49 protein-coding genes and 1 pseudogene (2 of these 50 only partly in view) are annotated in these 57,671 nt (G+C 37.8%); 22 read left to right on the forward strand and 28 right to left on the reverse strand.

The genetic code is table 11. The annotated features are described in order from the left end of the window. Positions 1 to 183 carry the 5' portion of a ferrous iron transporter B gene (gene feoB, locus PCI70_RS03025; RefSeq protein WP_269913873.1) on the reverse strand. Its footprint begins 1,674 nt before the window's first position, so 183 of the gene's 1,857 nt are visible here — the first part of the coding sequence; it begins with the start codon at positions 181 to 183; its stop codon lies off the left edge, out of view. Beyond that, positions 180 to 437, reverse strand: a complete 258-nt coding sequence (locus PCI70_RS03030; RefSeq protein ID WP_269913874.1) for a FeoA family protein — start codon at positions 435 to 437, stop codon at positions 180 to 182. Before PCI70_RS03030 ends, feoB begins: the two co-directional genes overlap by 4 nt. Positions 438 to 587: 150 nt before the next feature. Between PCI70_RS03030 and xerD the strand changes: the two genes are divergently transcribed. From xerD to thrC, 4 genes are all read left to right on the forward strand, one after another. Beyond that, positions 588 to 1,505, forward strand: coding sequence for a site-specific tyrosine recombinase XerD (xerD, locus tag PCI70_RS03035; protein ID WP_269913875.1), 918 nt, complete (start codon positions 588 to 590; stop codon positions 1,503 to 1,505). Between the two features lie 107 nt (positions 1,506 to 1,612). Continuing rightward, a complete protein-coding gene (locus PCI70_RS03040; protein WP_269913876.1) occupies positions 1,613 to 2,431 on the forward strand; it encodes a DsbC family protein in 819 nt (272 codons plus the stop codon). A 124-nt stretch (positions 2,432 to 2,555) separates the two neighbouring features. Next, positions 2,556 to 3,857: a homoserine dehydrogenase gene (locus PCI70_RS03045; RefSeq protein ID WP_269913877.1), complete on the forward strand. Its 1,302-nt coding sequence runs from the start codon at positions 2,556 to 2,558 to the stop codon at positions 3,855 to 3,857. 57 nt (positions 3,858 to 3,914) lie between these two features. Further along, positions 3,915 to 5,057, forward strand: coding sequence for a threonine synthase (gene thrC, locus PCI70_RS03050; RefSeq protein ID WP_269913878.1), 1,143 nt, complete (start codon positions 3,915 to 3,917; stop codon positions 5,055 to 5,057). A gap of 55 nt (positions 5,058 to 5,112) precedes the next feature. Here thrC and PCI70_RS03055 read toward each other — a convergent pair whose 3' ends face one another. Continuing rightward, entirely contained in the window at positions 5,113 to 6,120 is a 1,008-nt protein-coding gene (locus PCI70_RS03055) for a serine hydrolase (RefSeq protein ID WP_269913879.1), read from the reverse strand. A gap of 211 nt (positions 6,121 to 6,331) precedes the next feature. Here PCI70_RS03055 and gacA point away from each other — a divergent pair, with 211 nt between their 5' ends. The 3 genes from gacA to PCI70_RS03070 are packed head-to-tail and all read left to right on the forward strand — an operon-like array spanning position 6,332 to position 9,923. After that, positions 6,332 to 6,967, forward strand: a complete 636-nt coding sequence (gene gacA, locus PCI70_RS03060) for a response regulator transcription factor GacA (RefSeq protein WP_269913880.1) — start codon at positions 6,332 to 6,334, stop codon at positions 6,965 to 6,967. 6 nt (positions 6,968 to 6,973) lie between these two features. After that, positions 6,974 to 8,536, forward strand: coding sequence for a sensor histidine kinase (locus tag PCI70_RS03065; RefSeq protein WP_269913881.1), 1,563 nt, complete (start codon positions 6,974 to 6,976; stop codon positions 8,534 to 8,536). A 10-nt stretch (positions 8,537 to 8,546) separates the two neighbouring features. Further along, a complete protein-coding gene (locus PCI70_RS03070) occupies positions 8,547 to 9,923 on the forward strand; it encodes a sigma-54-dependent transcriptional regulator (RefSeq protein ID WP_269913882.1) in 1,377 nt (458 codons plus the stop codon). Between the two features lie 431 nt (positions 9,924 to 10,354). Here the strand turns inward: PCI70_RS03070 and PCI70_RS03075 are convergent, their stop codons facing one another. The 3 genes from PCI70_RS03075 to PCI70_RS03085 all read right to left on the reverse strand — a co-directional run bounded on the left by PCI70_RS03075 (position 10,355) and on the right by PCI70_RS03085 (position 14,133). Continuing rightward, positions 10,355 to 11,506, reverse strand: a complete 1,152-nt coding sequence (locus PCI70_RS03075; RefSeq protein ID WP_442865144.1) for a S41 family peptidase — start codon at positions 11,504 to 11,506, stop codon at positions 10,355 to 10,357. 11 nt (positions 11,507 to 11,517) lie between these two features. After that, the gene (gpmI, locus tag PCI70_RS03080; protein WP_269913883.1) at positions 11,518 to 13,065 is read right to left on the reverse strand and encodes a 2,3-bisphosphoglycerate-independent phosphoglycerate mutase; all 1,548 of its coding nucleotides are present in this window, start codon (positions 13,063 to 13,065) and stop codon (positions 11,518 to 11,520) included. 93 nt (positions 13,066 to 13,158) lie between these two features. Beyond that, complete coding sequence (locus PCI70_RS03085; protein ID WP_269913884.1) at positions 13,159 to 14,133, reverse strand: bile acid:sodium symporter family protein; 975 nt, start codon at positions 14,131 to 14,133, stop codon at positions 13,159 to 13,161. 408 nt (positions 14,134 to 14,541) lie between these two features. On the opposite strand from PCI70_RS03085, the gene PCI70_RS03090 reads away from it, so the two are divergent. From PCI70_RS03090 to PCI70_RS03110, 5 genes are all read left to right on the forward strand, one after another. Next, positions 14,542 to 15,519, forward strand: a complete 978-nt coding sequence (locus PCI70_RS03090; RefSeq protein ID WP_269913885.1) for a DUF1852 domain-containing protein — start codon at positions 14,542 to 14,544, stop codon at positions 15,517 to 15,519. Positions 15,520 to 15,538: 19 nt separating this feature from the next. Beyond that, positions 15,539 to 16,564, forward strand: a complete 1,026-nt coding sequence (locus tag PCI70_RS03095) for a methionine synthase (protein ID WP_269913886.1) — start codon at positions 15,539 to 15,541, stop codon at positions 16,562 to 16,564. Between the two features lie 59 nt (positions 16,565 to 16,623). Next, positions 16,624 to 17,115 (forward strand): flavin reductase, encoded by a 492-nt coding sequence (locus PCI70_RS03100; RefSeq protein WP_269913887.1) that lies wholly within the window; start codon positions 16,624 to 16,626, stop codon positions 17,113 to 17,115. 536 nt (positions 17,116 to 17,651) lie between these two features. Beyond that, complete coding sequence (locus PCI70_RS03105; RefSeq protein WP_269913888.1) at positions 17,652 to 18,935, forward strand: MFS transporter; 1,284 nt, start codon at positions 17,652 to 17,654, stop codon at positions 18,933 to 18,935. Positions 18,936 to 19,097: 162 nt separating this feature from the next. Next, positions 19,098 to 21,008: an acyltransferase family protein gene (locus PCI70_RS03110; protein ID WP_269913889.1), complete on the forward strand. Its 1,911-nt coding sequence runs from the start codon at positions 19,098 to 19,100 to the stop codon at positions 21,006 to 21,008. 22 nt (positions 21,009 to 21,030) lie between these two features. Here the strand turns inward: PCI70_RS03110 and lptG are convergent, their stop codons facing one another. After that, complete coding sequence (lptG, locus tag PCI70_RS03115; protein WP_269913890.1) at positions 21,031 to 22,101, reverse strand: LPS export ABC transporter permease LptG; 1,071 nt, start codon at positions 22,099 to 22,101, stop codon at positions 21,031 to 21,033. A gap of 10 nt (positions 22,102 to 22,111) precedes the next feature. Beyond that, complete coding sequence (gene lptF / locus PCI70_RS03120) at positions 22,112 to 23,182, reverse strand: LPS export ABC transporter permease LptF (protein WP_269913891.1); 1,071 nt, start codon at positions 23,180 to 23,182, stop codon at positions 22,112 to 22,114. Positions 23,183 to 23,319: 137 nt separating this feature from the next. On the opposite strand from lptF, the gene PCI70_RS03125 reads away from it, so the two are divergent. Genes PCI70_RS03125 through PCI70_RS03135 form a run of 3 tightly spaced genes read left to right on the forward strand, consistent with a single transcriptional unit; the run spans position 23,320 to position 25,755 of the window. Next, positions 23,320 to 24,726 (forward strand): leucyl aminopeptidase, encoded by a 1,407-nt coding sequence (locus PCI70_RS03125; protein WP_269913892.1) that lies wholly within the window; start codon positions 23,320 to 23,322, stop codon positions 24,724 to 24,726. Continuing rightward, positions 24,719 to 25,126 carry a DNA polymerase III subunit chi gene (locus PCI70_RS03130; protein WP_269913893.1) on the forward strand — a complete coding sequence of 136 codons (408 nt, stop codon included), beginning with the start codon at positions 24,719 to 24,721 and terminating at the stop codon, positions 25,124 to 25,126. Before PCI70_RS03125 ends, PCI70_RS03130 begins: the two co-directional genes overlap by 8 nt. Before the next feature lie 20 nt (positions 25,127 to 25,146). Beyond that, positions 25,147 to 25,755: a hypothetical protein gene (locus PCI70_RS03135; protein WP_269913894.1), complete on the forward strand. Its 609-nt coding sequence runs from the start codon at positions 25,147 to 25,149 to the stop codon at positions 25,753 to 25,755. An 8-nt stretch (positions 25,756 to 25,763) separates the two neighbouring features. Here the strand turns inward: PCI70_RS03135 and putA are convergent, their stop codons facing one another. Both putA and PCI70_RS03145 read right to left on the reverse strand, forming a co-directional pair. Next, the gene (gene putA / locus PCI70_RS03140) at positions 25,764 to 29,480 is read right to left on the reverse strand and encodes a trifunctional transcriptional regulator/proline dehydrogenase/L-glutamate gamma-semialdehyde dehydrogenase (RefSeq protein WP_269913895.1); all 3,717 of its coding nucleotides are present in this window, start codon (positions 29,478 to 29,480) and stop codon (positions 25,764 to 25,766) included. Positions 29,481 to 29,870: 390 nt separating this feature from the next. Then, on the reverse strand, positions 29,871 to 30,770 hold the full coding sequence (locus PCI70_RS03145; RefSeq protein WP_269913896.1) for an SDR family NAD(P)-dependent oxidoreductase: 900 nt from the start codon (positions 30,768 to 30,770) through the stop codon (positions 29,871 to 29,873). A gap of 107 nt (positions 30,771 to 30,877) precedes the next feature. Between PCI70_RS03145 and PCI70_RS03150 the strand changes: the two genes are divergently transcribed. Further along, positions 30,878 to 31,777 (forward strand): LysR family transcriptional regulator, encoded by a 900-nt coding sequence (locus PCI70_RS03150; protein WP_269913897.1) that lies wholly within the window; start codon positions 30,878 to 30,880, stop codon positions 31,775 to 31,777. A gap of 7 nt (positions 31,778 to 31,784) precedes the next feature. Here the strand turns inward: PCI70_RS03150 and PCI70_RS03155 are convergent, their stop codons facing one another. The 6 genes from PCI70_RS03155 to glnK form a co-directional block, all read right to left on the reverse strand. Next, positions 31,785 to 32,447, reverse strand: a complete 663-nt coding sequence (locus PCI70_RS03155) for a riboflavin synthase (RefSeq protein WP_269913898.1) — start codon at positions 32,445 to 32,447, stop codon at positions 31,785 to 31,787. A 14-nt stretch (positions 32,448 to 32,461) separates the two neighbouring features. Then, positions 32,462 to 33,763, reverse strand: coding sequence for a DNA adenine methylase (locus tag PCI70_RS03160; protein WP_269913899.1), 1,302 nt, complete (start codon positions 33,761 to 33,763; stop codon positions 32,462 to 32,464). A 2-nt stretch (positions 33,764 to 33,765) separates the two neighbouring features. Then, on the reverse strand, positions 33,766 to 34,809 hold the full coding sequence (ribD, locus tag PCI70_RS03165; RefSeq protein WP_269913900.1) for a bifunctional diaminohydroxyphosphoribosylaminopyrimidine deaminase/5-amino-6-(5-phosphoribosylamino)uracil reductase RibD: 1,044 nt from the start codon (positions 34,807 to 34,809) through the stop codon (positions 33,766 to 33,768). A 1-nt stretch (position 34,810) separates the two neighbouring features. Continuing rightward, positions 34,811 to 35,269 (reverse strand): transcriptional regulator NrdR, encoded by a 459-nt coding sequence (gene nrdR, locus PCI70_RS03170; protein ID WP_269913901.1) that lies wholly within the window; start codon positions 35,267 to 35,269, stop codon positions 34,811 to 34,813. A 104-nt stretch (positions 35,270 to 35,373) separates the two neighbouring features. Further along, positions 35,374 to 36,747: an ammonium transporter gene (locus PCI70_RS03175; protein WP_269913997.1), complete on the reverse strand. Its 1,374-nt coding sequence runs from the start codon at positions 36,745 to 36,747 to the stop codon at positions 35,374 to 35,376. A 43-nt stretch (positions 36,748 to 36,790) separates the two neighbouring features. Beyond that, complete coding sequence (gene glnK, locus PCI70_RS03180) at positions 36,791 to 37,129, reverse strand: P-II family nitrogen regulator (RefSeq protein ID WP_269913902.1); 339 nt, start codon at positions 37,127 to 37,129, stop codon at positions 36,791 to 36,793. A 185-nt stretch (positions 37,130 to 37,314) separates the two neighbouring features. Between glnK and PCI70_RS03185 the strand changes: the two genes are divergently transcribed. Both PCI70_RS03185 and PCI70_RS03190 read left to right on the forward strand, forming a co-directional pair. After that, positions 37,315 to 37,551 carry an accessory factor UbiK family protein gene (locus PCI70_RS03185; RefSeq protein WP_269913903.1) on the forward strand — a complete coding sequence of 79 codons (237 nt, stop codon included), beginning with the start codon at positions 37,315 to 37,317 and terminating at the stop codon, positions 37,549 to 37,551. 41 nt (positions 37,552 to 37,592) lie between these two features. After that, positions 37,593 to 39,077 (forward strand): YifB family Mg chelatase-like AAA ATPase, encoded by a 1,485-nt coding sequence (locus PCI70_RS03190; RefSeq protein ID WP_269913904.1) that lies wholly within the window; start codon positions 37,593 to 37,595, stop codon positions 39,075 to 39,077. 141 nt (positions 39,078 to 39,218) lie between these two features. Here the strand turns inward: PCI70_RS03190 and PCI70_RS03195 are convergent, their stop codons facing one another. After that, positions 39,219 to 39,764, reverse strand: a complete 546-nt coding sequence (locus tag PCI70_RS03195) for a DUF4377 domain-containing protein (RefSeq protein ID WP_269913905.1) — start codon at positions 39,762 to 39,764, stop codon at positions 39,219 to 39,221. A gap of 215 nt (positions 39,765 to 39,979) precedes the next feature. Continuing rightward, positions 39,980 to 41,641, reverse strand: coding sequence for an energy-dependent translational throttle protein EttA (gene ettA, locus PCI70_RS03200; RefSeq protein WP_269913906.1), 1,662 nt, complete (start codon positions 41,639 to 41,641; stop codon positions 39,980 to 39,982). Between the two features lie 241 nt (positions 41,642 to 41,882). Between ettA and PCI70_RS03205 the strand changes: the two genes are divergently transcribed. After that, a complete protein-coding gene (locus PCI70_RS03205) occupies positions 41,883 to 42,770 on the forward strand; it encodes an SDR family NAD(P)-dependent oxidoreductase (protein ID WP_269913907.1) in 888 nt (295 codons plus the stop codon). Here the strand turns inward: PCI70_RS03205 and PCI70_RS03210 are convergent, their stop codons facing one another. The 3 genes from PCI70_RS03210 to PCI70_RS03220 all read right to left on the reverse strand — a co-directional run bounded on the left by PCI70_RS03210 (position 42,771) and on the right by PCI70_RS03220 (position 46,823). Continuing rightward, entirely contained in the window at positions 42,771 to 43,409 is a 639-nt protein-coding gene (locus tag PCI70_RS03210) for a hypothetical protein (RefSeq protein ID WP_269913908.1), read from the reverse strand. Between the two features lie 223 nt (positions 43,410 to 43,632). Continuing rightward, positions 43,633 to 45,939 carry a Tex family protein gene (locus tag PCI70_RS03215; protein ID WP_269913909.1) on the reverse strand — a complete coding sequence of 769 codons (2,307 nt, stop codon included), beginning with the start codon at positions 45,937 to 45,939 and terminating at the stop codon, positions 43,633 to 43,635. A 119-nt stretch (positions 45,940 to 46,058) separates the two neighbouring features. Further along, the gene (locus PCI70_RS03220) at positions 46,059 to 46,823 is read right to left on the reverse strand and encodes a TorF family putative porin (RefSeq protein ID WP_269913910.1); all 765 of its coding nucleotides are present in this window, start codon (positions 46,821 to 46,823) and stop codon (positions 46,059 to 46,061) included. Between the two features lie 322 nt (positions 46,824 to 47,145). On the opposite strand from PCI70_RS03220, the gene PCI70_RS03225 reads away from it, so the two are divergent. Further along, complete coding sequence (locus PCI70_RS03225; protein ID WP_269913911.1) at positions 47,146 to 48,417, forward strand: OprD family outer membrane porin; 1,272 nt, start codon at positions 47,146 to 47,148, stop codon at positions 48,415 to 48,417. A gap of 51 nt (positions 48,418 to 48,468) precedes the next feature. On the opposite strand, the gene ppa is transcribed toward PCI70_RS03225, so the two are convergent. Both ppa and PCI70_RS03235 read right to left on the reverse strand, forming a co-directional pair. Continuing rightward, the gene (gene ppa, locus PCI70_RS03230; RefSeq protein WP_269913912.1) at positions 48,469 to 48,996 is read right to left on the reverse strand and encodes an inorganic diphosphatase; all 528 of its coding nucleotides are present in this window, start codon (positions 48,994 to 48,996) and stop codon (positions 48,469 to 48,471) included. Between the two features lie 72 nt (positions 48,997 to 49,068). Then, the gene (locus PCI70_RS03235; protein ID WP_269913998.1) at positions 49,069 to 49,467 is read right to left on the reverse strand and encodes an MAPEG family protein; all 399 of its coding nucleotides are present in this window, start codon (positions 49,465 to 49,467) and stop codon (positions 49,069 to 49,071) included. A gap of 91 nt (positions 49,468 to 49,558) precedes the next feature. Here PCI70_RS03235 and PCI70_RS03240 point away from each other — a divergent pair, with 91 nt between their 5' ends. Further along, positions 49,559 to 49,942 (forward strand): hypothetical protein, encoded by a 384-nt coding sequence (locus PCI70_RS03240; RefSeq protein WP_269913913.1) that lies wholly within the window; start codon positions 49,559 to 49,561, stop codon positions 49,940 to 49,942. Between the two features lie 222 nt (positions 49,943 to 50,164). Then, positions 50,165 to 50,654, forward strand: a pseudogene (locus tag PCI70_RS03245) (DinB family protein). Positions 50,655 to 50,835: 181 nt separating this feature from the next. Here PCI70_RS03245 and PCI70_RS03250 read toward each other — a convergent pair. The 5 genes from PCI70_RS03250 to PCI70_RS03270 form a co-directional block, all read right to left on the reverse strand. Continuing rightward, positions 50,836 to 52,143, reverse strand: a complete 1,308-nt coding sequence (locus PCI70_RS03250; RefSeq protein ID WP_269913914.1) for a PepSY-associated TM helix domain-containing protein — start codon at positions 52,141 to 52,143, stop codon at positions 50,836 to 50,838. Between the two features lie 130 nt (positions 52,144 to 52,273). Then, complete coding sequence (locus tag PCI70_RS03255; protein WP_269913915.1) at positions 52,274 to 53,956, reverse strand: AMP-binding protein; 1,683 nt, start codon at positions 53,954 to 53,956, stop codon at positions 52,274 to 52,276. Positions 53,957 to 53,982: 26 nt separating this feature from the next. Then, entirely contained in the window at positions 53,983 to 56,190 is a 2,208-nt protein-coding gene (gene parC, locus PCI70_RS03260) for a DNA topoisomerase IV subunit A (RefSeq protein WP_269913916.1), read from the reverse strand. Positions 56,191 to 56,284: 94 nt separating this feature from the next. Continuing rightward, positions 56,285 to 57,478 carry an MFS transporter gene (locus PCI70_RS03265; protein WP_269913917.1) on the reverse strand — a complete coding sequence of 398 codons (1,194 nt, stop codon included), beginning with the start codon at positions 57,476 to 57,478 and terminating at the stop codon, positions 56,285 to 56,287. Between the two features lie 80 nt (positions 57,479 to 57,558). Beyond that, on the reverse strand, positions 57,559 to 57,671 hold the 3' portion of the coding sequence (locus PCI70_RS03270) for an MFS transporter (RefSeq protein WP_269913918.1). Its footprint extends 1,192 nt past the window's final position; only the last 113 of its 1,305 coding nucleotides appear in the window; the start codon falls outside the window, past its right edge; it ends in the stop codon at positions 57,559 to 57,561.

The following is a 57,671-nucleotide window of genomic DNA, read 5'->3' on the forward strand; positions in this document are numbered from 1 at the left end:
ACCGGGTAAATCTAAAACACGGACTTGTTTACGCGAAGGTAAATTAAAAAATCCTACCTTACGCTCAACTGTAACACCTGCATAGTTTCCTACTTTTTGGCGCGTCCCAGTGAGTTGATTAAACACAGACGTTTTACCACAGTTAGGATTACCGACTAAGGCAACACGCAAAGATTCACTCATGCAACACCGTCCTGATTAATTTCAATTTTGGCAGCTTCGGCTTTTCGTAAAGCAAAACGCGTAAATCCAATTTGAATTAACAATGGATCACCACCAAAAAAACCACGAGCCACTACCTTTAAAGAAGCGCCGGGAATAAAGCCCAATGTTTCTAAACGGCTAGCAATTAAGTCAACTTGCTCGTTTTCGCCACATTGATGATTGATTTTTGTGACAAGTGCACTTTGTTTGACTTTCAAATCTGATAGCAACACAGCATCATATCCAAACATTTTTTATTATTATAAACATAAATGAGAATAGTTTACATACGCAATATACAATCAATTACTTCGTCTTCATTCGACTTTTCCATGTTTTTGCACTAAATTAAAGCATGATTTACCCTATCCGATCACCACATTATGCAAGCAAAAAAACCACGTATCCCTACACCTGTTCGTATTCCCGAAACAGCAAGTTTTTTATTGGCATATCGTGATTATCTAGTGGCAAATGCTGTGAGCCCACACACACGTAATGCCTATTTATCAGACCTGATTCAATGTAGCCAATACATCACGTTTCCCATGCCACAATGGACAAAATCAGAGATTGAACAGGTACTTGCACAGCTTAGTCAGGCAGGCAAAAGTCCACGCTCTGTTGCACGTTGTGTTTCTGCTTTACGTTCTTTCTTTAAATTCTTGCGTGAACAAAAACTCAGAACAGATAACCCACTAAGCCAACATAAAACACCTCAAATTGGGCGCACCCTTCCGCATGACTTATCAGAAAAAGAAGTTGAAGCACTACTTGATGCACCTAATATTTATACAGCTTTAGGACTACGTGACCGTGCGATGCTAGAAGTATTGTATGCCTGTGGCTTGCGTGTAAGTGAGCTAATTAATTTAAAACTCGAACTGATTAATTTAAACCAAGGCTATTTACGAATTTTAGGTAAAGGCAACAAAGAACGCCTTGTTCCATTAGGACAACATGCCAAAGAGTGGATCGAAAAATATTTACTAGAAGCACGTCCACAGCTAATCAAATCTCATATTGATTACTTATTTTTAACTCAACACGGCGGCATTATGAGCCGTCAGAATTTTTGGTATGCCTTAAAACGTTATGCGCTTATTGCCAATATTCAAACTGAAATTTCACCACATACCTTACGCCATGCATTCGCTACGCATTTACTCAATCATGGTGCAGACCTACGCGTCGTACAAATGCTGCTAGGACATACCGATTTATCGACCACTCAAATCTATACCCATGTTGCACAAATTCGCTTACAACAATTGCATGCAAAGCATCATCCACGTGCATAATTCACAATTTTATACATTATTTGATGCGTAAAAGCCCTCAGCGTCAGGCGGTTTTTTGTTATGCTAGTGCTTTATTTTGATCATTCGACATGCGTCAAAGGTTTTTTATGTCTCTTAATTTTTCTAAGACTTTACTTTCTTGTGCCTTATTTTGTGGTGTTTTAACAACAACAGCATGCTCTAAAGAATCAACCGCTTCACAAAAGTCTGAGTCACTTACTGCAACTGCACCTGCAACGGGTGAAGCTTCACCAATTTTAGAACAAAACGAAAAGCAACGCTTTATTACAACATTACAAGAGCAACTTAAAAAAGCCAACATCAACGTGAAGATCAGTGATGTTAAGCGAACAGAAGTGCCTAATATTTATTGGGTAAATCTAGAAAATATGCCATCTGTTTATGCCACTGCCGATGGTAAATATATTATTCAAGGCGATGTGATCCGTTTAGGTGATACTAAATTACACAACGTAAGCGAAGGTTTACAAGCACAAGAAAATAAAAAATTATTTGCTGCGCTAAATGTTAAAGATTTAATTGTATACCCTGCTAAAGGCACAACAAAACACGTTGTTTATGTCTTTACCGATGCAAGCTGTCCTTATTGCCATAAATTACACGAATCTATTCCAGATATTAATGCCAAAGGAATTGAGGTTCGTTATATTGCTTGGCCGCGTGGCGAACAATTTATGCCAACCATGGAAAGCATTTGGTGTAGCAAAGATCGTCAAGCAGCATTTGAAACTGTGGCTAAAGGTGGCGCACTTACGCCTGCACAATGTACCAACCCAATCCGTAGCCAATACGAACTTGGTATGCGCATTGGTGTAAACGGTACACCTGCCATTTATAGCGCAGAGGGTGAGTACTTAGGCGGTTACTTATCTGCTGATGAATTAAGTGCTCGTCTTACAAAATAATTCATCTAAAACTGAATATAATTCAATATTTAGGTGAAGATTATCTGATCTTCACCTACCCGCCTTATCTTTTTTTAGCTATGATCTAAAACAATCTCAATTTATCTTTAGTTTGGAGTGTGACGTGAAACCAGTACGTCTGGCTATATTAGGTCTTGGTACCGTCGGTGGTGGTGCCCTTAAGCTATTACAAGAAAATGCTGCTGAAATTAAGCGTCGCACCGGTCGAGACATTCAAATTACTCACGTTGGAACACGCCGTCCACGTCCTGAATTAGAATTAAATGGCATTAAACAAAGTGCAGATTTGTTAGATATTGTTCGCCAACCCGATGTAGATATTGTGGTTGAAGTGATTGGGGGCATTCACCCTGCGCTTGAAATTCTTCAAGAAGCAATGAAGCATGGCAAACAAATTGTAACAGCGAACAAAGCATTACTTGCAGAACATGGCAATGAGCTATTTAAAGCAGCCGAAGACAACAATGTGCAAATTGCCTATGAAGCTGCGGTTGCAGGTGGTATTCCCATTATCAAAGTAATGCGTGAAGGCTTAGCAGCCAACCGTATAGATTGGTTAGCAGGCATCATCAACGGTACAGGTAACTTTATCCTGACAGAAATGCGTGATAAAGGACGTACATTTGAAGATGTACTCAAAGAAGCGCAAGAGCTTGGTTATGCAGAAGCAGATCCAACTTTTGATGTTGAAGGCATTGATGCCGCGCATAAACTGACTATGCTCGCCTCTATTGCATTTGGTATTCCACTTCAGTTTGATAAGGTGTATACCGAAGGCATCAGCAAAGTCACTGCACAAGATGTGAAATATGCCGAAGAACTTGGCTACCGTATTAAACATTTAGGCATTGCACGCCGTGCAGAACAAGGGATTGAGTTACGTGTTCACCCAACACTCATTCCTGAAGATGCACTCATTGCGAATGTAAACGGTGTTAAAAATGCCGTACTTGTACAATCTAATGCACTAGGTCCAACACTTTATTATGGTGCAGGTGCAGGTGCCGGACCAACAGCATCGGCTGTGGTCGCAGATATCATTGATATTGTGCGTGACATTAGCTACACCGAAGATGGTGCAGGTACAGTGCCACAACTTGCCTTTGAAGCGCTGACAGATTTACCAATTTTAGCGCATAATGAAATGACCACCTCTTACTACATTCGTTTAAATGTGGTAGAACAAACAGGGGTACTTGCAGAAATTACATCAATTTTAAGCCATGCAGGCATTAGCATTGATGCGATTATGCAACAACCGCGTAAAAAAGATTTAATCCCTGTGGTGATCTTAACGCACCCTGTTGTAGAAGCAAAAATGGAAGAAGCGCTACAACAAATTCAAGCACTCACGGCAATTCGTGGCGAAATTGTCCGAATCCGTTTAGAAGCGCTTGATAAGTAATCAAAATTAGGGGAATATTTCCCCTACTGTATTTATATATTCATTGGAACATCCTCTATGTCGAATGCCAAACGTTATACTGGTCTTGTAGATCGTTACCGTGATCGTTTACCTGTATCTGACACTACACGTGCTATCTCTTTAGGTGAAGGCAACACGCCTTTAATTAAACTTGAGAATATTCCACGTATTATTGGCAAAGATGTTGAAATTTATGTGAAATATGAAGGTTTGAATCCAACGGGTTCATTTAAAGACCGTGGTATGACCATGGCGGTGACCAAAGCAGTTGAAGAAGGCTCAAAAGCAATTATTTGTGCATCAACAGGTAATACTTCTGCAGCGGCGGCAGCTTATGCAGCGCGTGCAGGCATTAAAGCATTTGTGCTCATCCCAGAAGGCAAAATTGCAATGGGTAAATTGGCACAAGCCATGATGTACGGTGCTATCACTATGCAAATCCGTGGTAACTTTGATGACGGTATGCGCCTTGTAAAAGAAATTGCAAACCATGCGCCTGTCAGCATTGTAAACTCTATTAATCCATACCGTTTGCAAGGTCAAAAAACGATTGCTTACGAAATTGTGGAAGAGCTTGGTCGCGCACCTGATTATCACTGCCTACCTGTTGGAAATGCAGGCAACATTACTGCACATTGGATGGGTTATACAGAAGCGGTTGCGAACCAACCTGCTGATGAGTTTGAGCAAGTGGTGTATGACGCTGAGACTGATCAATTTACAGGTCCTAAGCCTGAAGGCACACCTATTATGGTGGGCTACCAAGCAGCGGGAGCAGCACCATTTTTACGTGGCGCACCTGTAGAAAACCCAGAAACTGTGGCAACTGCTATTCGTATTGGTAACCCACAAAGTTTTAACCATGCTAAAGCGGTTGTTCGTGACTCTCAAGGTTGGTTTGATGAACTGACTGATGACGAGATTTTACAAGCACAACGCATGTTATCTATGTATGAAGGTGTATTTGTAGAGCCTGCTTCTGCAGCATCACTCGGTGGTGCAATCCGCGATATTAAAGCGGGCAAAATTGCAGAAGGTTCTGTCATTGTATGTACGGTAACAGGTAATGGTTTAAAAGACCCAGACACTGCGATTAAACAATGCTCAGATGCCGTAATGCTCACCATTGATGCGACAATGGATGACGTTAAAACAGCAATTTTAGCGAACATGAAATAAGTCATTAAAAAGCCCTGTCAAACAGGGCTTTTTTATTGTAAAAAGTTTAATCTTTTTAGATACGTTTAGGTAAATATGTGAGCCAATTCAAAAGATTAGTCGCATCATTATTACGTGCCTGACCTGTTGGTTCACCCATCAATACCACCACCGCAGGACGCGAATTTACTGTGGTATGCATCACAACACAACGCCCAGCTTCATTAATAAAGCCTGTTTTAGATAAATTGATATTCCAACCGCCATTACGTACAAGTGCATTGGTGTTGCTTGATTTTAGAACACGGTAACCTAAATTAAAATCATAATGTGGTGTAGACGCAAATTGACGAATTACTCCATATTTGTAGGCTTCTGTCGCAAGAATTGCCAAATCACGCGCAGAAGATACATTACGTGGGTCTAAACCTGTTGATTCAAAATAACGCGTTGATGACATACCTAACTGATGTGCTTTTGAATTCATGGCAGAGATAAATGCAGTACGACCACCTGGATAAGTACGTGCCAATGCAGCCGCAGCAGGATTTTCAGACTTCATTAATGCCACTAATAAAATTTCGGCGCGATTCATCTTATCGCCAACACGTAGTGTCGAACTTGCTTTTTTAGGACCTTCAAAATCAATCGGTTGCAGTGTAATTTCTTCCGACATATTTAGACGTGCATCTGCTGTAATTACAGCGGTCATCAATTTTGTAATAGATGCCATTGGACGTGCACTGTTACTATTTTTACTGTAAAGCACTTCACCTGTATGTGCATCCATCACCAATGCAGAGCCTGCGTGTACCGTAGGACCATTACTTGAAAAACTGGTATCTACTACTTGTGGTGCTTGATGGCTTGGTAAAGCAGAGGTGCGACGGATGGTGGTTGAAAGCTGTGTACTACCCTGAATGTTTGGCTCATCCTCAGCAAGTAGCTCCTTTGCGTCATCTGCCGACCAGCTAATATGCCCTTGTGTATTATTATTTGTTAAATCTGCAAAGGTATTTGCACTTAACACTGCTAGAATAGACATACCTAAGGCACGTCTGAAAGATTTTTTTAAACTTTTCACAATAAATTCACTCAACTCAAAGACATCAGATACGCCCACGCATCCAGTGTGCTATGCCTTAAATTTACACAATTTCATCACTTCGATGAAGTTTAGTAATTGTGCATGACTTTTAGGTTAAATTTTAAGATAACATTGCTAATTTTGTCGTTTCATTGCAAGCTTAATTTGCTTTATGTAACAAAAAACTCAATTATTGAGGTAAATATTTGTGATTTCGGTTTTAGTCGTAGATGACCATGAGTTGGTTCGTACAGGAATTTGCCGTATGTTGGCAGATCATGTAGAAATTGAGGTAATTGGACAAGCTGAATCAGGCGAAGAAGCACTCTCTTTAGCGCGTCAACATCATCCTGATATTGTATTACTTGATGTGAACATGCCTGGCATTGGAGGTGTGGAAGCAACACGTCGCTTATTACAAGTGTCTTCTACAATTAAAGTAATTGCAGTTAGTGGTTTGGCAGAAGAACCTTACCCTTCTTTATTACTTAAGGCGGGTGCAAAAGGCTACATTACCAAAGGTGCACCCATTGAAGAAATGGTGCGTGCCATTAAAAAAGTGATGCAAGGTGGTAAATATTTTAGTGCTGATATTGCAGAACAGCTTGCGAGTGCTTATTTATCTGATAGTGCTCAATCGCCTTTTGATCAATTGTCTGAGCGCGAGATGCAAGTTGCGATGATGGTCGTGAGTTGTCATAGCGCGCAAGAAATTGCTGATAAACTTTTTGTGAGCGTTAAAACCATCAATACTTATCGTTATCGTATTTTTGAAAAGTTAGATATTGATAGTGACGTCAAACTCACACATTTAGCGATTCGTTATAACCTCATTCAGCCTTAAAAGAATATGAAGCATTCTGTGGCACAAAATTTTTACCGTTTAGGCTTATGGTACGGTAGCTATCGACTCATTATTGCCTCTAGTTTGCTTCTTATTTTTGTTTTAACGTTTATACCTGCTCAAAGTAGCTATATTCATACTCAACTGTATTTTTCGACGCTCGCAGGTTATTGTGGTGTCAGTTTATTTCAGTTACTCACGCTTAAATTTTTTTCACAATTTTTAAAACAACAAACGTTATTATTTTGTCTTGTTGATATTTTATGTTTTAGTAGTTTAACCTTTGCTTTAGGTGGTCCTAACCTTCATGTTGGGATTTTATTTGTCATTACCATTTTTATTGCAAACTTACTGCTTGAGCATAAATCAGCACTTACCCTCACTTTAATGTCTGTCATTATTGTGGTGTATATTCAGTTTTTTGGTTCTTGGTTTGATTTTGCAAACTTAAATAACATCAGTAATAGTCTTTTATTGGCGTTTTTGTTTTTTGCTGTATACGGCACAGCACAGTTTGCAGTACAACGCTTTAAAGTCCTCGAAAAACTTACGGCACATCAATATTTAGAGTTAATGCAACTTCAAGACTTAAACCGTGCCATTTTAGAACAAATTAGCATGGGGTATTTAGTAGTTGATGAAGATCTAAATATTATCTTAAGCAATCCTGCCTCTCACCAACTGTTAGGTATGCCTGCCTCTTCTTTGTTTAGAACAGTATCGCTTCAGGAGCTTCAAAAAGATTTTTACCATTATTTAGATACACATCAACCCAGTCATGGCGAGCGTTTTATTTTTGATACTGTACAGTCTAAATTTAGCATACACGTTCAAATTCAAAAACTTGATGTACCCCAACAAACACTTACCCTTTTAATTATGCAAGATGCACAAAAATTAAACCAACATGTGCAACAACTTAAGCTTGCCGCACTTGGACAACTTTCTGCCAGTATTGCCCATGAAATTCGCAATCCACTTGCCAGTATTGTGCAAGCTAACGAGTTGTATTTAGATGCACCTCAAGAAGAACAACAAATGCTTAATCAAATGATTAGCAAACAAAGTCATCGCATTGACAATATCATTCAATCTACACTAAATATGGCACATAGCAAAGCCACTGCACCGACTGATATTGCACTGTATCATTTTTTACCTCAACTGATTGAGGAAAATTTTAAGTCACAACAGTCTCATATTCATATCAAAATTCATCAACCACTGCGTATTGCTTTTGACGAGTCTCAACTTAGACAAGTGTTGATTAATCTAATTCAAAATGCCTTACAACATAATCATCCTACCGCAAAATTTATTGAACTTTATGCTTATGCCCAAGAAGATGACGCTTATATTGATGTGATTGATTTTGGTAATGGTGTACAAAAAGAGAATATCAAAGATTTATTTTCACCATTTTTTACCACCGAAATTAATGGCACAGGCTTAGGGTTATATCTTTCTCATAGCTTTTGTGAAGCAAATCAAGCAAAATTAAACTATATCAAACTAAAAAGCGGAACTTGCTTTCGCATTGAATGCATGCGCATTCAGGACAATAAATAATTAGGATACTATGACCACTCAACAACCACATATTTTATTGGTGGACGACGAAGTAGACCTTTGTATGTTGTTACAAATGAGTCTAAAACGTATGGGGATGCGTTGTGATACTGCTCATACCGTCGCACAAGCAAAGCAACTACTGCAAACACATACGTATCAGGTATGTTTAACCGACTTAAACCTTCCCGATCAAGATGGCATTCAGCTTGTTCAATATATTAGTGAGCACTACCCCACATTGCCTGTGGCGGTTTTGACAGCTTATGGCAACATGGAACTTGCAATTTCAGCTTTAAAGTCGGGGGCATTTGATTTTGTAAGTAAACCAATTGATGCAGCCTCACTTAAACAACTGCTTGATAAAGCATTGGTTAATACAACACAGCCTCATGTTGAAAAAGGAATTGAACATCGCCTTTTAATTGGTGAATCTGACAGTATTCAAGCTTTACGTTGTACGATTCAGAAAGTGGCACGTACACAAGCGCCTGTATTTATTACAGGTGAATCGGGCACAGGTAAAGAGGTGGTAGCAAAACTTATCCACCAACTCAGTCATCGTAAAGATGCTGCATTTATTGCCATTAACTGTGGTGCTATTCCTGCCGAACTCATTGAAAGCGAACTGTTTGGACATAAAAAAGGAAGTTTTACAGGTGCAAATCAAGATAAATTAGGGCTTATCCAATCGGCAGATGGTGGCAGTTTATTTTTAGATGAAGTTGCTGAACTTCCCCTTAGCATGCAGGTAAAGCTCTTACGGGCGGTACAAGAAAAGAAAATTAGACCTGTGGGTACAGACCATGAAATTCCTGTCGATTTTAGAATTATCAGTGCTACACACCAAAATTTAGAAAAATTGGTACAAAACGGCGAATTTAGACAAGATTTATTTTTTCGTTTACATGTGATGAATATTCGACTACCGCCACTACGTGATCGAGGGCAAGATATTTTATTGCTTGCAGACCACTTTATGCAAAAAATTTGTACGGCGTGGAATATTCCACCTAAACAGTTTTCTTTACAAGCTAAACAGTGGTTATTACAACAACCGTATTTAGGCAATGTACGCGAATTACACAATATGATTGAGCGTGCTATTACCCTATGTGATAGCAATATCATTGAGCAAGATAATTTAAGTACGATGCTCATGCCTCAGACCACATCACAAACAGTAGAACCTGAAGCTCAATCTTCCTCAAAATTTCCAGAAGAAGGTTTAGAAATCTATTTAGAAAGTGTAGAAAAGAAGATCATCATTGAGGCATTAGAACAAACGCATTGGAATAGAACAATGGCAGCCAAAAAACTTAAGATGTCATTTCGCTCGCTGCGCTATCGTCTTAAGAAATTTGGACTTGATACCGATAAAGATTAAACAGTAATTAACATCATTTGGGGGCTATATTCATGTAGAAAATAGCTCCAAAATGATTTACTAAGACTAAACTCACTCTCTTCTATAATGCTAAAAAGCGTAAATTAAAAGATTTGACAATAACCTATACCAAAAGTTATTAACTAAAGTGAAAATACATCCTAGATTAGGAGTTTTTAAATATTATAATTAATTCTAATCCTCTTCAAAAAATTTCAATACGTTTAATTTTTATATATTTTAACTAAAATCAATATCTTGCATACTACAAACAATCCTTTTTAGCTTAAAAATTTAAAATTAGATGCCTGAAAGCAAAAGGTCATTTTAAATTAAAGGTTTAGATAAAATTCAGGTTTAATTATGTAATGAAATAGCATAAAAATATTCCTAAAATAAATTTTTTTTATGCCATGTTTGTCTTTTTAAAATTAGTTTAGTAATAATTGACTCACATCATCAACATACTGTTCATCAGGTTGATTAACTGCTATCGGAAATATCTTATTTGGCACAATGCCCTGTCCATCAATCATATGCCCAAGCGGTGTGTAGTAATGGGCAACCGTCATTTGTAACGCTGCACCCGTATTAAGTGGAAAGAGTTTTTGTACTACACCTTTACCATAACTTTTCTCACCAACTACCAAAGCACGGCTATGCTCTTGTAATGCAGCAGTAAATACCTCTGCTGCCGATGCAGAACGGTGATTAATTAATAAACCAATTTTAATTTGTTGGTAGTCTGCACTTGGTAATGCTTGAAAAGTTTGATTTCCTTCGGACCGACTTTGCGTACTGACAATCACGCCATTACTTAAAAATAAATCGGCTGTTTCTACGGCAGCAGACAATAGTCCACCTGGATTGCCACGCAAATCAAACAAAACTGCTTTTACTTTATTGGCATCATAACGATCTAAAATATTTTTAATTTCAGTTGCAGTTTCTTGTTGAAATACAGGTACTTTAATCAATAGCACATTGTTTTTGAGTAGTTTTGAACGAACAGCAACTTCTACTTTTTTATTACGCACAATGGTCATAGGCTGTCCTACAGGGGCAACTTGTATACTCAGCACCGTACCTACAGAACCATATAAAATATTTTTAACTTGGTCGGCATTTAAATCTTTTAAATCTTGATTATCTAACTTAAACACAGGCATGCCATTTTTAAGCCCAAGTTTTGCCGAATCAGCACTATCTTTTAAGTTTTTAATCAGCCATTGGCGTGTATCAGTATCGTACACCACTTCAAAATCGGTGGTTGCCACATCACCATCAGTGTACTGCACTAACTGTTGATATTCTTCAGGACTTAAATAACGTGAGTAACGGTCTAACCCGCCTACAAGCCCTTTAATGGCTTGCTCAAATAAAACATCATCAGTTTTAGGGGTTACATAGTTGTCTTTAACTAAGCCATAAATTTTAACAAAACGTTGAATAGCATCGACAGGAATTTCCTGATTCTTAACAGTCGGTTCACCGTCATCATCTAAAACTTCTGCATGGGCAACATGACTCAGACAGCTCAGTAAGCAAATCATTCCAATTGTGCGTTTGATCTGCTGAATCATGTTTTCACCTATTAATCTTGGATAGTAATTAAGTTATGCCCTTTCATTTCAGCAGGAATTGGCAAATTCATCAAGTGTAAAAGCGTTGGCGCAACATCAGCAAGGACACCACCGTCTGCAATAGTGGCATGTTTAGGACCCACATAAATAAATGGAACTTTTTCTGTGGTATGTTGTGTATGCACCTGCCCGCTTTCGTAATCTTGCATTTGCTCTACATTACCATGGTCGGCTGTAATTAACATATGTCCGTTACCACGCTTAACCGCATCGTACACGCGCCCTAAACAGGTATCCACCGCCTCCACTGCTTTTACTGCTGCATCAAATTTACCTGTATGCCCCACCATATCGCCGTTGGCGTAATTCACCACAAGTAAGTCAAACTCACCACTATCAATAGCATCAACCAATTTATCTGTTACTTCGTACGCACTCATTTCTGGCTGTAAGTCATACGTTGCTACCTTAGGCGATGGAATTAAAATACGCTTTTCGCCTTCGTATTCATCTTCACGCCCACCACTAAAGAAAAAGGTCACATGCGCATATTTTTCTGTTTCAGCAATACGTAGCTGTGTTTTACCTAAGCCCGATAAATACTCACCTAACGAGTTATGCAACGCTTCTGGCATATATGCCACAGGTGCATCAATACTTGCTTGATAACGCGTTAACATCACAAATTTAGATAGTTTTGGTTGGACTTTACGCTCAAAACCTGTGAAGTCTTTTTCTACAAAAGCACGGGTAATTTCACGCGCACGGTCAGCACGGAAATTCATAAACACCACACTATCACCATCTTGGATAGGGGTTTTATCACCAATACGGGTGGCTTTTACAAACTCATCTGACTCATCGGCTGCATAAGCTTGTTGTAATCCTTCAGTTGCCGATTGTGCCACATGTACGGCTTCGCCTTCAGTGAGTAAGCAATAGGCTTGTTCCACTCGATCCCAACGGTTATCACGATCCATTGCAAAATAACGCCCAATCATAGTGGCAATACGCCCTTGATTTGGATACTGAGCAAATAGCGCATCTAGTTTTTGTAAAGAAGGCTCGGCGCTTTTAGGTGGCGTATCGCGTCCATCTAAAAAGGCATGTAAGTACACGGTTGCACCACGTTTTAGAGCAAGTTCACACATGGCAATAATATGGTCTTGATGGGCATGTACCCCACCTTCAGACAATAACCCCATAATATGAACTGCACCATTTGCTGCTTGTGCTTTTTCAACTGCATCCACTAAAACAGGCTGTTCAAAAAAAGCGCCTGTACGAATGTCTTTGGTGATACGTGTAAAATCTTGATACAACACACGCCCTGCCCCAAGGTTCATGTGTCCAACTTCAGAGTTCCCCATTTGTCCATCAGGCAAGCCCACATCTTCCCCCGAACCCGAAATTAGACTATGTGGATACTCAGCCTCCATTTTAGTCAGGTTAGGCGTTTTAGCCGCTAAAAAAGCATTATCTTGTTTGGCTTCGCGATGTCCTACACCATCCATAATCACGAGTACGTAAGGGGTTTTCTTGTCCTTGATATCTGCCATGTTCTGTTCTCTTTGTTGTATGGTTACAGGTTCATCTTACCTAAGTTTATTCTAAATTTTAAGTTAGACTATTGTAAGGGGGGCTAATCATGCCTATTCATTATTTTTCTTCGCAAAATGACTGGCAATGATGCCACACGTGATGAGCTGTACTTGATGAAACAACATCAATGGCAATAAAATTAAGCCAAATGGTTGCCCTGCAAAAATAATTTTTGCCATTGGTACACCGCTGGCAAGCGTTTTTTTAGAACCACAAAATAAGATGGTAATTTGATCGGCTTGATTAAAGCCTAACTTTTTAGATGCGTATTTAATTAACACCATAATAATGGCAAGCAAGGCACAACACACAAAGATTAAATTGAATAAGGTTTGAATCGAAACTTGATGCCAAATTCCTTCAATAACAGCTTCACTAAACGCAGAATACACCACCATCAAAATAGAACCTTGATCGACTAATTTCACCACAGAAGCATTTTTTTTAATGAATGGAAAAAGTTTGTTACGACAAATCTGTCCCAAAATAAAAGGGACGAGTAACAAGCCAACAATATTTAAAATGGCACTGCTGTGATCGGCATGTTGTGTGGCAACGTTTTGCTGAATAAAAAGACCCACTAAAAACGGCGTTAAAAACATACCAAAAATATTAGATGCAGACGCACTACATAAGGCAGCCGATACATTACCTTTTGCAATAGAAGTAAACGCAATAGAAGACTGCACAGTAGAAGGCAACAAGCACAAATATAAAATACCCAAATATAATTGATGCCCAAGCAAAGGTTCTATAAGCGGTTTAAAGAGCAAACCAATAATGGGGAAAAGTGCAAAAGTACATAAAAAAATACAGAGGTGTAAACGCCAGTGGGTTAATCCCTCTATGACTGCCTCACGCGAAAGCTTGACCCCATGCAAAAAGAATAAAAGTGCGATTGCAACATTGGTCAGTTGGCTAAATAAAACAGCGAAACTTCCATGAATAGGTAAAAAACTTGCAAAAACAACAACTAAAACAATCATTAGGCTAAAGTTATCGGGTAAATATTTGGGTCTATTCATTTTATAAAAAGTCTCAGCAATCAGATTAGAAATTACCCTACATTTGGTAGATGGCAATCACTCATTGCGAGCATGTTATACTTGTCTAATAAATAACTTCAAATAATAAAAACGACATACAGATCTAAAAAGTAAAAAATTTAAATTGGAATTTATAAACTAGTCTATCGTCTATTTTAGCTATTATTTTATTAATAACAAATACTTAAAATATTTTTTGATCTATAATCTCGAGCCTTTCATCTATCATTTTATTCACAATCATTAACTTTAAATGAATTCCATTCATCAATTTATGAAATTAAATCATTTTTATTCATGCAGTCGCTAGGGTATAAATTACCTCATACTCTTCGAGATTATAGTTGAACGACTTAATCCAACTGACATGTAGGACGCTAGATCAAAATGAAAAACGAATTTGATTTCACGATTAAAAGTATTGGTTTAGATGAGAACTATCACCCATCAAACAATACACGTATTACCACAAATTTTGCGAACTTAGCGCGTGGCGAAAGTCGTCAAGAAAACTTGCGTAATACATTAACCATGATCAACAATCGTTTTAATGATTTAGCTTCTTGGGATAACGCTAAAAAAGACCGTTATTCTGTAGAACTTGAAATTGTGTCTGTGGATATCGATATTGAAGGTAACGGCAACACCTTTCCTACCATTGAAGTATTAAAAACCAATATTATTGACCACAAAAATAATGCACGTATTGAAGGTATTGTCGGAAATAATTTCTCATCTTATGTGCGTGATTATGACTTTAGCGTGTTATTGCTTGATCATAATAAAGATCAAGATCAATTTAGCGTACCTGAAAACTACGGCGACCTACACGGTAAAATTTTTAAACACTTCGTGCAATCAGATATCTACAAACAAAATTTTGCAAAGTTACCTGTCATTTGTTTAAGTGTTTCAAATACCAAAGTATACGAGCGTACAGCAAACGAACATCCTATTTTAGGTGTGGAATATCAGCCAACTGAATCATCTTTGACTGAAGAATATTTCCAAAAAATGGGCTTACAAGTACGCTACTTTATGCCAAAAAATACACGTGCCCCGTTAGCATTCTTCTTTTATGGCGACCTACTAAGCGACTATACTAACCTTGAGCTGATCAGCACGATTAGTACAATGGAAACATTTCAAAAAATCTATCGTCCTGAGATTTACAATGCAAATGCTTCAGCAGGTGCATGTTATCAGCCAAGTTTAAAAAATAATGACTACTCACTTACACAAATTGTATATGACCGCGAAGAACGTAGCCAACTGGCAGTGAAGCAAGGTAAATTTACTGAAGCGAATTTCATCAAACCATATCAAGAAATCCTTGAAAAATGGGTTGCTGAGTGCGCACTTTAATAAGATAAGAAGATAAATTATGAGCATATTACTCCCGACTTCAACTGCTGGCAGCCTACCTAAACCCGCTTGGTTAGCAGAACCTGAAAAACTTTGGTCACCTTGGAAATTACAAGGCTCAGAACTAATAGAAGGCAAACAAGATGCGTTGCGTTTAGCATTACATGAACAGCAATTGGCAGGTCTTGATATTGTGAGTGATGGCGAACAATCGCGCCAACACTTTGTCACTACATTTATCGAACATTTAACAGGTGTCGATTTTGAAAAACGCCAAACCGTTAAAATTCGCGATCGTTACGATGCGAGTGTTCCAAGTGTTGTAGGTGATGTCGCACGTCAAAAACCTGTTTTTGTTGAAGATGCGAAGTTTTTACGTCAGCAAACCAAACAACCCATCAAATGGGCGTTGCCTGGTCCAATGACTATGATTGATACACTGTATGATGGCCATTACAAAAGCCGTGAAAAATTGGCATGGGAGTTTGCAAAAATTCTCAACCAAGAAGCGAGAGAGTTAGAAGATGCAGGTGTTGATATTATTCAGTTTGATGAACCTGCATTTAATGTATTCTTTGATGAAGTCAATGACTGGGGTATTGCCACCTTAGAACGTGCGCTTGAAGGACTTAAATGTGAAACTGCAGTTCATATTTGCTATGGTTACGGGATCAAAGCGAATACAGATTGGAAACAGTCACTAGGTTCTGAGTGGAGACAGTACGAAGAGGCGTTCCCTAAACTACAAACGTCTAATATTGATATTGTTTCGCTTGAATGCCATAACTCACGCGTACCAATGGACTTATTAGAACTTATTCGTGGTAAAAAAGTGATGGTTGGTGCAATTGATGTTGCAACAAACACCATCGAAACACCTGAAGAAGTTGCAGATACGTTACGAAAAGCCCTACAGTTTGTAGATGCTGATAAACTCTATCCTTCTACCAACTGTGGCATGGCACCTTTGTCTCGTGACGTAGCGCGCGGTAAACTCAATGCCTTAACAGCAGGCGCAGCACTTATTCGCCAAGAGCTTGCATAAGTGATTAGGGGTTACTTCGGTAGCCCTATATACTCTAAGTTTTAATTTAGGAAAAAGTAATGGTTGAATCAGTCGATTTTAGAAATGCAATGGCTTTACTCACAAGTGCTGTGAACGTAGTAACCACAGCAGGCGTTTCAGGTCGTCATGGCTTTACTGCCTCTGCGGTATGCAGTGTGACTGATAACCCACCAACTTTATTGGTTTGCATGAATACAGCTTCTCGCTCGTATACTTACTTCGAAGAAAATAAAACCCTCGCGGTGAATGTATTAAATGCACATCATCAAGATATTTCAAAAGTGTTCTCCTCTAAAATGAGTTCAGAAGAACGTTTTGAACACGGCGAATGGACAATGCTTAAAACAGGATCGCCCGTTTTAAACGATGCTGTCGTTAGTTTTGATTGTGAAATTGAGCAGATTCAAGAAGTAGGCACACATGCTGTATTTATTTGCCGTATTTTAGCAATACAGCAAGGGCAAAATCATCATGGTTTGGTCTATTTTAACCGTGACTATCACCATGTAGGCTTACCTAAATTACTCTAATTTTTAGGGTACCTCCAATAAAAGGGAAACTAAATTCAATTTCCCTTATCGCTTGTTTTTCAAAAAACGAATTCCATTACGGACTGCTGTATTCAATAAAGAATTTAGATGGTATAAAGATGGGTTTTAGAATTGACTACAAGGTTTACTTCTGTATGTAAATTACAACCTAAGCATGATGTTAATTTGTAAGGTACAATCCAATTGCTTTAATTTTTTATTATAAAATTTACAAAAATTAATGGATAGCGATTAGTCTAAAAGTAATTGATTATGTAGGTTTATTTAAAAATTTTACGCACAAAGGTTCTTCAAAAATATTTTTACTAATAATTCACAAGATCTGTTTCTCACCGTTGGTGGGTAAAGGATAAATCTAAAACTTAAATGGCTTAGTGAAAGCACCCATGACTTGTGATGATCATGCAAGCTATGCAGCACAAAATACGCTATACCAACCTATGTATTTAAAAGATACAACAAGAAACACTGATCACGATTAAAAATCTAATTTTACTACTTGTTATTGGCAACTCATGAAAACTCAAGCACATGCCAATCCAAACTCTAAAAGCCGTGTACTAATTGCGAGTTTGGTTGGAACCACCATCGAATTTTTTGACTTTTATATTTATGCAACCGCAGCAGTATTGGTCTTTCCACATTTATTCTTTCCTGAAAGCAGTGGTAGCGTGGCAATTTTACAGTCACTTGCAACCTTTGCAATTGCATTTGTGGTACGCCCAATTGGTGCAGCTATTTTTGGACATTTGGGTGATCGAATTGGACGCAAAGCAACATTAGTTGCCGCATTACTTTTAATGGGTATCTCAACAGTATGTATTGGTTTACTGCCAAGTTATGCCCAAATTGGTGTATATGCTCCCTTACTTTTGGCAATTTGCCGTTTGGGGCAAGGCTTAGGATTAAGTGGCGAATGGAGTGGCGCAATTTTACTTGCTACCGAAAATGCACCTCAAGGCAAACGTGCTTGGTACGGTATGTTTCCACAGCTTGGTGCGCCCCTAGGTTTTATTTTAGCGGTTGGTACTTTTTTACTGCTTGGTAACCTCATGTCTAATGAAGATTTTTTGGCATGGGGATGGCGTATTCCATTTGTTTCTAGTGCATTACTTGTATTTTTAGGATTATATATACGTCTAAAACTACATGAAACGCCTGCATTCCAACAGGTCATTAATACACACAAAGAACAAAAAACACCATTTAAAGAAGTGATGACACATCAACGTAAAAATGTTGTTTTAGGGACACTGGCAACTGTGTGTACACTTGTTCTTTTTTACCTCATGACTGTTTTTGCAATGAATTGGGGCACAACCGTATTGGGTTACACGCGTGATGTGTTTTTAAAAATGCAGCTTGTTGCCACACTATGTTTTGCACTGTGCATTCCAATTTCTGCTATTTTTGCCGAGAAATTTGGACGCAAAAAAACATCTATCGTCATTTGCCTTATTTGCATTACGTTTGGGTTATTCTTTTCTGAATTTTTTGTTGCCAACAACCCAATGTCTGTACTTCTTTTTTTATGTACAGGGTTAAGCATTATGGGCTTAACTTATGGTCCTATTGGTACGGTGTTATCGGAGATTTTTCCAATTTCAGTATGCTACACAGGTTCGGCATTGGCTTATAATTTGGCAAGCATTTTAGGAGCCTCTTTTGCGCCTTTAATTGCCACTAAACTTGCACAAAGCTATGGTGTAGGTGCTGTGGGATATTATCTTTGTGCAGCTTCATTGCTGTCTTTAATTGCATTTATGTGTATTAACGAAACCAAAAATCAAGACATATAAAAAAGGGCGATTACGCCCTTTTTTATTTTGCTTGATTAAGAAGGTATCCCCAAAAATTATAAATAAAGACAAATCAAAAAAAACTAATCCATAAGAGAAGTTACTTATAACTTCCCAATAATTAATTTATTATAATATATCGCTTTTTTTAAATTCAATTTTATGCAATTTAGACATGATATCAATGGACTTCGTGCCATTGCTGTTTTAGCTGTTATGATATTTCATTTCAATCCACATTGGTTGCCAGGTGGATTTGCAGGGGTAGATATTTTTTTCGTTATCTCTGGTTTTCTAATGACTTCTATTATTTTTAGTCAAATACAAAATGGAAGTTTTAGTTTATTCTCTTTTTATAATGCTCGTATTAATCGTATTGTTCCTGTTTTAGCTGTTTGCTGCATTATTTTATTAAGTTTTGGATGGTTTTATTTATTACCAAATGATTATCAACTTTTGGGTAAGCAAGTTGAAAAAAGTATTTTATTTATTTCTAATATTTTATTTAGTAAAGGTTATGGATATTTTGATTCATCAGAACATACAAAATGGTTACTTCATACTTGGTCACTTTCAATAGAGTGGCAGTTTTATATTTTTTTCCCACTTATTATTTTAATGATTAAAAAAATAATAAAATTAAATAATATTAAATACATAATTTTTTTTCTATTTATAGTTAGTTTTCTTTATTCAATTTACTCCACATACCAAGATAGTAAAAGTGCTTATTTTTTGTTATCTAGTCGTGCTTGGGAAATGCTTTTTGGTAGTCTTGCATTTCTTCACCCATTACGATTAAAAAAGGGAAATTTTGTTCTACACATTTTAGGTTTAATACTTATTTTTACAGCATATTTTTTAATATCAAAAAGTACGCCTTGGCCAGGATACATGGCATTAGTCCCAGTTTTAGGCGCTTATTTCGTCATTGCTAGTCAATGTAATACTATATTTATTAATAATTTTATTTTTAACCCAATTGGAAAATGGTCATATTCAATTTATATTTGGCATTGGCCTTTAGTTGTCTTTGGTTTTTATTTTTCTTTAAATAGTTGGTGGATATACGGTATTCCTTTATCTATTATTTTTGGTTTTATAAGCTATCAGTTTATTGAAAGAATAAAATTCCAAAAATATGCATCATGGAGAAATCTATATAAAGTTATTCCTTTGTATTTATTACTTGTAACATTAACTCTTGGTTATGCAATAAAGGAAACGAATGGATTTAAATCACACTATTCAGAAGCTGTGCTTAAAATCTTATCAGAAACAAAAAATAGTTTTCCATATTCTTGTAAAACAGGCTTAAAAAATGGTGAAATCGATGTTTGCAAAATTGGTAAATCTGAAAAAATTAATGCAATTATTGTAGGTGATAGTCATGCTAAAGCAATCACATCTGCTGTCATTGAAAGCCTAGATTCACATCAAAATACTATTCTCTCTATTACTACTGCTGGTTGCCCTTATATTCCAAATGCAAACTTTGATAATAACTATTGTAAAGCTACAAACGAGAAAAAAAAGCAATTTTTGGCGAAATCTGAAGGTATTCCCATTATTTTAGTCAATCGTTATTTACAACGTTTAGAAGGGGAAAACAATGATGAACGTATCTCAAACGAAAATGAAATTCCTATTTATTTTTCGAATATGCATGCATCAAAGCATGAAATTTATGCTGAATTTCACCAAAATCTACAAGCTACTATTTGTGAATTAACTAAAAAATCACCTGTTTATATTGTTAATTCTATCCCAGAGTTTCCATTTGATGTTCCTAAACATATGGGAAAACAATTATTGATTAACCGTCAATTACAAAAAAACTCTATCTCATTGCAAAGTTATGAACAAAGAGCCTATGTTCTCAATCGTATACTGGCTCAAGTTGCACAAACATGTGGTGCACACCTTCTAGATGTAAGCCAAACTTTATGTAAGAACAGCGAATGCATTAGTCAAATCAATAATCGTCCTATTTATAAAGATGGAGATCACTTAAGTGAATATGGTAATAAACTTTTAATTCCTATGTTTAAGTCTTATTTACAGCAAAAATAAAAAAGGGCGGTTATGCCCTTTTTTATTTTGCTCGATTGAGAAGGTATCCCCCAATGGCAAAAATAATAAAAATAGGTACAAAGACAAACCATGCAGGTGATGGCGAATAAACTAAACTTGCAAAACCTAAAAAGTCTTGCATATAGAAAAAGCCTAATCCAATAAATAAGGCAATCACTAATCTAAAGCCCATAGACTGTTGACGTAATGGCCCAAAGATAAATGAGCAAGCAATCACAACTAACGCAATTAAAGAAAATGGCATACCCACTTTTTGCCAAAATGCCAACTGATACGTTTTAGGTACTTGGCTATATTCAGACATATAACGCATAAAAGAAACCAACTGACTTGGGGATAAATCCTCAGGGTCAATGGTTACCATATGCACATATTTTGGTTTAAGTGCTAATGGTAAATTTTGTTCATTACTTTGATTTAAAACAGCATTACCATTGTCTTGTACAACCATTTCACGAGTGTTGGTAATATCCCACTGCCCTTCTTGCTTAAACTTGCCTTGTTCGGCATTAGTGAGCGTTTTTAAATGATAATTATCGTCAAAATTCAACACTTGAATTTTTTTGAGAACGCCTTCGGAATTGGCATAATCAATATAAATAAAACGTTGACCCTCACGGCTCCAATAACCTTTTACCTCGCCTAAAGAAGCAACACTTTGATGAGTTTTTAGGCTGTTTGCTTTTTCATTACTATATGGAATAACCCACTCACTTAACGCAAATGCCAAAATAACCAAAAGCATTGCCGAGCGAATAACCCATCCAACAATACGCCATAAGCTAACCCCAACAGAACGTAACACGATTAATTCGCTGTTAGATGCGAGCGTCCCTAAACCCACGACTGCGCCAATTAAAGCAGCGATTGGTAAAATTTCATATAAATAATGAGGTGTATTCCAAAAAACATACTGTAATGCTTGCCAAGCATTGTAACCATGTTTGAGTTGGCTTAACTCGGCAAGATAAGTAAACAAACCTTGTAATAAAGTTAAAATGGCAGTGGTACCCAACATTGCCAATGCTGTGGTTGTCATCACATGCTTCGCAACTAAACGACGTGCAAACATTTTATAGACCTCACTTACTTGTTAAACGGCGATGACGTAAAAAGAACGCCGTAACCACTGCATAACCTACCAATACAGCAGGATAGAACCAAATCGCTAATTCACCACGCGAAATACGCGTTTTTACTGCCATCATGGCAACAATCAAACTTGCAAAAATTAAAATTGCAGGCAGTAAGCGATAATAACGTCCCTGACGTGGATTGACCTCAGACAATACGGTTGCCAACATTAGCGCAATCACAATAATAAATGGACCAAACAAACGCCAACCTAACTCACTTTGCACAATGGGGTCTTGCCTTTTATCCCAAAGTTTTGAGATTTTCATAGATTCGGCTTGTTCGCCTGATACTTCAGCTTCTTTATTATTTTCAATTCTTAAACGATAGCTTTTAAACTCAGCTTGCGAATAATGTGGCTGTCCGGGATACACCTCATAACGGCGACCATCGACCAAATCCACTACATTTGCAGTGTCATTCGGCACATCTACACGCTTTGCCTCACGCGCTAAAATAATAAGATCAGGCTTATTATCTTGTTGTGCACGTTGATAAAACATCACATCACGTAAATTTTTACGATCTTCTGATAAATCACTGGCATAAATCGTATAAGGACCTGAAGACACAAACTCTTTTGGACGTACCAAATCGAAGCCTGTGCGTACCGCCTGCGCACTCGTGAGCTGTTCAAATTTTCGCAACCCCCAAGGTGATACCCACACCATGAGTGCCACTTGTACGACTAAAAAAACAGTCGTTAACGGAATCAGTAATTTAGAAAGCTGATTACGGCTCACCCCACTACTATTTAGTACTGCCATTTCATGGTCAATATACAAACGACCAAAAACAAGCATTAACCCAATAAAGAACCCCAATGGCATAATCAAGGTTAAGAATTCAGGTAATCGATAACCAATAATACTAAATAAGATACTTACGTCTAAACGCCCTTGTGCTGCCACACCAAAATATTTAATGAGACGACCGCCCATAATAATCAGTGTTAAAAGTGCAACCACCACCATGGACGTCGACACAACTTGTTTAACAAGGTAACGCCGAATAATCAAAAGGAAGCTTCCATAACAAATATGTTGCTAGTTTAACCGAATACAGCAAATAAAAAACCTTTGCTGATATTGCACATTGCAACTAGATTGGGTGTAATGTTTCAATACACACTATATTACAAGGTCGTATTTAAACTATGAAATTGACATTAAAAACAACACAAAATACTGCCTCTGCTGTATTTGTTTTAGTAGATGCAGACCAAATCCAACACGTAAACACGCAATATCAATCTACCATTGAACATGCAGGCTTTACAGCAACAACCAACGAAGTTTTGCCTATTTTTACCACAAAACCTGTGGTGTATCTTGTAGGTTTAGGTAAAGCAAATGAGTTAAATCCAACAAAGTTGGCAAAAGTTGCACAAACTATTATTAAAACTGCACAAAAAAAATATCAAAGCATCGAGCTTGATGTGCAAGCATTAAATGCAGATCAACATGCTATTTTTGCACTTCAGCTTACCCAAGCAAACTATCATTTTGATGAATTTAAATCACAGAAAAATGAATTCAAACTTGATGATTTAGCATTTTCAAATATAACCCTCACACAAGCACAGCTTGATGTCATTCAAGCCACTCAATCGGGACAAAGCCTTGCCCGTGATTTAGGCAATCGTCCGGGCAATATTTGCTACCCAGAATATTTAGCACAACTTGCCCAAGACCTTGCAAACGAATTTCCTGATCTTTTAAAAGTCACTATTTTAGAAGAAAAAGAAATGCAAGAACTTGGTATGGGTGCGTTTTTAGCGGTAAGTAAAGGTTCAGAACGTCCGGGGCGTATTATCACTTTAGAATATAATGCACAACGTGAAGAAGCACCTGTGGTACTTGTGGGTAAAGGCGTGACCTTTGATACAGGTGGTATTTCGCTTAAGCCGGGTGCAGGCATGGACGAAATGAAATTTGATATGTGTGGTGCAGCATCTGTATTTGGAACCATACGCGCGCTATGTGAAGCAAAATTACCTATTCATGTGGTGGGTACCATTGCAGCGGCAGAGAATATGCCATCAGGTCGTGCAACGCGTCCAGGTGATATTGTAAAAACCATGAGTGGGCAAACCGTTGAAATTTTAAACACGGATGCCGAAGGTCGTTTAGTCCTTTGCGATACGCTCACTTATGTAAAACGCTTTAACCCTGCTGTGGTGGTAGATATTGCAACCCTTACAGGTGCATGTGTGGTTGCATTGGGTAAAGTAGTCAGTGGCTTATTCTCTCCAGACCAAGCGTTGGTACAAGAATTACAGCAAGCAGGCGAGCAAAGTTTTGACCGTGTATGGCAAATGCCTGTAATGGACGAATACCAAGAACTATTAGACTCACCATTTGCCGATATTGCAAACATTGGTGGTCCACAAGGTGGTGCAATTACAGCAGCGTGTTTCTTACAACGTTTTACGCGTGAATACCGTTGGGCACATTTAGATGTGGCAGGTACGGCATGGCTATCAGGTGCAAATAAAGGCGCAACGGGTCGTCCTGTGCCACTTCTTATGCAATTTATTGCCAACCGTGTAACACATGACTAACGTTAGCTTTTATTTATTTGAGCAAAGTGACGAACGACAAGTACAAAGTGCTTGTCGTTTATGTCGCAAAATTCTAAAACAAGCCACCAAAATTTGGTGGTATTGTCCTAACTTAGCACAGCAAAAACAACTTGATGAAGTGTTGTGGACATTTGATCCGACCAGTTTCATTCCTCATGGTATTCATGATACTCAAGGGCAAGTCTGTATTTCAGAGCACTACCCTACCTCGGGTGAATGGATTATTTTTAATTTTTCTGACAAAACGTTAGAAATTAAAGATACGTTTCAACACATTATAGAGATTGTTGAAAATAACGAAGACGCTAAAATAATAGGACGTGAAAAGTTTAAACAATATCGACAATTAAACTTACAACCACGAACCTTTAAATTATAACAACGTGCAGGAGAACAATTGTGGCGTTAAATGTGGGTGAAAATTTTGAACAGCGTTGGTTAGCAACCCCAGAACGTGTACGCCAAATTTATTTAGATGATCTTGCACGCATCAGTGATCTGTTAAATACCGATACCGACCTTAAAACATGGCAAACACAAGAGAAAAAATACCAAGCCACATTTAAAGAAGATATAGACCAAGCCTATCAAGACTACAAAAAAGAGCTTTTAGAACAAGCACGTTTACGTGAAAGAAAAGTTTTAGAAAATCGTTTATTACAAAAACGTGAACAACAGGCGCAAGCTATTGCTGAAATGCAACAAGAAGAACAGCAGCAATTTGAACAAGAAAATGAAATGCTCAAGGCTTTGGCACAATCACTTCAGCAAAATACAACCGAATATACACCTATGGTGCTGTCTCAAATTGGGCAACAGCCTCAAACACAAGAACTATCTAATATTGTACTCAATCAAGTATTAGAAAATGTACAAGTTCGCCTAGAACTTGAAGCAGAAAATTTAATTGACCAAGTACAACAAGCGATCAAAGCATTTAACCAAAATATGACGCAAGCGACCCAAGAAGAGGTTGAGCTTGCTTTAGTACAACAAAAGGCCGAATAACCTCTTATTTATGTCATTGTCATTAAACTGGCATTACCACCTGCTGCAGTAGTATTAATACTAACAGCATGTTCAACAACAAGGCGTTCTAATGGAATATTAAAATCATCAGAAGGCAAATGATGAATAGATACAATAGCTCCTGTGTGTAAGGCCAATGCTTGTTGAACGTTTAAAAGATCATCAGGGCTTCCGTAATGTAAAACAGCATCAAATACTTCCTCTGCTAAAGTGGAAATCCATAAAATATGTGCTGAAATTGCTTTAGGTAACGTCGTACTATATTTTTGAAAAAATACTGTGTCTTGTTTAATAACAGGTTGAGCATTCACTGCTAAAACGGCAAGCATTTGATTAATGTACTGTTGTTCTGTCTCTGCCAATATCAATACTCTTTTTCTAGGCTGAAGCGTGTAATGATTCATCTCACCTGTAGGCCCTTGTAACTCATAAGTACAACCCACTATAAAAGGCTCATAAGACTGTATGTCTAAATGAGGAAAATTCTGTTCTACCCATGTTTTAAAACTATAAAAGCGCGTTACATCATCATTTGGTAGAGTTGTAATCTTACGTTTAGTTCCAAAAAGATTCATGCTCGTTTTAAATGTACCACTTTGAGTTAAACGATAAATATAAAGTGGGCCTCCTGCTTTGGGGCCTGTACCTGACAATCCTTCTCCGCCAAAAGGTTGCACACCAACCACTGCACCCACAATATTACGGTTTACATATAAATTTCCTACTTCTGATAAATGAATGACTTTATTAATGGTTTCGTCAATACGAGTATGAACTCCCATTGTTAAGCCATAACCCTTTGCATTAATACGCTTAATTAATTGTTCAAATTCATTTTGTTGATATGTGATCACATGTAAAACTGGACCAAATATTTCTTGTTCTAAATCATCAAGATGAGGTAATTCAATTAAGGTAGGTGGAACAAACGTACCATGGTTATAAATATCCTCATTACTTTCATGTAAGCTTAATTGATGGACTGTATATCCCTTAGATTTCATTTTTTGAATATGACGATCAATATTTTGTTGAGCTTCTTTATCAATTACAGGGCCCACATCGGTTTTTAAAAAATGTGGATTACCTAAACGTAATTGCTTCATTGCACCTTGAAGCATTTTCAAAACATTGGCTGCATTATCTTCTTGTAAACAAAGAATACGTAATGCCGAGCAACGCTGTCCTGCACTGTCAAAAGCAGAATTTACAACATCTAACACCACTTGCTCTGTTAGTGCAGAAGAATCCACAATCATGGCATTTTGCCCACCTGTTTCTGCAATCAGCGTTACAGGGTTTCCTTCGGGAGTTAGGCGATTAGCAATAGTTTTTTGAAGGATTTTGGCAACTTGTGTTGAGCCTGTAAATATAATGCCATGAATACGTGGATCTGCACTGAGTTGTGCACCCACTGTTTCTCCTTGCCCAGGGGTAAACTGTAAGACTGCTTCAGGAATACCTGCGTCATGTAAAATTTTAATCGCTTCATAGGCAATTAAAGGCGTTTGTTCAGCAGGTTTGGCAATCACACAATTACCTGTAACTAATGCGGCTGCAATTTGTCCTGTAAAAATAGCCAATGGAAAATTCCAAGGACTAATACATAAAATTGTTCCAATTGGCTTTAAATTACTTTGTACACTATTTGCTTGATTGGCATAATAACGTAAAAAATCAATTGCTTCTCTCACCTCAGCAATAGCATTTGCATATGTTTTTCCACTTTCTCGGCAAAGCAAAATCATAAGTTCAGATAATTTGTTTTGCATTGTATTTGCAGCAATCTCTAAGCATTTTGCGCGTTCATTTATACTCAGCTGTGCCCATGTTTGCTGAATCTGCTCTGCTTGTATCAATGCCTGTTCCACATCTTGTTCACTAGCTTCAATTACAAAGCCAACTCTATCTTGATGATTTGCAGGATTTAAAATAGCCTGTTGATGTATTGCTTCTTGCTTTTTTTGCTGTGCAATTAAAGGTTTACTGAGCCATTGATAGGAATGGAGCGTATTTGCAACCTCATTTAACTCAAAAAGAGCATTATCATTAGCAAGATCTAATCCAAACGAATTTATGCGGACTGATCCGTACAAGTCGGCAGGTAAAGGTATTTTTGGGTTCTTTATACCCATTTGACCCTTATGTATACCCTGTTGTTGGATCTCATGAATAGGTGGCTGAATTAAATCCTCAATCTGGATTGATTTATCGGAAATACGATTCACAAAAGAGGTATTTGCCCCGTTTTCTAAGAGACGACGCACTAAATAAGCCAACAAGGTTTCGTGATTACCCACAGGTGCATAAATACGACATGGTATTTTTAATTTGTTCACCACATACTTATATAAAGGTTCCCCCATACCATGTAAACATTGAAACTCATACTGTCCTAAAACATAATTTTGTGCACCTGCAAGCTCATAAACTGTCGCCAATGTTTGGGCATTATGTGTTGCAAATTGGGGGTAAATTAAATCTAAATGCTCTAAAAGTCTTTTAGCACAAGCAATATAAGAAAGGTCGGTATGTACTTTTTGAGTAAATACAGGGTAATCTTTTAAACCATCGACCTGTGCTTTTTTAATCTCACTATCCCAATATGCACCTTTTACTAAGCGAATCATTAAACGTTTTTGACTTCTTCTCGCTAAATCAACAATATAGTCAACCACATAAAAGCACCTTTTTTGGTAAGCTTGAATAACAAATCCAATGCCATTCCACTGTGTTAATTCAGGTTCAAAACATAGTCGCTCTAGTAATTCTAAAGATAGCTCAAGTCGTTCTGTTTCTTCAGCATCAATATTAATTCCAATATCATAATGCTTTGCCAATCTCACAAGCTCAACTAAGCGTGGATATAACTCGCTATGTACACGGTCAGCTTGAGCGCGAAAATAACGCGGATGCAAAGCAGATAATTTAATCGAAATTCCTGCACTTTGATAAACACTTCTTTGTTTGGTTGATTGCCCAATTGCATGAATTGCATTTATATAATCTGCCATATAACGCTGTGCATCTAAATCAGTAAGTGCAGCCTCACCCAGCATATCGTAAGAATATAAAAAACCTTCTTTTTCTAAAAATTTTGCCTTTTCAAGTGCTTCTTGAATCGTCTCACCTGTAACAAACTGCTCACCCATCATACGCATTGCTGCATCAATCGCTTTACGAATAATACTTTGTCCATAACGGGCAATAAGTGCATTTAATGTCCCCGAGAGAGAATGTGGTGCAGACGGTGCCATCAGCTTACCTGTTAGCATTAGCCCCCAAGCAGCAGCGTTCACAAAAATTAGACTACTATTTCCAACATGCGCTTGCCAATTTCCTTGATTAATTTTGTCACGGATAAGTTGATCGCGTGTCGCTATATCAGGAATACGTAACAAAGCCTCTGCCAAACACATCAAAGCAATACCCTCTTGTGAGGATAATGAAAATTCCTGTAGCAAACCCTGAACAATACCTGCTTTACCTGTAACTTTATTATTTTGTCTAAGATGTTTTGAAAGTTCTAATGCTAATCCATATATTTTTTCTTCTACTGGTTCAGAAATTTTTGTAAAACTTAATAAGGTTGCAACAGCATCACTTTCAGCTGTGCGCCAATTTAAAGTAATTTTATTTTTAAGTTCTGTATTTTTAGGAAAAATTACAATATTTTCAAATTTCTTGTGATCAATTTCTTTCATAACATCACATCCTGTTAGTTTAGTTTAGTTTAGTTTTATCTATTTATTTAAATTTCATTTAGAGTCTTACACTGATTGATTATTTTTTGATAGATATTATTAATGAGTTTTAATGGTAATTTTTAAATTATTAAATGAAAAATACGATATGAATACAAATATACTCATATCGTTTTGTCTACTATTTGTTGCGCAAAGGTTTTGTAATTTGTATATTATTTGCTCTCTATTAAGTATCCTTACTTATCAGAAGATAGCTTTATCATTTTACACCGTTGCGCATTTACTTGCGCCTTCATCATGTTATGCTCAAATCATGACTAAACGATTAGGGAGTATAAACATAAGTAGGTTCAAAAATACGATTCATCTTTTGAACTCAAATTACTATTAACTATTTAACTTGGATTGAATGCCTTGACGCTCTAATAATTTTTGTGACTTTAGCAAAAATTCTTGACTATATGCTTCAGATAAACCTGCTGATGGGAAGATTCCTTGCCCTTTATGATTAAATGATGTGCCATTATATTTATCTATATCTAATGAAAATAATAGTGGAACAATACGCTTGGCATAACTCTCAGCCGTAGGAGTAAACCAACCAATTGCACCTTCCATTAGGCGTGATTTTAATGACCCTTTACCTAAAAAATTATCGCGAATATTTGTTTTAATTAGCCCAGGATTTAACCCAAAGAACAAAGTATTTGTTCTTGTTTTTGCACCATTAAGAACTAATATTTCATTTCCTGCCACAGTGGTCATATGTGTTGCCATGGGCTTATAGGTTATTTCTGAATTTAAATCTTTAATATTACCCATTTGCCCACTACCTGGATAACCCATTAAAAATATCCGTGGTTTCATGGAGGTATTTTTTCTTTGTGTACCCAACCGATCTGCCATGTTTTGTAGCATTACAAATCTGTTTAAGTAACTCACAGCCAAATCTTTTTCGATACCTTCTTGCGTTTCTTGGCGATGCGGTGCAGCGAATATACCTGTTGTGAAAATGAGCATATCGAGTGTTTCAGGCATTAATAATGTGGTCACACGCTTTGCCTCTGCCATAAGGCTTAAATCTGCTTTGATAAATTTAATATTAGGCAATTTTTGATCACGAAAAGTTTGCCCTACAACAGTCACGTTAGCACCTTGAGAAGCCAAATGTTGGCTTAAAGCTCGCCCAATCCCCCCTGTTCCGCCAACAATAGCAATCTGTTTATCCTTGATAGATAAAATATGATCAGAATTTTCATGCCAAACTATATGACGATTACGTTTCATTCTAGTTCTCTTAAAATAATACGGTTTATAAAATCCTATCTATTTTTATGTATGGGATAAATACAGTATATTAAATATGACTGATCCAAATATGGCGCAATATATAAATGATTAATTATCTTAATGATATGGCTTTGTTTGTAGAAGTTGTTAAAGCAAAAGGATTTCGTAATGCTGCTGAAGTGATCGGTATACCAAATTCGACCCTATCACGTCGTATTAGTAACCTTGAAAAAGCAATTGGTTTACGTTTATTAAACCGCACAACACGGAAAATTGAGCTAACAGAAGCAGGTCAAATTTATTTTGATCGTTGTAGAAGAATTCTGACTGAAGCAACGCTAGCACATGAAGAACTTAACGGTATCCTTTCTCAACCCAGTGGTCTACTAAGAATCTCATTACCTGTTGATTTTGGGTCAATTTTTTTAACTCCCCTACTGGTTAAATTTACTCAGCTCTACCCTGAAATAAAATTCGAAATTGATTTAAGCCCACAGCTTACAGATTTAGTCAGTCGAAATATTGATGTCGCCATTCGCGTTGGAAACCAAGCAGACTCTAATCTCATTGCACATAAACTCATGCAGTTTCAAGGACAGCTTTTTGCTTCTGCTACATATTTACAAAACTTTGGTATTCCCACTCACCCTCAAGAACTTATTGAGCATGAGTGTTTAACCTTTTCTAATAATAAAATATGGAAATTACATGAAAATAAAAATACTGTTTCAGTCAAAGTTAGCGGTAAATTTAGTTTAAATAATATTGGAATGCTTAGAAAGTTATCCCTTTTAAATCAAGGGTTTTTAATGATTCCACCTGAGGTAGTAATTGATGATATTAAAGAAGGTGCATTAATACCCATTCTTCCGCAATGGAAAGGCGATATAACCCCTATCTATGCCTTAACAGAAACTAAATTAATTCCTGCTAAAACACGTACTTTTATTAATTTTTTAAAAAGTGAATTAGCAGGCTATCAATACGTCTCACAAAAGATATAAAAAAAACCTATCCTTTTAAGAATCCATTTTCTGCCAAAAATGACATGCTAATACTTGCTTCAGGCTTTTGTTCAGCAGCTTTATCCCCCAACAATAAACGCTCGATATAACGTGCTAAAACATCTACTTCTAAATTTACTTTACTGCCTGTTTTCCACGTACCAATATTGGTACGTTCTGCCGTATGTGGAATTAAATTTAAACTTAAAATATTGCCACGCAAATGGTTAATGGTTAGGCTAATTCCATCTACTGTAATTGAGCCTTTTTCAGCTAAATACTTAGCAAGCTCTACAGGCGCGGTCACCTCAAAATACAACGAGCGTGCATCTTGACGTACAAGCGTAATTTCACCCATACCATCTACATGGCCACTCACAATATGTCCACCAAAACGTGTGGTGGGTAACATTGCTTTTTCAACATTAACAGGCTGACCCACTTGCCACTGACCAAGTGTCGTACGGTTTAAACTCTCGCGTGACACATCTGCGGCATACCAATTACTGCCCCACTCAACCACAGTGAGGCAAATACCATTGGTGGCAATCGAATCCCCTAAATTTACATCAGACATATCAAGTGCTGTATGAATACGCAGGCGTACATCGCCCCCTACATTTTGCACACTTTCCACACGTCCTACATTTTCAATAATACCTGTAAACATCAGTTTTCCTTTTATTACCACAAAGCAAGTTGCGAACTTACCCCTGTTGTATCCACGCCACCTAGCTCGGCATAGTGATATAACTGCCCTAACAGTTGGCGTAATGGTGGACCAGATTTAGATTTTGTATCAGTGATGACAATAAACTCAAGTACTCGCGCCCGTTCAGATTGACGTTGCTTACTCACACGATAACGCGGTACATCTTGGGTGAGTAATGTCACCTTACCACGCGCTAAATTGGCTTTGAGTAAGTCAGTTGCCGAAATATTGCCATCGGTTGAGTAGCTTGTCAGAATAAAACGTGCATTGATGGTTGAGAGTAATTTTTCGTAAGCGTCTTTAGCATGTTTTGATGAGTTATATGCACTTGGACGCTCTTTTCGCCATGCCCGATCTATACCACTTTTAAAGCCTTTTGTGTCAGGTGTAGGTAAATCTATCTGATCCCATAAAGTCAGTGCATTCAAAACATGGTAATTACTGCTATATGCATGTTGATTATATGGCGGATCTAAATACGCGACATCCACCTCAAACTCACTCATTTGATCCGCTAACCGCTGTGCATCTACACACCACATTTCCGCAGCAGGTTGCTCTATATTACCCTTTTCACAAAAACGACTTGGCGTTAACCACAACAAAGACTCAATACGCTCGAGTGCCGTTTGTGTTTTGCCACCCCACCCATGATGGAAGCTTTTAAATACACCACTGGTATTACTCACAAAACTTGCCGAATATAAAAGTGGTGCAAGTAAAGCACTCATTTCGATATCGTTAATTGCGCCTTCTGCTTGCCAATTGGCAATTTGCTGACGAATGGCATCAATACGCATCCCATTACGGCGTTTAAAAAACAAACGATCACGGGCAGGGTCATATTCTTCGTCATTGCGTGGGCATAAATTGTGCGTAACCCACCCTTTAGCAAGCGGTAAACGGTTTAAATAATCAATCGCTTTTTGATAGCCACCCAACTGCTCAAACTTGGGAGCTTCTACGCAAGAGAGCACCGCATGGTTAAGTGCATGGCTATACGGCTCCCAATCATTGGCAATCACACGATAACCATTTTCACGGGCAAGTCGTGACACCACACCGCTACCTGCAAAAAAGTCGGCAAAAATGGGAGCACGCTTTTTTTTACCATCGGTATTGAGTGTGCCTGTTTGTTCTAATGCTTCTAAAATTAAATGTAAAAGACGGCGTTTATTACCCAAATAAGGCACAAGTTGATGAAACAAATATTCATCTGTGGTGCGGGCAGCGTGGCGTCTTTTATGATAAACCGTGGTCGTTTCTAAACTCATAATCACTCGTAAAGCGGTATCAGTCTTAAACGTAAATCTTCACCAACTTGCGTTATGTCTTTTACGTTAAAACGTGTTTGCTGTGCCATGTGGATAAATTCACCCTGAAACATCGCACGCGCAGATTGACCCAAAAATGTAGGTGCAACGTAATGGATAAGTTCATCCACAAGTTGATGCTGTAAAAATTGTGTAGAAAGCGTTGCACCTGCTTCTACCAACACATCATGAATATTATGTTCTTTGGCAAGTGTTTTTAATAAATTTGATAGCGGTTGTACAGCAATTTGTACCACGCCTAAATCTGCTAAATCCTGTCTAAACGGTGTCATCACAATGGTATTTTGCGGTTGCTGTAAAATTTGAGCAGATAACGGTAAACGCCCTTGGCGATCTAACACCACACGCTTAGGTTGTACCACATGGTCAAACGCACGTACATTCAATAAGCAATCATCTGCAAGTACGGTATTAATGCCTGTAATGATAGCACCCGAAATAGCACGCCAATGCTGTACGTCTTGCCTTGCAGTTACACCCGTAATCCACTTAGATTCGCCCGATGCCATGGCAGTACGCCCATCTAAACTTGCTGCCATTTTTAAACGCACATACGGCATGCCTGTTGCCATGGTTTTTAAAAAACCTAAATTGAGTTGTTTGGCTTCTTCTTGATATAACCCATGCTCAACTTGTATACCTGCTTGCTCTAAAATTTGGATGCCCTTACCTGCTACCAAAGGGTTAGGGTCTAAATTTGCAATGATGACCTTTGCCACTTGTGCATCAACCAATGCTTTGGCACAAGGCGGCGTACGTCCAAAATGGGCACAGGGTTCTAAGGTCACATACGCGGTTGCACCTTTTGCCTGCTCGCCTGCTTGTCTTAACGCAAAGACTTCTGCATGTGGTTGCCCCGCTTGTGGATGGTACCCCTCACCTACAATTTTGTTATTTTGAACAATCACACAGCCTACATTTGGATTAGGTTTTGTGGTGTATTGTCCTTTTTGTGCAAGCTCAATGGCACGTTGCATGTAGTCCATATTATTGCTCACGTTTTTGCATCAGTTCAATTTGCTGTCTAAAGGCTTCCACATCTTGGAAATCTTGATAAACCGAAGCAAAACGCACATAAGCCACATGGTCTAAACCAAATAAGGCTTGCATCACAATTTCACCAATTTTTTGCGAGCGAACATCACGCTCACCCAAACGGCGGATTTTAATTTGGATATCGCTTAAAACAGCTTCTATTTGTTCTTGTGTAACAGGTCGTTTTTGTAAAGCATGCATTAAAGAACGGCGTAATTTTTCTTCATCAAAGGGTTCATTTTTACCATTTGATTTATTTACACGTGGCATAACGACTTCGTAGGTTTCAAAAGTTGTAAAACGTTCGCCACAGCTTGCACACTCACGGCGACGACGAATTTGGCGACCTTCTGCTGCCAAACGTGAGTCTATTACCTTGCTATCAGGTGTGTTACAAAATGGACAATGCATTACATATTTCATCAACCAAAAGAGAAGCTATAGTGTATCAAAAAACCTTTAGATACTAAATGTAGTGTTTGAAATAAAAAAAGCACCCGAAGGTGCTTTTTTAACTATTCAATTTTTTCGTTATGTTGGCTCAAATCTAAGCCCATAAATTCAGCTTCTTGATCGACACGGATCCCCATGACTAAATCAATTACTTTTAAAATAATAAAGGTACAAATTGCACTATAAGCAATCGTTGCAAGCACACCTTGGAGTTGTACCCAAAGTTGATGGATCATATCGGTGGGTGCTTTGTCGCCCATAATAAATGGACTTGCAAACACTGCCGTTAAAATTGCACCTGCAATACCACCTACTGCATGTAAACCAAAAGCATCTAAAGCATCGTCAGCTTTAAGTAGGCGTTTTAAGCTGGTAATTCCCCAAAAACAAACCACACCACCAATTAAACCCATTGCCAATGCACCACCAACAGTCACATAACCTGCCGCAGGGGTGATCACCACTAAGCCTGCCACTGCACCCGATGCCAAACCTAACACAGATGCTTTACCACGAATCAGCTTTTCTACCACTGCCCAAGCCACACCTGCTGCTGCGGCTGCAACTTGTGTCGTCACTAATGCATAACCTGCAGAACCATTTGCACCTAAAGCAGAACCACCATTAAAACCAAACCATCCCACCCAAACTAAACTTGCACCTACTACAGAAAGCGTGAGGTTATGCGGTGCCATAGACTCTTTGCCTAATCCAATACGTTTACCCAACATATAGGCAGCCACTAAACCTGCAACTCCTGAGTTAATATGGACAACCGTACCGCCTGCAAAATCTAAAGCACCATCGCTACCTAACCAACCACCACCCCATACCCAATGGGTAATCGGTGCATAAACCACAATAACCCATACGGTAATAAACGCAACAAAAGCCCCAAACTTCATCCGTTCCGCCACAGAACCACTAATAATGGCAGCCGTAATAATGGCAAATGTCATTTGGAAAATCACAAATAAAATTTCAGGAATGGTGCCTTGTAAGGCATCTGTGGTAATGCCTGACAGCATGGTTTTACTCAAACCACCAATAAATGCGTTACCTGCATCAAAGGCTAAAGAGTAACCCATAATCACCCAAACAAGGCTGACCACCAAGGCTGCAGATAAACTATATGCCATGGTACTGAGCACATTTTTTTTACGGATCATACCACCATAAAAGAGTGCTAACCCCGGAATGGTCATCAATAACACCAACGCAGTCGAAATTAAAATCCATGCTGTATCACCTGTATCAAGCTTGGCAGGTATTGACACAGGTGCAGGCGTTTCTGTGGCTACATTGGCTGTTATAGTTGTTGGAGAAGGCTGTGATGCAACTTGTGTGGTTGTTGGTGTGGATGCAATCTCATCTGCCCAAACAGGCGCTGTTGATAGTAGGCTAACAAAGCCCAAAGCAAGTGCTATTTTTTTCATCATGTCCCCCAACATTTTTCATTATCTGTTCATCAAATCTGCGTTACACCGCATCAGAACCTGTTTCACCTGTACGAATACGAATGACTTGTTCTAAATTGGTCACAAAAATCTTGCCATCACCAATTTTTCCTGTACTTGCCACACGTGTAATAGATTCAATAACTGACTCCACCATTTCATCGCTAATCGCAATTTCAATTTTTACTTTTGGTAAAAAATCCACCACATATTCTGCACCACGATACAATTCTGTATGACCCTTTTGACGTCCAAATCCTTTTACTTCTGTTACGGTAATCCCTTGAACGCCAATTTCCGATAACGCTTCACGGACATCATCTAACTTAAATGGTTTTACAATTGCTGTAACAAGTTTCATGGTTATTCCTTTGGCTTAGACTCGCATTACTGTTTTATGTTCAATTTTCATGCCAAAACTTTTGAGTTGGGGGAAAACAAAAAATTTAGGCATTTTATTGATTTATTTTAACTGAAAAATGCAATTGTTTGATCAAGCTCAAAAAACCTTTAGAATAAATGACGAATTTTTGTGAGATCACTCAGATGATGGAAACACTATTACAAGCTATTTTGGCGCAAGTTGAACAACCAAAAAAAGATATTGAACATAATGTACGCGCACTTTTACAAGAAGCAGTCACTAAAATGGATTTAGTATCTAAAGATGAACTTGATCGTCAAAAAGTTGCGTTAGAACGTGCGCATCAACGATTAGAAACATTAACAGCACAAGTAAAACAATTAGAAGATGCACTTACCACTCAACAAGCACTAAAATAGTGCAGTATAGATTTTAAAAGCCGCACTAAAACGGAACCAACATGTCGTTTGCTAAAGTTTTTACTCGTAGTATTTGGGGATTACACGCACCTTTAATTGAAGTTGAGGTGCATGTGAGTCAAGGTTTGCCATCATTAACCATTGTAGGTTTACCCGAAATTGCGGTAAAAGAGAGTAAAGACCGTGTACGTTCGGCAATTTTAAATAGTGGTTTTAGCTTTCCAACTAAACGTCTCACCATTAACCTTGCACCTGCGGATTTACCTAAAGATGGTACGCGTTTAGATTTACCGATTGCCATTGGTATTTTAGTAGCAACAAAGCAGATTGAACCTAAAGGTCTTGAACAATACGAATTTTGTGGCGAACTTGCCTTAGATGGGCAATTAAGGTCTGTTAATAGTGTTTTAACACTCGGCATTGAGTGTCAACAAGATCAGCATCAACTGATCATTCCTTTGTGTAATACACCCGAAGCGACACAAGTTCCACACTTAAAAGTATTTGGTGCGACTAACTTAAAACAGGTATGTGAACATTTAACCCAAACAAAATGCCTTACACAACAAGTTGCCTGCTCAAATCAATCGAAAGTATACCCACAGCCTGATTTAGCCGATGTAAAAGGGCAATTACGACCCAAACGTGCGCTTGAAATTGCAGCAGCAGGTGGGCACTGTATTTTATTTAGAGGACCACCCGGCACAGGTAAAACATTGCTGGCTTCTCGGCTACCTTCTATTTTACCGTGTTTAACCGCACAAGAAGCACTTGAGGTAGCACGGATTTATTCAGTTGCCAATCAACCCTATATATTTGGACAACGCCCGTTTAGAGACGTCCATCATACAAGTTCAGGTGTAGCATTGGTGGGTGGCGGTACACGCCCCAAACCCGGTGAAATTACGCTTGCCCATTTAGGAACATTATTTTTAGATGAGCTTCCTGAGTTTGACCGTAAGGTATTAGAGGTACTTAGACAACCACTCGAAAGTAAAAAAATCACAATCTCTCGTGCTGCCCACCAAGTCACGTTTCCTGCAAATTTTCAGCTTATTGCAGCAATGAACCCGTGCCCATGTGGTTATGCATTTCATCAAGACAATAAATGCCAATGCACACCACAAGCCATACGGCGTTATCAAAATAAAATCTCAGGTCCTCTTTTAGACCGTATAGACTTACATATTGATGTGCCACCACTCACTGCAAGTGATTTACAAAGTACTGTACCTTTAGAAACCTCTGCACAAGTAAAACAACGCGTAGAAGATGCCTATCAATATCAAATTGCACGTCAAGGTTGTACTAATCAGGCGCTCAGCCCCCAGCAGTTAGAACAACATGCACCCTTAGATACACAAACAAAAAATATGCTGAGCCTTGCTCAACAGCGTTTAGATTTATCTGCGCGTGCCTATCATCGTATTTTACGCGTTGCTCGTACCATTGCCGATTTAGAGCAAAGCAAAAATATTCAAAGTCATCATTTGAGTGAAGCGTTGTCTTATCGTAGTTCGATGTAACACCAACATAAGTGACCTAAAGTAATAGATTTTATCTTATTGGGTGAAAAATGCTCTCTGTGTTTTCTCCATCAAGAATTGCAATTCTTTATATAAAGGAGCTCATCCTTATTACCTAAAATATCTATTCACTCAGGCTGTTTATTTTATCGCAACATATTTCAAACTAGATGCATCAGCAGCTGGGTTTTGAATAGCAATTTTTTTCACTAAAACAGTCTGGTTTTTTTCTTTGCTTGGTTTAAAACCATCGATGGTGTTATAAAAATTTTGCCACTCTTTATTTAAGTAATATTTCTTTTTATGCTGATCTAAGGTAAATTCTTTCACTTGCATGCACTGTATTCTAGCAGCACCTGCACTACATTCTTTGGTAAAAGGTGCTATCTCTAAATAGGTTAAATCTGCTGTTTTGCTTAACGTACCTAAACGCTTAGACTGAATAAAATTCTCACCTACTAAAAATGTCTGTTTACCTAATACCACATGCGTATCGTTAAACTTAAAATGTCCATTTTGATTACCTGTTTTTTGTTTTAATTGATAACTATAATCAGGTTTTAATAAAACCGTTGCCTTTTTACCCTGATATTCGCCACTCCAATCGAGTGAATTTTCTGATGTATCATGCGCCAATACCTGCCCCGTCAAACCTAACGCGATAAGGGTCATTAATACTTTTTTCATTTTCAATCCTACAAATTAGATATCGCTAAGATTAACTTTGTAAAATAAAAACGTCCGTTTTGTATTTGTAAACTGATCTTAAATTGCAAAACAGCAAGTCCGACTCGTTAGGTATCAACTGATGCTCAATCTTAAAAGATTAATTAAAAAGAAAGTACTTTGCCAATTTTTTAATATAAAAAAACCAGCCCTAAGGCTGGTTAAGTGATGTGAAATTACCCACCAATTTTTTTGTATTTTGTACGGGTTGGACGCGCTTCATCACCTAGCTGTTTTTTACGGTACGCTTCATACTCAGTATAGTTACCGTCAAAAAACTCAGGTTGCTCATTTTCAAATGATAAAATGTGCGTTGCAATACGGTCTAAGAACCAACGATCATGCGATACAACCATTACAGTACCTGGGAACACTAAAATTGCATCTTCTAGTGCACGTAAAGTTTCTACGTCCAAGTCATTCGATGGTTCATCGAGTAGTAAAACGTTTGCACCTTGCTGTAGAATTTTCGCAAGTTGTAGACGGTTACGCTCACCACCTGACAAACTACCTACGCGTTTTTGTTGGTCTGACCCTTTAAAGTTAAAACGACCAATATATGCACGAGATGCAATTTCGTAATCGCCGACTTTAAGAATATCCAAACCGCCTGAAACTTCTTCCCAAACCGTTTTGTTGTCATCTAATGTGTCACGGATCTGACCAATGTAAGCCACTTTAACAGACTCACCTACAGTAACAGAACCTGTGTCAGGTTGTTGCTCACCGGTCATCATACGAAAGAGTGTCGTTTTACCTGCACCATTTGGACCTACAATACCCACAATTGCCGCAGGTGGTACTGTAAAGCTTAATTTTTCGTAAAGTAAACGATCATCAAATGATTTACTGATGTTTTCTACTTCAACAACCTTATTACCTAAACGAGGACCAGGTGGAATGTAGATTTCAGAAGTTTCGTTACGTTCTTGGAATTCTCTAGAGTTAAGCTCTTCAAAACGCTCCATACGCGCTTTGTTTTTCTTTTGCTGACCCTTAGCATTAGAACGAACCCATTCAAGTTCTTTTTTCAAGGCTTTAGCAAACGACTCTTCTTGCTTCTGCTCTTGTTCTAAACGCGCATTTTTTTGTTCTAACCAGTTGGTATAGTTACCTTGGTAAGGAATACCATGCCCACGGTCAAGCTCTAAAATCCACTCAGCAACGTTATCTAAGAAATAACGGTCATGGGTAATGGCAACAATAGTACCTGCAAAGTCTTTTAAGAAACGCTCTAACCAAGATACAGATTCTGCATCTAAATGGTTAGTCGGTTCATCAAGAAGCAACATATCAGGCTTAGACAATAACAAACGACATAACGCAACACGGCGACGTTCACCACCTGATAACAGGCTAACATCAGCGTCCCAAGCTGGAAGACGAAGCGCATCTGCTGCTTGTTCCATTTGGTTGTTTAAGTTATGTGCATCCCAAGCATGAATAATCGCTTCTAATTTTTCTTGCTCTTTTGCAAGGGCATCAAAATCTGCATCTTCAGCAGCATATTCTGCAAAAACTTCATCTAAACGAGCAAGCGCATCTAAAGGCTCACGTAAACCATCTTCTACGTTTCCACGTACATCTTTAGTTGGGTCTAACGGTGGCTCTTGCTCTAAGTAACCAATTTTGATTCCCGGCTGCGCGCGCGCTTCACCAGAAAACTCTTTATCTACGCCAGCCATAATACGAAGCAAGGTAGACTTACCTGCACCGTTTAAACCAAGTACACCAATTTTTGCACCCGGGAAAAAAGAAAGAGAGATATCTTTTAAGATTTCGCGCTTTGGCGGAACCATTTTAGATACTCTGTTCATCGTATAGATATATTGGGCCACAAGGACTCCTCAATAAAATGGACAGTATCAAAAACAACAAATGTATGTGCTTAAGTATAACGTACTGTGTTTAAAATTTGGGTACAAGCAAGCGCAAGTATTGTAAATTAGTACAACAAGACACCCTTAACTGATCGAATAATCCCAAACAACACATTTTTTCGTTGGCTTTTTTTGCTATATTGAGCGCCTTTAAATGATTGATGCAACAGTTGTTGTTTAATTCCCATAGGTGCGTTTCGTGAAGAAAAAGTTAGAGCAGATTTTTCAACAAAAAGTTACAGGTAAAGTGGTACTTGTAACAGGTGCATCTAGCGGAATTGGAGAAACAATTTCTAAAAAATTGGCAGCGGCGGGCGCACACGTTTTACTCGTTGCACGCACAGAAGAAGACTTAATCAGAGTTCAAAAAGAAATCGAATCTGTTGGTGGTAAAGCTTCTGTATTTGTATGCGACTTAAATGAGATGGAGCAGATTGATACTTGCTCACAACAAGTTTTAGCCTCTGTGGATCATATTGATATCTTAATCAATAATGCAGGGCGTTCAATCCGCCGTGCCGTACACGAATCTTTAGATCGTTTCCATGACTTCGAGCGTACCATGCAACTTAATTATTTTGGTGCAGTACGTTTAGTTCTCAATATTTTACCGCATATGATGAAGCGTAAAGATGGGCATATTATTAATATTAGCTCGATTGGCGTACTTGCAAATGCCACGCGCTTTTCTGCTTATGTGGCATCTAAAGCCGCTTTAGATGCATTTAGTCGCTGTTTGGCTGCCGAAGTGCATGCACATAAAATTGCCATTACATCAGTTTATATGCCGTTAGTACGCACACCTATGATTGCGCCAACTAAAATTTATAATTATGTACCTACACTATCTACAGATGAAGCGGCAGACCTCATTGCGCAAGCTATTATCAAACGTCCAAAAAGTGTTGCAACACATTTAGGGCGTTTAGCTTCTTTAACTTACACCCTTACGCCAAGTTTAAATAATATATTGATGTCGGTGGGTTTTCGTTTATTTCCAAGCTCAACTGCTTCGGTGGGTAAAAAAGAAAAGTTAAATATTATTCAGCGTGCGTATGCCAAGTTATTTCCAGGTGAGCATTGGTGATTATTCACCTTTAGAAAATCTAACAAATTGGCTCAATTCTTTAATAAAAAATCGTGCATGTTTCCCTACAAATAGTCTTTTATTATATTGACAACTTTTAGGAATAAAGTAGAGAAAAAATTGCTTAAGAATGTGTATTCCTTTTTTTATAATTATATATAAAAATGGATAAGTAATTAATATACATAAACAAATCGTGAAATTACTTGCAATTAAGTTTAAAAACTGAGGAAATGTGCTGATATAATCAATCAAAGAAATAAAATCTTGTGCCTGTTTTGTTGAATTAATAATTAAAGTAGCTACCAATGTAAGCAAAGCTAAAAAGACTGTTAAGATTCTAGGCTTCGCATCCTGAGTATAGACTAAGCTCATAAGCATTTTTGGTAAAGAATCAAATTCATCTCTATTTTCTATGTTAATTTTTTCTACTTTTTGAATATCTTCTATTATTTCAATATAATTCTTTTGTTCCCCCAACCGTGTTAAGAACCAATTTTCTTTACATTTATATAGATAGGCTTTCTTTTTCTTTGACGAAAACTTTCTATTAGTAAATTTTTTTAAGATATTATTATCTCTACTTCCACGGATTTCATCGAAAAATATTAGAACAAAAATTTCAGAAAGTAATAGCAAAGCAAACCGTGTAACAAACCAAATTTTTACTGCAAAAAAATATAAATAAAAGCAATAAACAAAAAAAATTGCCGTAATAAATAAATGAAATCTCTTGAAACGAAGTTACAATATTTAACAGACCCAAAAGTTTCGTAGTATTCATTGATAATTTGATTAATATTTTTTGACATACGTTGATCAAACCAGCTTTAAAAAAACCTCCCCGAAGGGAGGTTGAGTTTTATTTAGAACCCTTAATCCCTGCTTGCAACAGTAAAGCACCCAAACCACCAATTTTTTGCTCTTGTGGTTTAGAAGGACGTTTTGCCTGCTGAGGACGTTTCGCTTGCTGTGGCTTATCTTGTTTAGGACGTGGCGCACGCGGTGCTTTAGGTGCAGGATGAGAACCTTCAGGACGCATACTTAAATTTACACGCTTGCGTTCTGCATCGACTTGTAACACACGCACTTTAACAATTTGACCCGGTTTTACAATTTTCTGTGGATCAGCAACAAATTCATTGGCTAACTCAGAAATATGAACCAACCCATCTTGATGTACACCCACATCTACAAATGCACCAAAGTTAGTTACATTTGTAATCACACCCTCTAGCTCCATTCCTTCAGTCAGCTGTGCAACGTCCGTAATATCATCACGGAAATTGGCTGTACGGAATTCAGGACGTGGATCGCGACCCGGCTTTTCAAGCTCAGATAATACATCTTGAATGGTTGGTAAACCAAATTTTTCTGTCACAAAATCATCAGCACTGATTTGGCGAATAATTTCAGTTTGACCTAGAATATCTTGAACTGTTTTTTCTTTAGCTTGTGCAATTGTTTCAACTAAACCATAGCTTTCTGGGTGTACAGAAGATGCATCGAGTGGTTGTTCACCATCACGAATACGCAAGAAACCTGCTGCTTGTTCAAACGTACGCTCGCCTAAACGTGGTACTTGTTTAAGATTTTGACGGTTATTAAAACGACCATGCGTTTTACGATATTCTACAATTTGCTGTGCAATTGACTTATTTAAACCTGCAATGTAGCCCAAAATTGCAGGTGATGCTGTGTTTACATCAACACCAACCGCATTTACACAATCTTCTACCACAGCGTCTAGCGTTTTAGCCAAACCTGCTTGGTTAACATCGTGTTGATATTGCCCTACACCAATTGATTTAGGATCAATTTTTACAAGCTCTGCTAATGGGTCTTGCAAACGGCGTGCAATAGATACTGCACCACGAATAGACACATCTAATTCAGGCAACTCTTGCGATGCAAGTTCACTTGCAGAGTAAACCGATGCACCTGCTTCACTCACTGTCACACGCGTTAACTTAAGGTCATCGTTTTCAGCCATCATTTCGCTAATCACAGCTTCGGTTTCACGGCTTGCAGTACCATTACCGATTGCCACTAAATCAACATTAAAATCACGGCATAAACGTGCAAGTTCAGCTTTTGCACCTGCAACGTCTTCTTTTGGTGCAAATGGATAAATGGTACTATGCGCTACAACATCACCCGACTCATTCACAACAGCAAGTTTAACGCCTGTACGCACACCAGGGTCTACCCCTAATGTGCAACGCCCACCTGCTGGTGCAGATAACAATAAATGACGTAGGTTTTCGGCAAAAACCTGCATTGCTTCTTCTTCTGCTGCAAGACGCTTTTCAGTCAGTAAAGAATGCTCAATTTGAGGGCGTATTTTACCCGACCAAAACAGTTTAGCCGTTTGCTTTAAAAATTCTTGACGCGCCTGTGGTGCAAGCTGTGCAATATTATATTCAGTTTCTACGCGTGCAAGTGGTGCTTCATCTTCACCATCTACTTTTAAGCCCAATACATTTTCTTGACGACCACGCAACATTGCCAATAAGCGATGTGCAGGTACTTTATTTAGGTTTTCTGAAAAATCGAAGTAATCGCGGAATTTTTTACCCACTTCTTTTTTCTCATCAGATGCAACACTACTTTTGAGTACAGCAGTCTTTGCAAATAATGCTTTTAATTTTGTTGTTAACGCAATGTTTTGCGCCCACTCATCAATAATGATGTGTTGTACAGCTTCTAGTTGACTGTCTATGTCTGCATAGTCATCATGCGTAAAGCCCACAAGCGCTTCTTTTGGGTCAACTTCTGTTGTTAGAATTTTAGTAGCAAATTCACCTAAACCCGCTTCTTTTGCTTTAAATGATTTACTGGTACGTTTTGGACGATACGGCGCATAAATTTCTTCTAAGGCATTCTTAGTTTGTGTATTTTGTACACGCGCTAATAAATCATCTGATAATTTATTTTGCTCAGTTAAAGACTGAATAACTTTTTCACGTCGCTCGTTTAAATCACGCACATAACTTAAACGTGTATCAAGTTGACGAAGTTGCGTATCATCTAAGCCCTGCGTCACTTCTTTACGGTAACGTGCAATAAAGGGAACACTTGCGCCTTCGTCAATTAAGCGAATGGCAGCTTCTACTTGGTTCGGACGTACGGCAAGCTCGCTTGCCAACTGCTGAACGATGTCAGTCATTGTGTGAATCCTACAAGGAACATGAACTAAAAGTTAGTGATTATAAAGACCATGCTTGTAAAATCTACACCTAGATTAAAATTAACTAAAAAAAACCGCTTCGTAGGAAGCGGCTAGAATTAAAATGCTTTGGTTAAGCTAAACACTGCACCTGTATCTACAGCACGTTTTGCCGCACCCGTATACCCATCAATATTGGTACCGACCACATCAAGCTCGGCTGTTAAACCTTGTACGGCTTTAATATCGTAAGTTGCACCTACTTTCCAATCTATAAAGTTATCATCATTGCCATAGATTTTTTCGCTGGCTTTTGAGTAACCTACACTTGCAAGCGCGCCAAAACCTGTGTCTGCAATGGGAAGAGAATATTGCAAGTTAAAGTTCCAATTATTGACTTTATCACCCTCTACACGTCCTGCTTTACCGCCATATTCATTTGAATAATACATACTTGGTGTTAAGTCATCACCTTTGGTAAACGTATCTGTAAAACTTAATTTTGCATAAGCCTCTGGATAGTTATAGTCACTTGCACTTGGATAACCATAATAAGCTAAACCTACATCAAGTAACGGGCTCAGTGTACCCATATGAAGGGATTTAGAAAAACCAATAGAGGGGTCTAACTCTAAATGTGCATCATCAGAAAAATTAACATTTGATGCAAAAGTAGAAAAATAAAAACCAGATTCGTGTGCAAGGGTGAATGAACCTTGTAATGCTGGGTCATTTTCTGTTTGTGATTGCCCACGGAAGCGATAGTCAGACATTAATCCAACATTACCACTCAATGTTAAACCGTATTGCTCTAGCCCATTATCTGCTGCAAAAGATGCACCTGATAATAACGTTAAGGTAACTGCAAGTAACGTCTTTTTCATCGTCATTCATTCCTCTCGTATTTCACATATATGTGTTTTGCTACAGCTAATATGCAAAGATTAAGCCAAAAAACATCCACAAGAATTAACAATTCTCCATAATTTATGGCTTTATGTAAATAATTGGTACATTTTTTGAATGTAAAAAGTGAGAAAATAGTGACTTTTATGATGAAAAAATAGCTCTTTTTCTTAAAAACTTTATAGCTTATCTGAAATAAAGTTTGCAAATAAAGATTTTTTTAATATAGATTAGTTAGGATTTTTGTTAATTCCTTGTGTTTTATTTACACAAAAAAACAGTGACTTATCGGACAATTCAATGCATAAGATGACCAAACTTACATTAGCTATTTTAATTAATGCTGCACTTCTTTCGACAGCATACGCCAGTGAGCAAAGTGAATCTAAAGGTTTTGTTGAAGATTCTAAAACCAGTATTTTGTTCCGTAATGGTTGGATTTATCGCGATCGCTCAGCAGGACGCTATGACTTAAGCTCATGGGGGCAAACTATTAATGCTCAATATGATTCAGGCTTTACCCAAGGTACAGTTGGTTTTGGTGTAGGGGCAGTCGGTAGCTTTGCATTTAAAATTGGTGATAACAAGCATTCTGGTAACCAAATGATTGCTCATCACAACGATGGTACACCGTATGATCAATGGGCACGAGGTGGTGCAAATGTTAAAGCACGTATTTCAAATACAACTGCCATTTACGGTACACAAATCTTAGATTTACCCGTGATGAGTAGTAATGAATCGCGCCTAACACCTGAATACTTTACAGGAACGCTTGTAAAAAGTAATGAGATTGATAACCTATCTTTAATTTATGGTCACTTCACAAAAGATCAATACTCAGATCAAGTGAGCACCGATGGTAACCATTTAAAACGTGCAGATGTTTGGGGTGCACAATATAAGTTTAATGATGCGTTAAATGCGTCATATTTTGGTGCACAATTTAAAGATGCTCTACAACGCCATTACTTAAATGTAAATTATAAATATCCTGTTGCAAGCGATGCATCTTTAACGCTTGATTTTACGGGCTATCATACTAAATATGAAAAAGACATTTATGGTGATTTATCTTTCCCAACAGGTGAAGCAAATACAGAGAAAAAGAATAATATTTGGGCAACTTCTGCAACTTATAGTCAAGGCGCGCATACAGGAATGCTCGCGTATCAACAAAGTACAGGAAACGTAGGCTACGACTATAACCTTGCAGGCGATGGTGGTGGTAGTATTACTGTACCAAACTCGTATTTATCTGATTATAACGGTAATGGCGAAAAATCTGTTCAAGCTATGTATTCTCTTAACTTTGGTACATTAGGTATTCCTGGTTTAACTTGGACCACTGCTTATGTTTACGGTTGGGACATTAACGTTCAAAACGTAACAGACAATGGTAAAGAGCATGAATTATTTAACCAAGTAAAATACACTATACAAAATGGTTGGGCTAAAAATGCAAGCTTTAAAGTACGTAATTCAACGTATCGTGCATCTGATAGCTATAACGGTTATTTAGGTAACACCAACGAATGGCGTTTATTCATTGAATACCCACTTAACTTTTAAGTCATTAAAAAAACCTACACAATTGTGTAGGTTTTTTTATCGCGTTAAAGCTTATTTTTTAGCAGCTTCAATCGCTTTAAGTACTTCTGCTTTTGCTACATCAGCACCTTCCCAACCTGAGATTTTAACCCATTTACCAGGTTCTAAATCTTTGTAATGAGCAAAGAAATGCTCCACTTGGTTTAAAAGAAGTTGTGGAAGGTCTGTATATTCTTGAACATCTTTGTACAGTGGAGATAATTTTTCGTGTGGTACTGCAATTAATTTTGCATCAATACCACCATCATCTTCCATTTTTAGTTTACCAACAGGACGGCAACGAATGACTGAACCTGGTGCAACAGGGTGTGGTGTTACAACAAGTACATCTAATGGATCACCATCTTCAGAAAGCGTATTTGGCACATAACCATAGTTTGCAGGGTAAAACATTGCTGTACCCATAAAACGGTCTACAAATAACGCATCTGAATCTTTGTCAATTTCGTATTTAATTGGCGCAGCATTTGCTGGGATTTCAATAATAACGTAAATATCGTTTGGTGCGTCTTTGCCCGCAGGGATATTGTTGTAGCTCATGCGTTTACTCTTTAAACTTTAAAATAAGTTGCTCAAGATTATAGTAGTTTTTGAATATCTTTTTAAAGGCATTTACGTTAAACGAATCACCAATATCAATAAATAGACAGGGCAACACATCGAAAGTAACCAGACTATACTACGCAAAGTTGCTAAATTTGCTAAATAACATCCTGCATAAATAAGACGTAAAGCAATGTAAGCCATCCCTAATGTCATAATAATCGTTTGGTCAATCACCATATATTCTGCCATTAAAATAGAGGCAATAAATAAAGGTAAACTTTCAAAGCTATTTTGCTGAATGGCATTGGCACGCGCTGCCATACCTGTTGCTTTGGTTAAAAACTCTCTTGGGTTTTTATTATCTTGTGCGCCAAAACCACTACTCATTTTTGCAATTATTGTAAACGCATAGGGAAGTAAACACGCCACTAAAATAAGATAAACAATGCCACTGATGTTGTGCATCATCTTTGGTCTCGTTTGTAGTAGAAGAAAGTTTTTATCATAGCATGGGTTTTGAGTATAATTGTTTGATATATATTTTTACTGTAGTGATATGGCTCAATCAGATCAGCAAGACCTTTTGAATGCACTTGTAAAGCAACAAACTGCCATTAAAAAAGTAAACCGTATTTTGTACATCCTATTGCCTATTGTTGCTTTTATGGTGTGTGTTATTTGTGCAAATGCCACTATTGCTTCAACTATTGGAACATTCTTTATGCTGACTATTGCACTATTGGCGGTAGGTATAAAACGTTGGTCTATTTTTGCATGGTTATTTTTAGTTGCAGTATATTGCTTGGCAGATAATTTATTTACTTATGGCACAATTGCAACACGCCCGTTAGAAATGCAAATGGGTGTCATGCTATTTTTTGTCGTGATTATCCATATGGCACGCCCTTATTTAGACCGTATGATGATTGAGAAAATTTAAAATTTTGTTTTACCCCATGCCTTCAACGCATTAAGTGGTTACTTTAAAGCTATTTTGTATGATACATCGCTAAAAAAATAGGTTTTAAAATTATGTTGTATCTTTATTTTAAAGATTTAGTTTTACTAATGATTTTCAAAATTTTTAATTACTTTAGAAATACCTTGTATTTAAATAAACTAAATCATAAGTTAGATTAAAATATTTTAAGATAAAAAGATTATGGACAGTCTTTATTTATTGGCACAATATAATATCTGGGCAACTCAATAAAACACTTCGGGTAGTTTCTCAAGAAGATTTTTATAAAGATAATGGCTTATTTTTTAAAAGTATTTTTGCAACACTCAACCATCTACTTGTGGGTGAACATTATTTATGGTTTCCAAGATTTAATACAGGCACATCGCCCCATTTAGCACTAAATACTATTATTGAGCACAATCACATCAAACTATTAGATGAGTTAGAAAATAAAGCACAAAATTGGATAACGTTTCTTTCAAATTTATCTGATGAAAAATTAGAGGGTAATCTTTGCTATACAACCTCTCAAGGTATTGAGTATTGTGTATCCTATTAAGATGCACTACACCACGTATTTATGCATGGTACACACCATCGTGGGCAAATTACTGCGGCACTTACTCATATGGGATATAAATGTCCAGCAATTGATTTAATTTATATGCTAGTTGATAGAAAAAATTAAAGTGTTAGATAGACTTCCTTTCTATTTAAAAAATTAATTTAACTCAATACTTTGCATCGCCTCAAGAACAAAATATTTATATCAGATATGTCTGGTTTTGATTCAATTAACCAATGAGTTAGATCTTGTGAAACATGCCATATAATATAACTGAGTCATAAGATCGTAATGCCACCTTAACCTAAGACTTACTTAATTGATAATACAGGAATACAACCAACTGTAAGATCAGTACACTAACCACCCAAACAGGAATGATAAAGTATAATAAAAACAATAGAATAAAGAATGTTGTTTTCTGATACACATGCCACTTGTGCCAAAGCTCTAGGATATCTACATTAAATTTTTGTAATGTTTGATAAGGACGTTGATATCGCCACCAAGTAAAATAAACACATGTGAGAAGAACTAAAAGAAATGCAGCTGCAAGCACCAATAAAAGCTGATTAATCCATCCAAATAGAACACCAATATGAAAATCTACGCCCCATCTGGTCAGTTTGGCAGAGAGTGGAAAATCCTGAAAACTTAAACGATCAATAATATGATCATTTGACATATCCACTGCAAGTGCATTCACTTGAATTGGCCAACGATGATTTATTTCTTCTATCGACCATGCTTGGTCTTGGCGATAACTTGGTTTAATTTGTAATGCCTGAGCATTTAAGCCATTTTGATGCGCAATATTTAAAATCCGATCAAAATCTTTTAAATTAAGCTGTTGTATTTCATCTTTTACCATATGCATATGGTGTTCAGCATGTAAGTCTGTCATTTGGGGCATAGTGGCCTGTAACGATCTTTTTAAACTTGGCGTATCACTGTTAATAAGATGTCTAATTTGAGCAATATTTTCCCCCGTCCATTTTGACCAAGTGAGTCCAGTCACTGAAAAAAACAGCAATATTGGTAAAATGCTTAACCCAATTAAATAATGCCATTTAATCAAATATCCTTGTTTTCCCACATCCTGTTTACGATGCCTTATCCACCACTGTAAACAACCCGTTAATGCAAAAAAACCTAACCAACTTGCTGCAAACTCACTATATATTCGTCCATATTCGCCCAATAACAAACTACGATGAAGTTGATCTAAAAACGTTCTGAGAGGTAGGACGCCACTCGTTCCATAAACAGCAAGCTGACCTTGTATATGTAAATTATATGGATTAACAAAGATTGCAAATGTTTGATTAGGATGTGTTGATACCTGATAAATTATTCGAGTAGTATGATTTATAGTAGTAGGTGTACGTACTGCAAAGATTTGCGCCTCTTTTGGTAAAACTGCTAAAGAGGCTTGAATTTGTTCACTGATTAAGTGCGATTTTTGATTTGGTAAGTGCTGAGCAATAATGTGCTCTTGATAGATAAAGTTCTCAAACTGAGGAGTCAACCCATACAATAATCCTGTCAGTGCAGCCACAAAAATAAAAGGCGCAATTAAAATTCCTAACTGATTATGAATAATTTTGAGCAACTGACTTTCAACATATAAGTGACTGACTCAAAATTATACACCTACACTTATCCTCTTTTTCTTAAAAAAAGTAGTTTTGTATTCAACAACTCATTAAAAAAAAGACCGATTACTCGGTCTTTTTTGGGTTTTAAGATTGCTGTTTTGCTTTTAGCTCTTTACGCAAAATTTTACCGACATTCGATTTTGGTAACTCATCCATAAATTCAACATAGCGCGGACGCTTATAACCTGTTAAATTTTGTTTGGCATACGCTAAAATTTCTTCTGTAGTTAAAGACGCATCTTTTTTAACAATAAAGAGTTTTGGTGCCTCGCCTGATTTTTCATCAGGGATACCAATCACAGCCACCTCCAACACTTTTGGATGCTGTGCTACCACTTCTTCAATTTCGTTTGGATAAACATTAAAGCCCGATACCAAAATCATATCTTTTTTACGGTCAACAATTTTAATATAACCGCGCTCATCCATTACCCCAATATCACCTGTGCGGAAAAAACCATCTTTGGTCATTGCCTGTTCAGTTTCTTCAGGGCGTCTCCAATAGCCTTTCATCACTTGTGGTCCACGAATACTAATTTCGCCTTGCTCACCACGTGTTACTTCTTTACCTGCATCATCTAACAATGCAACATCGGTAGTAGGCAATGGAATACCAATTGTACCTGTAAATTCTTCAGAGACAGGTGGGTTAAATACCACCGCAGGCGATGTTTCAGATAAACCATAACCTTCGTGAATAATAAGCCCTGTATATTTTTTCCATGCTTCTGCTGTAGATGGTAAAACAGACATACCACCACCTACTGCAATTTGCATGGCACTGTGGTCAAGCTTTTGGAATTCTTCGTTATGCACCAACGCATTAAATAATGTGTTCACGGCAGGAAATAACGTTGGTTTGAACTTACCAATTTCTTTGACAAGTGCAGGTAAATCACGTGGATTAGGGACAAGTAAATTGGTTGCACCTTGGTATAAACCATAAATTTCACATACGGTAAATGCAAAAATATGATACAGCGGTAAAGCACATAAAAAACGATAATCACACGGTTCTAATTTTTTAAACTTACTGTCGAATAGGTTTTTAATTTGAAGTGTATTGGCAATAATATTTTTGTGCGTAAGCTCCGCACCTTTTGCAACGCCTGTTGTACCGCCTGTATATTGCAACAGTGCCGTATCATTTAAACTCATTTTCGGGCGTTTATAATGATTTGGATTGACTTTATTTAGTGCTTGGTTAAACGAAACATGTCCTGCAATGTTCCATTTCGGAATTTGTTTACGCACATTACGCAATACAAAATTGACTAACGTTCCTTTAATCATGCCCAACATATCGCCCACAGAGGCAACAACCACGTGTTTAACAGGCGTTTTACCCACAATTTTTTCGTAAACTGAGGCAAAATTTTCGATAATCACCAACATATCGACTTCAGCATCATTGAGTTGATGTTCTAATTCACGTGCTGTGTAAAGTGGATTAACATTGACCAAAATACAGCCTGCACGTAAAACACCCAAGCTCACTACAGGATATTGCAACACGTTAGGCATCATCACTGCCACACGTGCTCCTTTTTCTAAGCCTAAGCTTTGTAAGTAACATGCAAATTTACGGCTTGCGACTTCTAGTTCGCTATAAGTGATACTTTTGTCCATAAAAACAAATGCATCACGCGAGCCGTATTTTTGAAAATTTTGCTCAAGTACATCAATCAGCGACGTATGTTCAGGTGGTAAAGTGATTTTGTCTTGAATACCTGTTTTTTCGTACTCTTTAAACCAAATCTTTTCCATAATGCCAGTTAACTCCAGTTCTTATATTATGCCACAGTGAGCTTAGTCGCTTTTTGATAGCCTCGAGGCAACGTTTGCCCTTTACTTGCACGCTTAGCTACGTATTTTTGCAAGTCATCCCCTTTTAATTTTAAGGTTCGTTGCCCTGCGGTCACTTCTAAAACATCATTTTGTGTCAAGGCAATCAAGTCCACAATGTGCTCTTTTGCCTCTAATTGCATTAATTTATTCCCTTTTCCTTTGTTTAGCATTGGCAATTCTGATAATTCCATCACTAAAACACGCCCTGCCGAATTGAGTACGGCAACATATTGCTGTGTATCTTCAACAATATTTAAAGGAAGTACCTGCGCGTTTTCAGATAAAGTCACAAATGCTTTACCTGCTTTTGCATTGGTATCTAACCCTTTGGCTTGGGCAATAAAACCATAGCCTGCGCTTGTGGCAACAATAAATTTTTGCTCATCAGGCGCAATCAATAACTGCTGAAAATTAATACCACTAGCAGGGCTTAAACGAGAACTTAAAGGCTCTCCCAAACCACGCGCAGAAGGGAGTGATGCAATGGGCAAGGCATAACTACGCCCTGCTTCGTCTAATACATAAACACGTTGATTGGTTTTACCCACAGCATGGCTTAAATATTCATCGCCTGCACGATAGTTCAATTTAGAAGCATCCACCTCACCTTTGGCAGCACGTATCCACCCTGCTTGCGACATCACCACCGTTACCGTTTCGGCAGGCATTAAATCTTGTTCTTTAATTTGTACGGCATCTTCACGCTCCACAATTTTAGAACGGCGATCATCACCAAATTTTTTACTATCTGCTTTTAGCTCATCAATAATGAGTTTTTTAAGTGATTCGGGGTTTTCTAATTGCTCTTTTAAAATAGCGGCTTGTTTAGATAACTCATCTTGCTCGGTACGAATTTCCATTTCTTGCAGCTTTGCCAATTGGCGTAAGCGCAATTCCAAAATGGCATCAGCTTGAATTTCATCTATCTTAAAGTGTTCAATCAATGCAATTTTAGGATGATCTTCTTCTCGGATAATCCGAATCACGGTATCAATATCTAAATACGCAATGAGTAAGCCTGCCAAAATATGTAGGCGTTTTTCAATTTTGTTAAGATGATGCTGTAAACGGCGTGTCACGGTATTTTTACGAATTTCAATCCATTCTAATAAGATTTGGCGAATCGATTTAACCTGCGGACGACCATCTACCCCAATCATATTGAGGTTGACACGGTAGCTACTTTCTAAATCTGTGGTCGCAAATAAATGACTCATTACCGTATCTGCATCCACACGGTTAGAACGCAATACCACCACGATACGGGTTGGATTTTGATGATCAGATTCATCACGAATGTCAGTAATGAGTGGTAATTTTTTTGCCTGCATTTGGTCGGCAATTTGGGTAATGACTTTTGAACCAGACACCTGATATGGCAAATGCGAAATAAAAATTTCATTTTTTTCGACCGTATAAATAGCACGCATACGGTAACTGCCACGCCCTGTTTTTTGAATTTTCAACAGATCGGCAGGTGGTGTAATGATTTCAGCTTGTGTCGGTAAATCGGGTGCAGGGATAAACTCTGCCACTTGCTCATCGGTTAAGTGTGGTTTACGGATCAATGCGATCGTGCCTTTGACCACTTCACGTAAATTATGAGGTGGAATATCCGTTGCCATACCCACGGCAATGCCCGTTGTACCATTTAATAAAATATTCGGCACACGCGCAGGTAAGTTAATTGGCTCTTTTAATGATCCATCAAAGTTATCTTGCCAATCGGCTGTACCTTGCCCAAGTTCAGATAACAGTAACTCACTATATTGCGATAATTTTGCTTCGGTATAACGCATGGCTGCAAATGATTTTGGATCATCAGGTGAACCCCAGTTGCCCTGCCCTTGCACAAATGGATAGCGATAACTAAACGGCTGTGCCATCAATACCATTGCTTCATAACAAGCAGAGTCCCCATGGGGATGGTATTTACCTAACACATCGCCCACCGTACGAGCAGACTTTTTAGGTTTACCACTGAACTTTAAACCAAGCTCGCTCATGGCATACACAATACGGCGCTGTACAGGCTTTAAACCATCACTAATGTGCGGTAAAGCCCGATCCATAATGACGTACATGGCATAGTTTAAATATGCCTGTTCGGTAAATTCTGCGACAGAACGATTTTCAGTTGCTTGACTAGACATAAATTAAAACAGCCATATTTCTTACTTGTTATCAGGTGACTATGCTAGTGTGTGAAGCCTCTAAGAACAAGTCTTGACATGCGTTTGTGCCGATTTATTGATACCGAATATTACGGCTATTTTGCCACTGTAAATATGCCATTAATGCCACTGCAATTAAAATTGCACCCGATGCAGTACCGTACAAATTTTGCATACCAATTAGAGGAATAAGCAAACCTGCAATAGGACCAATTAACATTAAAGCAATATCTAAAAAGGCATTATATACACCTAATGCAGAACCACGATGGTGCACTTCAACTTGCTTGACAGCCTCAACACCCAACGCAGGAAATACCAAAGAAAAACCTGCACCGACCAAAAATGCACCTACATACACCACATGCAAATTTTGCGTTTGCCAAATTAAAAACAAACCAAGTGCTTCAAATATAAAAGACACGAGTGATACCCGAATACCACCAAATCTAGGAATAGTCCGCGCTAAAATAAGACGAATAAAGACAAAACCTAAACTAAATACACTCAGCGCATAGGCAGCGTTTGCCCAATGTTGTTCATGAAAATACAGTGTAATGAAGGTGGAAATAACACCAAAACCCACCGTACCAAGTGCAAGTCCAACACCAAAAACCCACACTTTAGAGACCACTTTTAAAAAAGCAATTTTTGTATCTACATCGGCATTTACTTTAATAGAGGGTTTACGATATGCCAAAATCAAACCCAAAACAGCAATAGCAACGGTAAAAAATGCAAAACCTGCTTGGGAAAAGTAATTATTTAATAGCACACCTAATGGTGCACCAATGGCCATGGCTAAATAAGTCCCCACGCCATTCCAAGAGATCACGCGTGAGACTTCTGTACGGTCAACTAAGTTCATACCCCAAAGTGTTGCACCTGTACCACCAAAACTCTCGCCTGCACCTAAACATAAACGCCCTAAACCCAATAATACTAAACTCAGTATCGGTTGATTTGCACACCAAACAGCGCATACAGAAAGTATGCCACTTGCTGTACAACAACTTAGCCCAATCAATACCACTTTTCTTGCACCCAAACGGTCTGCTAAACGTCCTGCTCTTGGGCGTGTTATCAAGGTTGCTAAATATTGCAGACTAATAATTGCGCCTGCAATAAAAGAGCTATATTGCAAGTTATGGTTAACAAATTGCGGGAGTACGGCAAGTGGTAAACCAATTGAGATATAGGTAAAAAAAGTAAAAATAACAACAGATAAAATTCGCTTATTTAACTGAAAATTACTTAACGACTCCATGTAGTTTTATTCTCGTTTTATGTCCCTATACCCGAGTATACAAAAGAATACTTCAGGGATAGGGTTTCTATACAAAACTACTAATCAAGGATTTTACCTTTGGTTTCTTCACCAAGCACTATAACCACTAACGCAACAGCGACTAAAACTGCCGTAAACATAAAAAATACCCGATGAAATGCGCCATCAAGTA

The sequence above is a fragment of the Acinetobacter sp. HY1485 genome, from assembly GCF_027568475.1.
Classification (GTDB): domain Bacteria; phylum Pseudomonadota; class Gammaproteobacteria; order Pseudomonadales; family Moraxellaceae; genus Acinetobacter.

Coding starts and splice junctions, on each gene's coding strand:
- xerD (WP_269913875.1), top strand. CDS start 588: ATGCAAGCAAAAAAACCACGTATCCCTACACCTGTTCGTATTCCCGAA.
- PCI70_RS03040 (WP_269913876.1), top strand. CDS start 1,613: ATGTCTCTTAATTTTTCTAAGACTTTACTTTCTTGTGCCTTATTTTGT.
- thrC (WP_269913878.1), top strand. CDS start 3,915: ATGTCGAATGCCAAACGTTATACTGGTCTTGTAGATCGTTACCGTGAT.
- PCI70_RS03065 (WP_269913881.1), top strand. CDS start 6,974: ATGAAGCATTCTGTGGCACAAAATTTTTACCGTTTAGGCTTATGGTAC.
- PCI70_RS03070 (WP_269913882.1), top strand. CDS start 8,547: ATGACCACTCAACAACCACATATTTTATTGGTGGACGACGAAGTAGAC.
- PCI70_RS03075 (WP_442865144.1), bottom strand. CDS start 11,506: ATGATTCAGCAGATCAAACGCACAATTGGAATGATTTGCTTACTGAGC.
- gpmI (WP_269913883.1), bottom strand. CDS start 13,065: ATGGCAGATATCAAGGACAAGAAAACCCCTTACGTACTCGTGATTATG.
- PCI70_RS03085 (WP_269913884.1), bottom strand. CDS start 14,133: ATGAATAGACCCAAATATTTACCCGATAACTTTAGCCTAATGATTGTT.
- PCI70_RS03090 (WP_269913885.1), top strand. CDS start 14,542: ATGAAAAACGAATTTGATTTCACGATTAAAAGTATTGGTTTAGATGAG.
- PCI70_RS03095 (WP_269913886.1), top strand. CDS start 15,539: ATGAGCATATTACTCCCGACTTCAACTGCTGGCAGCCTACCTAAACCC.
- PCI70_RS03100 (WP_269913887.1), top strand. CDS start 16,624: ATGGTTGAATCAGTCGATTTTAGAAATGCAATGGCTTTACTCACAAGT.
- PCI70_RS03105 (WP_269913888.1), top strand. CDS start 17,652: ATGAAAACTCAAGCACATGCCAATCCAAACTCTAAAAGCCGTGTACTA.
- PCI70_RS03110 (WP_269913889.1), top strand. CDS start 19,098: ATGCAATTTAGACATGATATCAATGGACTTCGTGCCATTGCTGTTTTA.
- lptG (WP_269913890.1), bottom strand. CDS start 22,101: ATGTTTGCACGTCGTTTAGTTGCGAAGCATGTGATGACAACCACAGCA.
- PCI70_RS03125 (WP_269913892.1), top strand. CDS start 23,320: ATGAAATTGACATTAAAAACAACACAAAATACTGCCTCTGCTGTATTT.
- PCI70_RS03130 (WP_269913893.1), top strand. CDS start 24,719: ATGACTAACGTTAGCTTTTATTTATTTGAGCAAAGTGACGAACGACAA.
- putA (WP_269913895.1), bottom strand. CDS start 29,480: ATGAAAGAAATTGATCACAAGAAATTTGAAAATATTGTAATTTTTCCT.
- PCI70_RS03145 (WP_269913896.1), bottom strand. CDS start 30,770: ATGAAACGTAATCGTCATATAGTTTGGCATGAAAATTCTGATCATATT.
- PCI70_RS03150 (WP_269913897.1), top strand. CDS start 30,878: ATGATTAATTATCTTAATGATATGGCTTTGTTTGTAGAAGTTGTTAAA.
- PCI70_RS03155 (WP_269913898.1), bottom strand. CDS start 32,447: ATGTTTACAGGTATTATTGAAAATGTAGGACGTGTGGAAAGTGTGCAA.
- PCI70_RS03160 (WP_269913899.1), bottom strand. CDS start 33,763: ATGAGTTTAGAAACGACCACGGTTTATCATAAAAGACGCCACGCTGCC.
- ribD (WP_269913900.1), bottom strand. CDS start 34,809: ATGGACTACATGCAACGTGCCATTGAGCTTGCACAAAAAGGACAATAC.
- nrdR (WP_269913901.1), bottom strand. CDS start 35,269: ATGCATTGTCCATTTTGTAACACACCTGATAGCAAGGTAATAGACTCA.
- PCI70_RS03175 (WP_269913997.1), bottom strand. CDS start 36,747: ATGAAAAAAATAGCACTTGCTTTGGGCTTTGTTAGCCTACTATCAACA.
- glnK (WP_269913902.1), bottom strand. CDS start 37,129: ATGAAACTTGTTACAGCAATTGTAAAACCATTTAAGTTAGATGATGTC.
- PCI70_RS03185 (WP_269913903.1), top strand. CDS start 37,315: ATGATGGAAACACTATTACAAGCTATTTTGGCGCAAGTTGAACAACCA.
- PCI70_RS03190 (WP_269913904.1), top strand. CDS start 37,593: ATGTCGTTTGCTAAAGTTTTTACTCGTAGTATTTGGGGATTACACGCA.
- PCI70_RS03195 (WP_269913905.1), bottom strand. CDS start 39,764: ATGAAAAAAGTATTAATGACCCTTATCGCGTTAGGTTTGACGGGGCAG.
- PCI70_RS03215 (WP_269913909.1), bottom strand. CDS start 45,939: ATGACTGACATCGTTCAGCAGTTGGCAAGCGAGCTTGCCGTACGTCCG.
- PCI70_RS03220 (WP_269913910.1), bottom strand. CDS start 46,823: ATGAAAAAGACGTTACTTGCAGTTACCTTAACGTTATTATCAGGTGCA.
- PCI70_RS03225 (WP_269913911.1), top strand. CDS start 47,146: ATGCATAAGATGACCAAACTTACATTAGCTATTTTAATTAATGCTGCA.
- ppa (WP_269913912.1), bottom strand. CDS start 48,996: ATGAGCTACAACAATATCCCTGCGGGCAAAGACGCACCAAACGATATT.
- PCI70_RS03235 (WP_269913998.1), bottom strand. CDS start 49,467: ATGCACAACATCAGTGGCATTGTTTATCTTATTTTAGTGGCGTGTTTA.
- PCI70_RS03240 (WP_269913913.1), top strand. CDS start 49,559: ATGGCTCAATCAGATCAGCAAGACCTTTTGAATGCACTTGTAAAGCAA.
- PCI70_RS03255 (WP_269913915.1), bottom strand. CDS start 53,956: ATGGAAAAGATTTGGTTTAAAGAGTACGAAAAAACAGGTATTCAAGAC.
- parC (WP_269913916.1), bottom strand. CDS start 56,190: ATGTCTAGTCAAGCAACTGAAAATCGTTCTGTCGCAGAATTTACCGAA.
- PCI70_RS03265 (WP_269913917.1), bottom strand. CDS start 57,478: ATGGAGTCGTTAAGTAATTTTCAGTTAAATAAGCGAATTTTATCTGTT.